The 56547-nt window shown below is 61.2% G+C and carries 51 protein-coding genes, 2 tRNA genes, 1 other RNA gene and 1 pseudogene (1 of these 55 only partly in view); 25 read left to right on the top strand and 30 right to left on the bottom strand.

All coding sequences use genetic code 11. The features are described from left to right. Positions 1 to 515 (top strand): integrase core domain-containing protein (locus G7Y54_RS11760; protein WP_165080272.1); only part of this gene is annotated, 515 nt, incomplete at its 5' end. Positions 516 to 694: 179 nt separating this feature from the next. Here G7Y54_RS11760 and G7Y54_RS11765 read toward each other — a convergent pair. The 8 genes from G7Y54_RS11765 to G7Y54_RS11800 form a co-directional block, all read right to left on the bottom strand. After that, positions 695 to 3373 carry a DEAD/DEAH box helicase family protein gene (locus tag G7Y54_RS11765; RefSeq protein ID WP_165077691.1) on the bottom strand — a complete coding sequence of 893 codons (2679 nt, stop codon included), beginning with the start codon at positions 3371 to 3373 and terminating at the stop codon, positions 695 to 697. After that, positions 3373 to 5472, bottom strand: a complete 2100-nt coding sequence (locus G7Y54_RS11770) for a site-specific DNA-methyltransferase (RefSeq protein ID WP_165077693.1) — start codon at positions 5470 to 5472, stop codon at positions 3373 to 3375. Before G7Y54_RS11770 ends, G7Y54_RS11765 begins: the two co-directional genes overlap by 1 nt. A gap of 166 nt (positions 5473 to 5638) precedes the next feature. Continuing rightward, positions 5639 to 6244, bottom strand: coding sequence for a recombinase family protein (locus G7Y54_RS11775; RefSeq protein WP_165077695.1), 606 nt, complete (start codon positions 6242 to 6244; stop codon positions 5639 to 5641). Between the two features lie 12 nt (positions 6245 to 6256). Further along, positions 6257 to 6751: a hypothetical protein gene (locus G7Y54_RS11780; RefSeq protein WP_165077697.1), complete on the bottom strand. Its 495-nt coding sequence runs from the start codon at positions 6749 to 6751 to the stop codon at positions 6257 to 6259. A gap of 146 nt (positions 6752 to 6897) precedes the next feature. After that, on the bottom strand, positions 6898 to 8106 hold the full coding sequence (gene mobV / locus G7Y54_RS11785) for a MobV family relaxase (protein ID WP_241159354.1): 1209 nt from the start codon (positions 8104 to 8106) through the stop codon (positions 6898 to 6900). Between the two features lie 85 nt (positions 8107 to 8191). Further along, the gene (locus tag G7Y54_RS11790) at positions 8192 to 9973 is read right to left on the bottom strand and encodes an AAA family ATPase (protein ID WP_165077708.1); all 1782 of its coding nucleotides are present in this window, start codon (positions 9971 to 9973) and stop codon (positions 8192 to 8194) included. After that, a complete protein-coding gene (locus G7Y54_RS11795) occupies positions 9966 to 10175 on the bottom strand; it encodes an AlpA family phage regulatory protein (RefSeq protein WP_165077718.1) in 210 nt (69 codons plus the stop codon). The genes G7Y54_RS11790 and G7Y54_RS11795 overlap by 8 nt, the downstream gene beginning before the upstream one ends. Positions 10176 to 10781: 606 nt before the next feature. Continuing rightward, the gene (locus G7Y54_RS11800; protein WP_165077721.1) at positions 10782 to 11978 is read right to left on the bottom strand and encodes an integrase arm-type DNA-binding domain-containing protein; all 1197 of its coding nucleotides are present in this window, start codon (positions 11976 to 11978) and stop codon (positions 10782 to 10784) included. Positions 11979 to 12331: 353 nt separating this feature from the next. On the opposite strand from G7Y54_RS11800, the gene G7Y54_RS11805 reads away from it, so the two are divergent. The 4 genes and pseudogenes from G7Y54_RS11805 to G7Y54_RS11820 all read left to right on the top strand — a co-directional run bounded on the left by G7Y54_RS11805 (position 12332) and on the right by G7Y54_RS11820 (position 15015). After that, entirely contained in the window at positions 12332 to 13207 is an 876-nt protein-coding gene (locus tag G7Y54_RS11805; protein ID WP_165077723.1) for a site-specific integrase, read from the top strand. A 78-nt stretch (positions 13208 to 13285) separates the two neighbouring features. Then, positions 13286 to 13561 carry a type II toxin-antitoxin system RelB/DinJ family antitoxin gene (locus G7Y54_RS11810; protein ID WP_165077725.1) on the top strand — a complete coding sequence of 92 codons (276 nt, stop codon included), beginning with the start codon at positions 13286 to 13288 and terminating at the stop codon, positions 13559 to 13561. Further along, the gene (locus G7Y54_RS11815; RefSeq protein WP_165077727.1) at positions 13548 to 13835 is read left to right on the top strand and encodes a type II toxin-antitoxin system YafQ family toxin; all 288 of its coding nucleotides are present in this window, start codon (positions 13548 to 13550) and stop codon (positions 13833 to 13835) included. The genes G7Y54_RS11810 and G7Y54_RS11815 overlap by 14 nt, the downstream gene beginning before the upstream one ends. Positions 13836 to 13976: 141 nt before the next feature. After that, a pseudogene (locus G7Y54_RS11820) lies at positions 13977 to 15015 on the top strand (IS481 family transposase). A 74-nt stretch (positions 15016 to 15089) separates the two neighbouring features. Here G7Y54_RS11820 and G7Y54_RS11825 read toward each other — a convergent pair. The 9 genes from G7Y54_RS11825 to G7Y54_RS11865 form a co-directional block, all read right to left on the bottom strand. Further along, positions 15090 to 15353 carry a DUF4175 domain-containing protein gene (locus G7Y54_RS11825; protein ID WP_165077730.1) on the bottom strand — a complete coding sequence of 88 codons (264 nt, stop codon included), beginning with the start codon at positions 15351 to 15353 and terminating at the stop codon, positions 15090 to 15092. Between the two features lie 129 nt (positions 15354 to 15482). Beyond that, positions 15483 to 16070, bottom strand: coding sequence for a hypothetical protein (locus G7Y54_RS11830; RefSeq protein ID WP_165077732.1), 588 nt, complete (start codon positions 16068 to 16070; stop codon positions 15483 to 15485). A gap of 202 nt (positions 16071 to 16272) precedes the next feature. Beyond that, positions 16273 to 16974, bottom strand: a complete 702-nt coding sequence (locus G7Y54_RS11835; protein ID WP_165077734.1) for a hypothetical protein — start codon at positions 16972 to 16974, stop codon at positions 16273 to 16275. Next, the gene (locus tag G7Y54_RS11840; protein ID WP_165077736.1) at positions 16967 to 17200 is read right to left on the bottom strand and encodes a hypothetical protein; all 234 of its coding nucleotides are present in this window, start codon (positions 17198 to 17200) and stop codon (positions 16967 to 16969) included. The genes G7Y54_RS11835 and G7Y54_RS11840 overlap by 8 nt, the downstream gene beginning before the upstream one ends. Positions 17201 to 17209: 9 nt before the next feature. After that, positions 17210 to 17581 (bottom strand): TraK family protein, encoded by a 372-nt coding sequence (locus G7Y54_RS11845; RefSeq protein WP_165077738.1) that lies wholly within the window; start codon positions 17579 to 17581, stop codon positions 17210 to 17212. Continuing rightward, positions 17578 to 18645, bottom strand: a complete 1068-nt coding sequence (locus G7Y54_RS11850; RefSeq protein ID WP_165077740.1) for a helix-turn-helix domain-containing protein — start codon at positions 18643 to 18645, stop codon at positions 17578 to 17580. Before G7Y54_RS11850 ends, G7Y54_RS11845 begins: the two co-directional genes overlap by 4 nt. Before the next feature lie 209 nt (positions 18646 to 18854). Next, positions 18855 to 18940: hammerhead ribozyme type II (locus G7Y54_RS11855), an RNA gene on the bottom strand. A 206-nt stretch (positions 18941 to 19146) separates the two neighbouring features. Then, a tRNA-Glu gene (locus G7Y54_RS11860) sits at positions 19147 to 19223 on the bottom strand. Positions 19224 to 19227: 4 nt separating this feature from the next. Then, positions 19228 to 19302, bottom strand: a tRNA-Gln gene (locus G7Y54_RS11865). 301 nt (positions 19303 to 19603) lie between these two features. On the opposite strand from G7Y54_RS11865, the gene G7Y54_RS11870 reads away from it, so the two are divergent. Genes G7Y54_RS11870 through G7Y54_RS11885 form a run of 4 tightly spaced genes read left to right on the top strand, consistent with a single transcriptional unit; the run spans position 19604 to position 23378 of the window. After that, positions 19604 to 20662 carry a DUF1786 family protein gene (locus G7Y54_RS11870; protein ID WP_165077742.1) on the top strand — a complete coding sequence of 353 codons (1059 nt, stop codon included), beginning with the start codon at positions 19604 to 19606 and terminating at the stop codon, positions 20660 to 20662. 33 nt (positions 20663 to 20695) lie between these two features. Beyond that, the gene (locus tag G7Y54_RS11875) at positions 20696 to 21994 is read left to right on the top strand and encodes a phenylacetate--CoA ligase (RefSeq protein WP_165077744.1); all 1299 of its coding nucleotides are present in this window, start codon (positions 20696 to 20698) and stop codon (positions 21992 to 21994) included. 3 nt (positions 21995 to 21997) lie between these two features. Further along, entirely contained in the window at positions 21998 to 22600 is a 603-nt protein-coding gene (locus G7Y54_RS11880; protein ID WP_165077747.1) for a DUF456 domain-containing protein, read from the top strand. Between the two features lie 7 nt (positions 22601 to 22607). Further along, positions 22608 to 23378, top strand: a complete 771-nt coding sequence (locus G7Y54_RS11885) for an RNA methyltransferase (RefSeq protein WP_241159355.1) — start codon at positions 22608 to 22610, stop codon at positions 23376 to 23378. A 111-nt stretch (positions 23379 to 23489) separates the two neighbouring features. Here G7Y54_RS11885 and G7Y54_RS11890 read toward each other — a convergent pair whose 3' ends face one another. Together G7Y54_RS11890 and ychF are read right to left on the bottom strand one after the other, a co-directional pair. Beyond that, complete coding sequence (locus tag G7Y54_RS11890; protein WP_165077749.1) at positions 23490 to 24704, bottom strand: LTA synthase family protein; 1215 nt, start codon at positions 24702 to 24704, stop codon at positions 23490 to 23492. A 621-nt stretch (positions 24705 to 25325) separates the two neighbouring features. After that, positions 25326 to 26429 carry a redox-regulated ATPase YchF gene (gene ychF, locus G7Y54_RS11895; RefSeq protein WP_165077751.1) on the bottom strand — a complete coding sequence of 368 codons (1104 nt, stop codon included), beginning with the start codon at positions 26427 to 26429 and terminating at the stop codon, positions 25326 to 25328. A 240-nt stretch (positions 26430 to 26669) separates the two neighbouring features. Between ychF and G7Y54_RS11900 the strand changes: the two genes are divergently transcribed. The 4 genes from G7Y54_RS11900 to tilS are packed head-to-tail and all read left to right on the top strand — an operon-like array spanning position 26670 to position 30714. Continuing rightward, entirely contained in the window at positions 26670 to 27428 is a 759-nt protein-coding gene (locus G7Y54_RS11900) for a bifunctional precorrin-2 dehydrogenase/sirohydrochlorin ferrochelatase (protein WP_165077754.1), read from the top strand. Then, positions 27415 to 28257, top strand: coding sequence for a cytochrome c biogenesis protein CcsA (gene ccsA / locus G7Y54_RS11905; protein WP_165077765.1), 843 nt, complete (start codon positions 27415 to 27417; stop codon positions 28255 to 28257). The genes G7Y54_RS11900 and ccsA overlap by 14 nt, the downstream gene beginning before the upstream one ends. Before the next feature lie 9 nt (positions 28258 to 28266). Beyond that, positions 28267 to 29565: a glutamyl-tRNA reductase gene (gene hemA, locus G7Y54_RS11910; RefSeq protein WP_165077769.1), complete on the top strand. Its 1299-nt coding sequence runs from the start codon at positions 28267 to 28269 to the stop codon at positions 29563 to 29565. Positions 29566 to 29568: 3 nt separating this feature from the next. Next, entirely contained in the window at positions 29569 to 30714 is a 1146-nt protein-coding gene (tilS, locus tag G7Y54_RS11915) for a tRNA lysidine(34) synthetase TilS (protein WP_241159356.1), read from the top strand. Here the strand turns inward: tilS and dxs are convergent. Genes dxs through ispG form a run of 7 tightly spaced genes read right to left on the bottom strand, consistent with a single transcriptional unit; the run spans position 30654 to position 39133 of the window. Then, complete coding sequence (gene dxs, locus G7Y54_RS11920) at positions 30654 to 32564, bottom strand: 1-deoxy-D-xylulose-5-phosphate synthase (RefSeq protein ID WP_165077771.1); 1911 nt, start codon at positions 32562 to 32564, stop codon at positions 30654 to 30656. The genes tilS and dxs overlap by 61 nt on opposite strands. Position 32565: 1 nt before the next feature. Beyond that, the gene (locus G7Y54_RS11925; RefSeq protein WP_165078044.1) at positions 32566 to 33456 is read right to left on the bottom strand and encodes a polyprenyl synthetase family protein; all 891 of its coding nucleotides are present in this window, start codon (positions 33454 to 33456) and stop codon (positions 32566 to 32568) included. A gap of 35 nt (positions 33457 to 33491) precedes the next feature. Continuing rightward, on the bottom strand, positions 33492 to 33734 hold the full coding sequence (gene xseB, locus G7Y54_RS11930) for an exodeoxyribonuclease VII small subunit (RefSeq protein ID WP_165077774.1): 243 nt from the start codon (positions 33732 to 33734) through the stop codon (positions 33492 to 33494). Continuing rightward, positions 33731 to 34702, bottom strand: a complete 972-nt coding sequence (locus G7Y54_RS11935) for a M23 family metallopeptidase (protein WP_277424366.1) — start codon at positions 34700 to 34702, stop codon at positions 33731 to 33733. Before G7Y54_RS11935 ends, xseB begins: the two co-directional genes overlap by 4 nt. Then, positions 34699 to 36240 (bottom strand): exodeoxyribonuclease VII large subunit, encoded by a 1542-nt coding sequence (gene xseA / locus G7Y54_RS11940; protein WP_165077785.1) that lies wholly within the window; start codon positions 36238 to 36240, stop codon positions 34699 to 34701. The genes G7Y54_RS11935 and xseA overlap by 4 nt, the downstream gene beginning before the upstream one ends. A 33-nt stretch (positions 36241 to 36273) precedes the next feature. Beyond that, a complete protein-coding gene (locus tag G7Y54_RS11945) occupies positions 36274 to 38001 on the bottom strand; it encodes a proline--tRNA ligase (RefSeq protein ID WP_165077788.1) in 1728 nt (575 codons plus the stop codon). A gap of 43 nt (positions 38002 to 38044) precedes the next feature. Beyond that, a complete protein-coding gene (ispG, locus tag G7Y54_RS11950; RefSeq protein ID WP_165077790.1) occupies positions 38045 to 39133 on the bottom strand; it encodes a flavodoxin-dependent (E)-4-hydroxy-3-methylbut-2-enyl-diphosphate synthase in 1089 nt (362 codons plus the stop codon). A 315-nt stretch (positions 39134 to 39448) separates the two neighbouring features. On the opposite strand from ispG, the gene G7Y54_RS11955 reads away from it, so the two are divergent. The 5 genes from G7Y54_RS11955 to G7Y54_RS11975 all read left to right on the top strand — a co-directional run bounded on the left by G7Y54_RS11955 (position 39449) and on the right by G7Y54_RS11975 (position 43720). Next, positions 39449 to 40132: a FlgO family outer membrane protein gene (locus tag G7Y54_RS11955; protein ID WP_165077792.1), complete on the top strand. Its 684-nt coding sequence runs from the start codon at positions 39449 to 39451 to the stop codon at positions 40130 to 40132. Between the two features lie 35 nt (positions 40133 to 40167). Next, positions 40168 to 40440 (top strand): hypothetical protein, encoded by a 273-nt coding sequence (locus G7Y54_RS11960; RefSeq protein ID WP_206214960.1) that lies wholly within the window; start codon positions 40168 to 40170, stop codon positions 40438 to 40440. An 8-nt stretch (positions 40441 to 40448) separates the two neighbouring features. Beyond that, positions 40449 to 41057, top strand: coding sequence for a FlgO family outer membrane protein (locus tag G7Y54_RS11965; protein WP_165077794.1), 609 nt, complete (start codon positions 40449 to 40451; stop codon positions 41055 to 41057). Between the two features lie 111 nt (positions 41058 to 41168). After that, positions 41169 to 42455 carry a glycosyltransferase family 9 protein gene (locus G7Y54_RS11970; protein WP_165077796.1) on the top strand — a complete coding sequence of 429 codons (1287 nt, stop codon included), beginning with the start codon at positions 41169 to 41171 and terminating at the stop codon, positions 42453 to 42455. Continuing rightward, a complete protein-coding gene (locus tag G7Y54_RS11975; protein ID WP_241159357.1) occupies positions 42452 to 43720 on the top strand; it encodes a glycosyltransferase in 1269 nt (422 codons plus the stop codon). The genes G7Y54_RS11970 and G7Y54_RS11975 overlap by 4 nt, the downstream gene beginning before the upstream one ends. A 6-nt stretch (positions 43721 to 43726) precedes the next feature. On the opposite strand, the gene G7Y54_RS11980 is transcribed toward G7Y54_RS11975, so the two are convergent. Further along, a complete protein-coding gene (locus tag G7Y54_RS11980) occupies positions 43727 to 44671 on the bottom strand; it encodes a hypothetical protein (RefSeq protein WP_165077800.1) in 945 nt (314 codons plus the stop codon). Positions 44672 to 44840: 169 nt separating this feature from the next. Here G7Y54_RS11980 and ybgF point away from each other — a divergent pair, with 169 nt between their 5' ends. The 5 genes from ybgF to G7Y54_RS12005 all read left to right on the top strand — a co-directional run bounded on the left by ybgF (position 44841) and on the right by G7Y54_RS12005 (position 52466). Beyond that, complete coding sequence (gene ybgF / locus G7Y54_RS11985; RefSeq protein ID WP_165077802.1) at positions 44841 to 46145, top strand: tol-pal system protein YbgF; 1305 nt, start codon at positions 44841 to 44843, stop codon at positions 46143 to 46145. 62 nt (positions 46146 to 46207) lie between these two features. Further along, entirely contained in the window at positions 46208 to 47434 is a 1227-nt protein-coding gene (dprA, locus tag G7Y54_RS11990) for a DNA-processing protein DprA (RefSeq protein ID WP_165077805.1), read from the top strand. Next, positions 47431 to 48420, top strand: coding sequence for a tyrosine recombinase XerC (locus G7Y54_RS11995; protein WP_165077807.1), 990 nt, complete (start codon positions 47431 to 47433; stop codon positions 48418 to 48420). Before dprA ends, G7Y54_RS11995 begins: the two co-directional genes overlap by 4 nt. Positions 48421 to 48550: 130 nt before the next feature. After that, positions 48551 to 49468 carry a manganese-dependent inorganic pyrophosphatase gene (locus tag G7Y54_RS12000; protein ID WP_165077809.1) on the top strand — a complete coding sequence of 306 codons (918 nt, stop codon included), beginning with the start codon at positions 48551 to 48553 and terminating at the stop codon, positions 49466 to 49468. 103 nt (positions 49469 to 49571) lie between these two features. Next, a complete protein-coding gene (locus G7Y54_RS12005) occupies positions 49572 to 52466 on the top strand; it encodes a glycosyltransferase (protein WP_165077811.1) in 2895 nt (964 codons plus the stop codon). A 16-nt stretch (positions 52467 to 52482) separates the two neighbouring features. On the opposite strand, the gene greA is transcribed toward G7Y54_RS12005, so the two are convergent. After that, complete coding sequence (greA, locus tag G7Y54_RS12010) at positions 52483 to 52971, bottom strand: transcription elongation factor GreA (protein ID WP_165077813.1); 489 nt, start codon at positions 52969 to 52971, stop codon at positions 52483 to 52485. A 243-nt stretch (positions 52972 to 53214) separates the two neighbouring features. On the opposite strand from greA, the gene G7Y54_RS12015 reads away from it, so the two are divergent. Continuing rightward, positions 53215 to 54771 (top strand): lysylphosphatidylglycerol synthase domain-containing protein, encoded by a 1557-nt coding sequence (locus G7Y54_RS12015; RefSeq protein ID WP_165077816.1) that lies wholly within the window; start codon positions 53215 to 53217, stop codon positions 54769 to 54771. A gap of 35 nt (positions 54772 to 54806) precedes the next feature. Here G7Y54_RS12015 and pyrR read toward each other — a convergent pair whose 3' ends face one another. Then, complete coding sequence (pyrR, locus tag G7Y54_RS12020) at positions 54807 to 55349, bottom strand: bifunctional pyr operon transcriptional regulator/uracil phosphoribosyltransferase PyrR (protein WP_165077825.1); 543 nt, start codon at positions 55347 to 55349, stop codon at positions 54807 to 54809. 24 nt (positions 55350 to 55373) lie between these two features. Further along, the gene (locus G7Y54_RS12025; RefSeq protein WP_165077826.1) at positions 55374 to 55934 is read right to left on the bottom strand and encodes a hypothetical protein; all 561 of its coding nucleotides are present in this window, start codon (positions 55932 to 55934) and stop codon (positions 55374 to 55376) included. Positions 55935 to 56109: 175 nt separating this feature from the next. Here G7Y54_RS12025 and G7Y54_RS12030 point away from each other — a divergent pair, with 175 nt between their 5' ends. Beyond that, a protein-coding gene (locus G7Y54_RS12030) for an NlpC/P60 family N-terminal domain-containing protein (protein ID WP_165077827.1) crosses the window boundary here: on the top strand, positions 56110 to 56547 show its start. It continues 939 nt past the right edge of the window; only the first 438 of its 1377 coding nucleotides appear in the window; its start codon is at positions 56110 to 56112; its stop codon lies beyond the right edge, outside the window.

Below are 56547 nucleotides of genomic sequence, written 5' to 3' on the forward strand. Positions count from 1 at the left end.
CAATCAAGGGGGTGGGGCGGATTTACCAACAAACCTTTGTGGATACCTACTCGAAGTGGGCCACAGCCAAGCTCTATACCACCAAGACGCCCATTACCTGTGCAGATCTGTTGAACGACCGGGTCTTGCCGTTTTTTGCCTCACAGGAAATGGGCCTCATCCGCATCCTCACGGATCGTGGGACGGAATACTGCGGCATGCTGGAAACCCATGACTATGAGTTGTACCTCGGCGTGAACGACATCGAGCATACGCGAACCAAGGCGCGTCACCCGCAGACCAATGGCATCTGCGAGCGCTTCCACAAGACCATCCTCCAGGAGTTTTACCAGGTTGCGTTCAGGCGTAAACTCTATCACTCTTTGGAGGAGTTGCAGGCTGACCTTGATGTCTGGCTCGACCATTACAACACTGAGCGAACCCACCAGGGCAAGATGTGCTGCGGCAGAACCCCCATGCAAACACTCCTTGACGGGAAAACGCTCTGGGAGGAAAAGGTCGAACAGCTGAACTAATCGGACAGGGAGAACCACCAAGACGGAGAAAACTGTCAGATCAAGTCTAAACTACTACAAATAATATCAAATCGTGACTCACAGGGAAAGGATCCATGTCCTCCTCGGGATAAAAAATAACTTTTCTTACTGAGGGAACCTTCCAAAAGGATCACGTATAACATGATCCTTTTGGAAGGTTATATTCTATAATCACTGAAATTCCTGAATAAACTCTCAAAATCTTTTGGCGCATATTTTTCAAATTTCTCTTGCGACACATAGACAAAATCGTAAATATCTTTATTCTGCGACATATTCACATCTTTACACCATTGGCGTAAGCGTTCCATTTTGAGCGGTACATCTAAGTCCGCATTTCCTTTAGTTTCCACGATGGCTATTCGGTTTTTGTGCAATTTGACTATGAAGTCGGGGTAGTAGTGGGAAATGCTTCCATCCCTATTAACATAATCAAGCTTGAAATTGACCCCAAGGTAGTTTTTGGCGTAAGCGACCACATCCTTGCAATCCTCCAGAAAAGCGGCAAATTCCAGCTCAAAGTGACTGTCGCCGACAATCCTGTTGGAAACGCTCTTTTTGGGGATCAGCGATTCCTGCTGCGTGACCATGAAAGGGCGCGTTTTGCGCAGCTTGATATAATCGCGTATCTCGGCATCGCCCTTGTCCCTGACAGTCAGTGCGTTTATGGCCCTTTTGAAGCTCTCGAGAATTGTTCTGGTGGCCGTCAGCTCGGAAAGATTGCGCATGGTGTTTGCGTCATTCAGATCAACCTGCCTGTCAAAAAGCTCGTCTCGCACAAATTCCTTGATTTTGCCATAAAGCACGTCATAGCCGCTGAACAATCGCAGCTCTTTCATTATGCTCTTGGTGAACCAGCCAAGCACACTACGGAAATCAGCTATTCCAGCAGTATCCAGCACCGTCGTATGGCTGATTTCGTCAGTTGTTATATCGCGGAATACAATTTCGCGTTGTTCCTCCTCCGTAAATTGCTTATATTCCACTTTTTGATTGCCGAACTTGCTGACATCAAGGTCGGCGAGATTTTTATATTCCCTATAAATGCGCGGCGTTAGCAGGGGAAGCTCAATGTCCAGTTCGTCCATGTTCTTGTTGACATTGGCATTGTCAACTTCAACCATCAGTGGCGTTTGTCCTCCCGCGCCATCGCCCATTGGCTTACGCTCCAGTTCCACGCCCTCGGCCTGAATGGTTTCCACGAAATCCATAAAAGCCTCTGTACCGATAACGCTCACATATTCCTCAAGACCACCAGGGTACATCTTGCGTAAACCACGCCCAAGTGTCTGCTCTGGCAAAATATTGCTCTTGGCAGAATAGGCCCGCAACCCAACAATAGTGGTCACATTGCGCACATCCCAGCCCTCCTTAAGCATAAGAACCGAGACAATTGCCTTATAAGGGTTATCGGCATCATCAATTCTATTGGAAAGGTCGCGCAGGCGCTCCAGTTCCTCTTTTTTCTTGCCGGTACTGGCCTCGGATATTTCACCGTTGTCCTTAGTATGAATAACAAGGACGCCGCCTTTCAGGTCATGATATGTCTCCTCAAGATATTCGGCAACTTCATCGCAATTGCGCGTGTCATCCGTCATCACAAAAAGAATGGCCTTTTTGCCAACTTTTTCATGTTCGGCATATGACTTGCGCCATTCAATGACACCAAGATCTAGATAGTCTGCATATTTTTCGGTGAATTTTGCCGATTGCTTCTCAGTCAGTTTTTCACGGCTGGGCTTGTCCGGCAAGACAGGATGCTTGACCACATTCTGTGCTATGGCTTCCACCAGCGGATAATCGGCGACAGTCTGGACAAAAATAGCGCCATTATTGTGTTTGGGCGTGGCGGTGACATCCAGTTGCAGACTCAACGATTTATCTTTTTGCAATAGCTGGTTGTGAATATCTTCAATGGATTTAAACCATGTCAGGGATGCGTCATGGATATGATGCGCCTCGTCATTGATAACCATAAGCTCGTCAATATCGCGCACAATCATGCCAAGATCGACTTTTGAATCCGTTGTAGCTGTTACGGGCTTCGGGCCAAGAAAATAAGCGCGGCTGTCATTGTCTTCAGCAGTGGGGAGACTTTCGTTGCCCGCATAAACCCGGTGAATATTGGTCAGAAAAATATTGCCAACAGGTCTTGTAACCCGCGCTTCATCCTGCTTGTGGAGAGTAAGCTGAAAATCATCACGCCAGCTGCGTCCGTCATAACCATTATCCGGTAAAACCGGATCGCTGAAGAATATTCGCAACACCTGAAAATCTTTGTATATCCTGTCAAGCACGATAATATTTGGCGTGATAAGCAAAAAATTTCGGGACAGGTCTGAATCCGGCTCGTAGAGCTTGTGGAAGTAGCTCCACGCCAATGCCAGTGCCATAACTTTGGTCTTGCCGCTGCCTGTGGCCATCTTGATCACATAGCGCGGCCAAGTCTCATCAAACATGCCACTGCTGACCCGGCCGGAAGCATCGAAGCGCATCAGGTCAAATTTATCTTTTGTGCCGACAACATCGTGCAAGTAAATGATGGTCTCCAATGCTTCGCGCTGGGCAAAATAATACTTGAATTCCTTGAGCGGGCCTTCAAATGTAGGCAGCATATGCGGTTCTTTGAACCACCAATTCAATAGGCTTCTGCTGGTGTCGCTCGCTCCGACATAGCCGGAATCACGAAATGCCTTGACGGCCCTGCGCAGGTTGGGAACCAGCGGCGGCATAAGGTTTTCCATTTTATCGCGTATGGATTCATCCGCAGGAAACCAGCGTATTTCCGGGTCAAGAATCGCATGCGGAGATTTGGGAAATTCTGGATGGAGGGCCATTACTTTTTACCTCCAACATTGACTTCAATGATGGTCATGGTGTCATTTCCGAAAATATCCACGACTTTCACTGCGAGTTTGTGCCGACCTGGAGGCAATTCATGGTACGCGCTTATAAGCTCCAGTTTACGATTCTGTCTGGTACGGAATGACTGCCATTCATTCTCAAAAATGTAATCGCCCGTCCATTGCTCCTCGATTTCCTCAGTATCTAGATTTTTTACTCGGATAATTTCCCGTTTGGATTCAAAATCATAGTCCACAGACCAGTAATCAATCCAATCTGTCCAGCTTTTGGTAAGGGTTTCACGGCTAACAATGCCTTTCTTGTCCTTTTGAACCTTAACAATCTGACCGCCCTCCACTACAATTTTGCTTTTGCCTGGCTTCAGGCTGACTTCTGCATCTGCGATGGAGTCCTGCGAATAAAAGACGGAAAAATCTGTCAGTTCAACGGCGACTTCGTTTTTGCGATAATGTGGCTTGACCTCGATATAGGCCACATCATGGAAAACTACCTGCTCGCGCTCAACTGCCCTTTTATCAAATACCTCTGCGGGAATGTATTTGGGCTGGACATCCACACCTTTTCGTCTGGCTTCTTCCAGATAGTCAGGGAAAAGCCCCATTTCAAATTCAAAACCAAGAATGTCCACTTTGCTGATATGATGCTTGCGACATTCCAGGATGACTTCTTCCACAAATCGGCGACTGACAGGCACATTGATTGGTCCAACCACCACCATACGCCCCTGTTTTTTCCCCTGAAAGCTCTCAAAGCCGTTGACTTTTTCCGCCTTATAGGCTTTGAGAATCAGGTCCAGAAACGCCGCTTCCTTTTGTTCTTGCTGGATACGCCTTTCCTCATCACGCAGATTCTCATTGACGCCGATATAATGCTGGCGCTCATATTTGCCGAGATTGAGGACTTCAAAAGCGCGGTAGGGCTTGCCTTCCTTTTTGAGCTGCCGTTGAACCCCAAGCAATCGCTTACGGGTCGTGTGGATGGCGAATTTGCCCAAGTCTGTGGCTATCCATTTGCGGCCCAATTTTTCAGCGACGGCGGGGAGGGTTCCCGAGCCGCAGAAAAAATCTGCTACGAGATCTCCTTCATTGGATGATGCCTTTATGATGCGCTCAAGTAAGGCTTCAGGTTTTTGTGTTGGGTAGCCAATAAGTTCATTACGCCAAGCCGACACATTTGAAACATGATTCCACCAATCCTCTGGTACTTTTCCTAATTCATGTCGTTGCTTTTGGAAATTTTCATCATATTCTTTTTGCGCATACACGCCTCGTGCCGTAGTAAAATCTGCTTTATAACTTACTCTAATAGCATTTGAATTAAAAATTTTTTTATTTGTCTTGGAATACCAATAAATTGTATCATGCTTCCTAGGAAAGTGTTGGTTCGCCGCACTTGGACCTGTATATAACCATATAATTTCATTACAGAATAATTCTTTAGAGAATACTTCATCTAAAACTTCTCTTATGTATGAGGTTACTCTCCAATCACAGTGCACATAAATACTTCCATCATCTGCTAACAAATCCCGCATCAACTTCACCCTTTCATAAATCATACTGATGAAGCTGTCCGCTCCTTTGCCCCAGGTATCGCGGTAGGCTATTTCTTCCAGAATATTGGGATTTTTGGTAAAAGTCTCATCGCCAATTTCAATATCCATTGAAAAATCGGCGCCAACATCAAAAGGTGGGTCAATATAAATGAGTTTCAGGCCACCTTGGCGTTCAATCTCCTCGCGCATAGGGCCATTTTTGAGAGAGGATAAAATTAGTTTGTTGTCGCCCCAAATGAGCTTGTTGGTCCAACCCTTGTCCTGCCGACCTCGGCTATCAAGTGTCAGCAGGCTGTGCTTATAGTCGCTTGTCGTTCCCTTGCGGGGCTCGTCAATCTGCTCAATGGTCTGAAAGGGTAGCACCACATTGCAGACTTCGTTGGATTTACCGTTCCAGACAAGCTCGACTTCGCGCTTATCTTCAAAAAGAAGGAACCGATACTTATCAGGAAGGGGCTTATCCTCTTCCATGTAGCGCAAAATTTCCTGTTTTTCCTGTTCGGTAAGCCTTGGCATAGCGCACCCCGCAAGACAGGGTGGCAAGCTTGTCTACTGAACCGCCAAGCCATTTCCCGCGATTGATGATTGTCCACCGAAGATTGACCAAGCGCTTTTTCTTGTTTAAAAAATATCTTGACAATCATACTGATAGGGTGGCGGTTCAGTAGACATACTCGGCGCTCTAAGGACAATCTTTCATAAATAATTTCGCCTTGTTGCGAAATGTTGAGCGACCCATTCCCGTATTTCTGGCCGCCTCGGAAACGGTGATTCTCCCCATTTCCCAAAGCTCGAAAATTTCGGCGAAGTTTGGGGGCAGCGGCTTTGGCGCGTGGCCAAATCTGACACCGCGGAGTTTTGCGGCAGCAATTCCCTCTGCCTGCCGTTTCCGAATATTTTCCCGCTCAGTCTGCGCCACAAAGGAGAGTACCTGAAGGACGAGGTCGGCAATGAATGTGCCGAGCAAATTTTTGTCACGCCTTGTATCCAGCAAGGGCATATCCACCACATGAATATCCACGCCCTTTTCCTTGGTAATCAGCCGCCATTGGTTCTGGATTTCCTCATAGTTTCGTCCAAGGCGATCAATGCTTAAAATGCACAAGAGGTCTCCGGCCTTGAGTTTTCGGAGCATCGCCTGATACTGTGGCCTGTGAAAATCCTTTCCTGATTGCTTATCCATAAAAATCCGTGTGGCGGGGATGTCCATCTTCTCCAGAGCAAGAAGCTGTCTGCTCTCATTCTGGTCTATGCTTGACACCCTGATATACCCATACGTCTGTGCCATTTTGATCTCTCCTTAGAGTTCTCCCAGAGGGGTGTCGGGGGTTATTGGAAATGTGCCATACATTGGGGAGGTTTTCCCTGAAGAGGAGTCTTCATTCTCTCTTGGTGGGAAATCACGGGCATTGAGGGATTTCTTGGCAAACGATTTGTTGGTCTGTCTGGGGGGTGTGTCTGCGTCCTGCGCACCCGCATTGCGACAAGTCGCTTTGGGCGCGGAGAAATGGGGGGAGGATGCCTGCCTTTTTGTCTTTCTGGTGTCCTTTTGACGTCGGGCTTCGGCAAGATACTTCGTGAGTGTTTGCGGTCTGACCTCAATGCCTTTCTCGGCCAACTTGGCGATAATTTCCGGCAGCTCGAAGCCGCGCTTCTTCATCCGCTCCAGCGCAGGGGCGAGTGCCAGTATCGTCTGCTTGACGCTCAGTTCTCTGTTCCCTGCACGGGTGGATGCGGGGCGCAGCTTGTTCAGTTCTTGTCGAATGCTTTTGACTTGCTCGGCGGTGATTGCCAATTTTTCTTCTCCTCGGTTGAGCGGCGGATGCCGCGATTTCTGCCTTTGGCTTTAAGCGCTCAAGCGGCACGCTTGCCCACGGCTTCACGCCAGTGAAGTATAGTGGGCTATATCTTGTTGCTGCGCCAAGATTCCTCTCAAATGCCTCAGCGCATCCTCATGCCACGGTGCTGATTTTGCCTTTCGGCCTCTTGCCGGATTTGTCGTTCATGCTCCATCCGCGCACGGGCCTCCAATGCCCTTTCCTCCATGCGCTGGAGCTGAAATTCCTGAAAACGATGATGGTTGCCGGAGACCAGGATAAAATCCTGCATGTCCTTCATTTCGGAGGCAGCCTTTTCCTTGGCTTGCGCCATGCGCGTCTGGAGTTTTTTGTTTTCCGCTTCCAGAGCCGCAATCATGGATTTCGCCCCCCGCACGGCGTCCAGCGCCTTGTCGCGCTCCTGCAACAGAGTCTGCGCCTGCCGGGCCCGCATGTCCCGTTGCCTGGCCACTTCCTCCTTGTCGGCAAGGGCCTGCTGATACACAGCCAGTTTTTCCTGGGCATGAGCGAGGACATCTTTGTAATTGAAGAAATTTGCCGCCGGTAATTGCGGACCATTTTTCAAGGATTCCTCTGCCTCCGAGATACGCTTCCTCCAAATTTCATTTTCTTCAAAAAGTGCGCGGCGCTCGTTCTCGGTGCGGTTTAGCTCCTCCTGAAGGTCAAAAAGCATTGCCTCCAATCGCGCAGCATCCCGCCGCATGGATGCCAGCATTTCCTGCTGCTGTTTAAACTCCCGGGTATCCAGATGCTTCTTGGGAGAGCCCTTTTGCTGTTCCACGCCACGCTCAATGAGGAAGCCACATTTTTGCAAACGTAGGGGCAGTTCATCCTGCAATTTTTTCAGCGCGGTCTTGGTATAAATGTCCTTGGCGCACAGCCTGCCGTCCTTCGTGATGGGCACATGGAGGAAGTGCATGTGCGGTGTTTTCTCGTCCATGTGAACCATGGCCGAGATGACATTTTCCTTGCCGACAAACTCGGTGAGATACGCGGCTGCCTCCTCGAAGAAGCGTCTGGTTTCAGTGGCATTGAGCTTGTCAAAAAACTCACTGTCCGAGCTGACGACAAGCCCGCACATATGTACTGCGTCCTTCCGCACGGCTTTGACCATGAGCAGGTCATCGATACGGTTCTGGATGGCCTGGGCGTAGTTTTCCGAGGCGGCTTCATGGAGATCGTAATTTTGGGCGCTCCGCGCATAGTCGATATCCGGGTTTGAGTGGCTCTCACGTTCGCGTCGATTATGCGACTGGATGCCGCGAACAGCGTCCTTTTTGAATTTGTTCATATGTAGGACGAGTAAGGACATACTTGGATTTCCCTCTTCTATAAGAAACAGGTGTCCCGCTGTACCGCCGCTTAAGCAGTGGGACAGCGGGACACCTAAAATAGACTCACTCAAGACCATCCAATTTCCGCTTCAGGCGGTGGACAGCCGATTTCGATTTGCCCATTTCCTCGGCGCAGTCCCGGATGCTGTAGCCGTCTTCCAAGAGTCTTTTCAGCTCCTCCAGCTCCACATCCTCAATTTCCCGGACTTGCCAGTGCAGGGCGCTTCCCTCGGTAATCAGGTTGGCCTCAAAAGGCTTAGCATCGTCTCCGAGAATGCCTCTCGCCTTGGTGAGATGAACCTCAAATCTCGCGCCCTCGGCCATAGCGTACTCCTTTGGCCTGCGGAGGCTGATGACCGTATCCATGATGTCCTCCTTGGCGCTGGTGCCACGCTGATCGCCGGACTTCCCCGCATGGTGAACCAGGAGAACGGTGATGCCACGCCGCCTGAGATCCAGAAGCCACGCCTGCATGGCTTGCCAGGATTGTGATTCATTTTCCTTGCCCGTGCGGCAGAGGGTGGCGATATTGTCCAGGACAATCATGTCCACACCTTTCAGCAGCGGCTCAATCATGGATTGGCCATTGTGAGTGGACAAATCAGGCATGGCGCACGGCTGCAAATCCGGCGTTATGAGCGAAAGGTTCTTGAGCGCCTGGGGCGGAATGGCCATGCCGCCTACAAGGGAGGACAAGCGGCTCTGCATGGACGTGGCCGGCATTTCGCCATCCACATAGAGCGTTTTCTTGGGCGCAGGGGCACGCCAGTTGAACACAGCGCCGCCGGAGGCGACCGCCACGGCAACGCTCAGGGCCGCGAATGTTTTGCCGACCCCGCGCGGCGCGTAGAGGATGCCTATCCCTTGAACCGGAAGGATGGGCGATAGAAGATAACCTCGGTCGGGTATCTTCATGGACAGGAACTCGCTCATATCCAAGGCCACAAGCCCCTGCCGTTTGACGAGAGCGGCTTCCAGTTGGGAGCGGACGGTTTCAATCCCTTCGCTTTGGTGAAGGTCATTGAAATCTGTGCCAGAGCCAGTGGTGAAGGTAGGTATCACAAGCGTGAGGTTTGTGGCTCTCGCGGCCTCCTCGCTCTTCTTGCGTCCGGCTTCATCAGCATCGCCGCAAATGAGGATTGCCCGGTCGGGGAATCGCTCTTTTACCAGCCTGGCGATTGTCGAAAGGTTATGCGCGGAAAATGCAACATCGACCGCCCAGCCCGTGGCCCTATGGATGCTCGCGCCGGTGGCGAAGCCCTCGCAAATGGCGATGGGTTTTCCCTGTGAACCGGGGATGGTAAACCGTCCGCCCTGCACCTTACCACCTACGAGGAAGCGCTTTGTGCCATCTGGATAAATGCGTTGCAGGCTTTGCAGTCTGCTTGCGGCATCCAAAACAGGGATAAGCACCGCGCCATCGTGTGATTGGCGGATGCCTGGAAGTGGGGAGACACCCTTGCGAAGGAGGTATGGGTGGTCGCTGTCACAGGCACGCGCGGCTTCCCATTCTTGGCAGGCACGCTGCGCAGCTTCCGCTTGACGTTTGGCGCATTCCTCCTCCCGCTGACGACGTAGGTCTTGCTGGCGTTGCTGCCAGGCCGAAAGCTCGGCTGGGGAAAGCGTAGGTTTCTCCTCGGCGCAGAACGTGCCCTGGTCGTCGGTTTCCCAATTGCACCACCAAAGCGTGGCCGGAGTATCCAGATGCGCGATGTACGCGCCGTTTCGCTTGTGTGGCCTGCTTTCTGTCGGGCAGCGGTGCAGTTCACCGTCCGCAAGGATTTCCTCGGGGATAAGGCCATGTTTGCCAAGAACTTCCTGAAACGTGTTCAGCAGATCATTCATGGTTCATCTCCGACTGTCCGGCATTCTCAATGAATGCCCTGATGTCTTCAGCGCGCCAGACCGTGGTTCGCGGGCCGAGTTTGAGCGGTTTGGGATAGCGCCCGGTCGCGCAGCCTTTCCACCACGCACTCTTGCTGATGGGAAAGAATTCCAGAATTTGATGAAGCCTGAGAAAACCTGTGGCGGGTATTTGCGTTGCCATAACCCTTCCTCCGTTCAAAAATGGTTTACGGAGGGTTATAGCCTGTATTTTGTAAATTTATCCATGTATTTCAGTATGTAACAAAAATGTATCCAGATGCGGCTGGATGCAGTTGAGGAAAATTAAATGTGCAGAAATACTTATAGAAATTTGCCCGGCTTAGCGGCCAAACTAGCCGTTTTTCTGGTTGAAAAATTTTTAACCTGGTAAATACCTCTAACGCATATCTTTAAATTCATAATATAAATAGCAACTTATCATAAATATATGGGAGGAATAAATCGTGATTTAATTTTAAAAAAGCTGATGTTTATATGTATTTTTGTAACCAATTTTGTAACCAGAGTTCTTCAAACCACAAAATTGCTCCATAATTACGGAGATTTCAAAATATGAGAAAAACCCATCCAGAAGATGCTACTTTTAATAATGACTATAACTTGTTGGAATATTTTTCTTAGATGTCCCCCGGCTTGTCGGCCATCGGTCGGCAAGCCCCCCTCACATATATTTGCGCAGGGGGCTTTTGTGGCTCAAAAAAGCAGAGCGTTACAGTAGCTACTCTAACGCCCTGCTCAGAGATTAGATATTTTTAAGCATTGCTTCTTATTTATGCCTTACTTTATCGCGTAGGTCGTCTAAAAAATCGCTCCACTCCTGCATCATCCTTTTTCGTTCTGGAAGATACTCGGCATAATTATAGGCAGCGCGGACACCATTACTGTCTCCATGCGCAAGCTGGCGTTCAATCCAGTCGCGATTATAGCCAAGCTCGTTGAGGAGGGTAGAGGCAATAGAGCGAAAGCCGTGGACGCTCATTTCATGCTTCTGATAGCCCATGCGCCGGAGGGCATTCAGCATGGTCGCGTCCGAGATGGGCCGCGTTTCCGTCCGCGTGGAAGGGAACAGATAATGGCCGTCGCCCGAAAACTTTTTCAATTCCCTCAATATGGTAAGAGCTTGGCGGGACAAGGGGACGATATGGGTGCGCCGCATTTTCATGCGCTCGGCAGGGATGCGCCATTCGGCTGCCTCCAGATCGAATTCTTGCCAAGTGGCACAACGTAATTCGGTCGGACGCACAAACAGTATTGGAGCCAGTTTCAGGGCGCAGACAAGCGGGTAATAGCCAGCATACTCGTCTATGGCCATGAGGAGCTGGGCCACTTTTTCTTTTTCCAGAACAGCGGCGCGGTGAACAACCTTGCGAGGCCTCAATGCGCCATGCAGATCCGCCGCGATATTGTGCTCGATTTTGCCCATGGCAATGGCGAAGCGAAATACCTGGCCGATAATTTGAAGCACCCTGCGCGCGGTTTCGTGATTTCCTTTGCCTTCGATGCTCTTGACGAGCGCAAGAATCTCCGGCGCTTCAAGCCTGGCAATGTGTTTTTTCCCGATGATGGGTAGAATGTAGGTATTTATGCGATATAGGGCTGTTCCCTGATGCTTTTCTGAAAATCCGGCAAGACGTGTCCGATGCCAGTCAAGAGCGATGCTTTCAAAACTGTCGCATTCAGCCGTGACCTGTTCCCGCTTGGCGGCTTTTTTCTGCGCTGAAGGGTCGATACCCTTGGCGAGCAGTCCTTTGGCCTCTTCGCGCCGCGCCCTTGCGTCTTTTAGGGAAACTGAAGGATAATCGCCAAAACTGAGCAGCTTTGACTTGCCGTCATACCGGTAAGCCATGCGCCACAGCTTGCTGCCGGTAGGGGGCACATAGAGAAATAGCCCACCACCATCGAAATACTTCCTTGCCCTTGCTTCCGGTTTCAGGCTGCGGATGTGGGTATCGGTCAAGGGCATCTTGGGTACCTCCACGTTGTTAGACGGCATGATACCCACATGGACAAAAATATTGCTATTCCAGCAAGTTGACTGTGTGGGTATCGAAATTCAGCATAGCACAGCGATGCCCACAAATATACCCACAAAAAGTGTGGATGCAACTGGACTTGGGTACACTTTGGGAAACACAACTGGAGAGAAAAAATAAAGAATGCCAAGGCTTTTTACACCTTGGCATCCGTATTTGCACCTAAATTTGGCGTCCCCAAGGGGATTTGAACCCCTGTTGACGGCGTGAAAGGCCGTTATACACTCTAATACCCTGATTTTATTTCCGTTTTTTCCGTCCTCCTCAAAGAGGGGGATTTTTTATGGTTTTAGCGGAAGCATTCGGCCTCTATTGCCAGCTTGTGCTTGCTTCCCATTCACAGAGGGAAATTAAGTCAGAGCTTGGCCGATGGCAACTCCATATTGCCCCAGTGATGGCCGAAATGCCCCTACATTCAATCAGAAACTTGCAAATCTTGCAACTCCAAAAAACGCTTGAGGCCAAAAAACTGAGCCCGCAATCTGTTTATCATTGTCTTTCACTGGTGCGCCGGGTTTTGAGAAGAGCCCAAGAATGGGAATTATATGAGGGGCCTGTACCAAAATTCAGGATGCCAAGGTTTGATAATCGGCGTATGCGTTTTCTTTCGGCAGAGGAGGCAAAAAGGCTCCTCGCCGAGTTGAAAAAAGAATCCGACCTTTGGTTTGACATCACTCTATTCACACTCCAAACAGGATTACGGGCCGGAGAGATATATAATTTACGTTCCTTCGATATTGACTCAAAGAATAAATATCTAAAAATATACGATGCTAAAAATAGAACTACTCGCATTGTCTATCTTAATAATACAGCATCAAAAATCATTAAAAAATATAAGAGCAAGAAAAAAGAAGGACTTCCGCTTTTTCAGGAAAATGGACGGCTTCCGCAGAGTACATATCGAATATTCAGGAATGCTGTAAACAAATGTGGATTCAATACAGGTATAACCGACCGTAGGGAAATGGTATGTTTTCACACTATCAGCCATACATTCGCCTCATGGTTGATACAGGGGGGAACCCCTCTTGCGATGGTCGGCAAATTGTTAGGCCATAAGACCATAAAAATGACCCTGCGCTATGCCCATCTCGCCCCGGAGCAGGAAGTCCAGGCTGTTTCTTCGCTCCCTTTAGCTGATCTTCGATTGGAGTGATTCTTTCCAATGGCGGCGAGCTGGGAGGGCATTTGACCTGTGGCCTCATTGTGGCTACATTTAGCGGCGAGGTGGAAAATGAGTACAGCACAGGCACATAATTCGGTGGTTCGGGCACGAATTGATACGGTCACGAAAGAAAGAGCCGCCAACGCATTGGCAGAAATGGGAATTTCAATTTCTGACGCCATCCGGCTATTGCTGGTGCGCGTAGCGGATGAACGCCGGCTCCCCTTCGAGGTAAAGGCGCCCAATGCAACGACCCGTGGGGCAATCGCTGAACTAGAAGCCGGGAAGGGGCATAAATTCAATTCCGTAGCTGATATGATGGCGGCTCTTGATGCGGAGCATTGAACTTTCCACGGCCTTCAAGCGGGATTACAAACGCGCCAAGGCGAGCCCGCGTTATGCCCAGGACGTGCGGAGCCTTTTTGAGAGCGTGGCCTTGCTGCTGGCCAATGATGAACCCCTGCCGGACAGCTACCGGGATCATGCGCTGATAGGCGACTGGAAGGGGTATCGGGAGTGCCATTTAAAGCCGGATTTATTGCTGATATACAAGACAGAGGAGCCGGACATCCTGAAAATTGCCCGCCTTGGTTCCCATTCTGAGCTTTTTAGCCGTTGAGCGCCGCGCTTAGTAACGTTGGCTAAAGTGAGCTAGTTTCGACTTGATCTGACAATAGCCCCTTGAAAAGCAAGGGGAACTCCGTTTTGATGGAAACGACAACCAACCCATCAACCGGGCACGATGCCCACGGAGTTCCCGATGGAAAGTTTTAATCAAAGCGTCATCAAGCACAAGACCGGACTTCTCAACCTTGCCGCCGAATTGGGCAATATCTCCAAGGCTTGCCGTATCATGGGCTTTTCCAGGGATACGTTCTATCGGTATCAGGCAGCCAGAAATGCCGGCGGCGTTGAGGCCCTGTTTGAAGTCAGCCGGAAAAAACCCAATCTGAAAAACCGGGTCGAAGAAGCCACTGAACAGGCGGTGGTCGAGTTTGCCACGGCATTTCCCGCTCATGGGCAGGTCAGGGTCAGCAATGAGCTGCGAAAGCGAGGCATCTTCGTGTCGCCGTCTGGAGTCCGCTTCATCTGGTTGCGCCATAACCTTTCATCCATGAAGCAGCGCCTGACGGCTTTGGAAAAGATGTCAGCGGGCCAGGGCATCGTCCTGACGGAGGCCCAGGTACAGGCTTTGGAACGAAAGAAACAGGATGATGCGGCGTGCGGCGAGATTGAAAGCCGTCATCCCGGTTAACCCGTCAGCCAGGACAGGCTTTATGTGGGAACCATCAAGGGGTGGGCCGGATTCACCAGCAAACCTTTGTGGACACCAGCGCGTGTGGGCCACGGCCAAGCTCTATACCAACAAGACGCCCATTACCTGCGCGGACCTGTTGAACGACCGGGTCTTGCCGTTTTTTGCCTCACAGGAAATGGGCCTCATCCGCATCCTCACGGATCGTGGGACGGAATACTGCGGCAAGCTGGAAATCCATGACTATGAGTTGTCCCTCGGCGTGAACGACATCGAGCATACGCGAACCAAGGCGCGTCACCCGCAGACCAACGGCATCTGCGAGCGTTTCCACAAGACCATCCTCCAGGAGTTTTACCAGGTTGCGTTCAGGCGTAAACTCTATCACTCTTTGGAGGAGTTGCAGGCTGACCTGGATGTCTGGCTCGACCATTACAACACTGAGCGAACCCACCAGGGCAAGATGTGCTGCGGCAGAACGCCTATGCAAACCCTTCTTGACGGGAAAAGGCTTTGGGAGGAAAAGGTCGGACAGATGAACTAATCGGACAGGGAGAACCGTCAAGACGGAGTAAACTGTCAGATCAAGTCTAAACTACTACACAAAATTAAAAATATCTAGCGTTCAAGCCATTCCATCCCAAAATGGTCAACGGCTTCAGAGAGATTTGTCCCAGATTCAATCATAGCTTCAATACCGACCATTTCCTTTAATATCTTGGCAGATTTCCAATGGAGAGGAATTACATTAATCAATTCATGAGCTTCATCCCTCCGACCCTCTTGATAAAGTTTTGCAATGCGCTCGAGCATTTCATCAATTTCTTCCTCGGTAAAGCGCTTCAAATTAGGCTCTCTGCGAATCATTTCTGCTTGTGCCATGGTATCCCCTTTTGTGCATCAACTGTGCTTGGGCCGTGAATATTGAAGCGTTCAAGCCCTCCCAGCCCGGCGGAGCGAAACCACCCCCAGAGGAACAAGAATCAGAGTATGGTGTAAAAAGAGCGGCTATCAGCGAGAAATTTCCTGCTTTTTTCCTTTGGAGGGAGATTTTTTCTTCACATATCCCATAGCGCAATCCAAATTCCGCTGATGCTCCTGCTTCAATGCAAGAAGGCATTTCTTGCGAGTTTCATAAAAATTTTTTTCAGCAAAATTCGACGCATGGCCGAAATAACTACCTAAATTTTTTGAATGTAAACGAATTGCAGTTTCAAATAAGGTATCATGCACCCTTGTCCCATGCGCTTTAAGTTCATCTAAGATTGGATTGTACTTTGAACGTACCTTTTCTGGATCTAATGATTCAATAAAAATCTGTTTTAAGTCGTCCATACTTGGATAAAAATTTATATTTTTTACTTTTACTGGACCATAATACTCTTCATCATGTTTTTGACAAAGACTTTCCAAATCAAACAGTGTAATAAAATCTTTATCCTTGAGCGCAGAATTAAATTCTGATGCCATGTTCTCCAAAACAGAAGAATATAAGATTCTTTCTGGCAGTTTTTCTGACTCTTCGCGCGCACGCGCTGCAGATTCAATAAGTTTTTCAATATCTTGCGCTTCTTTACTACTCAAGCTGCTGTATTCCATACGGTACCTCCCTTCCAAGCGGAAATCGAAATCCCCCGCATTTTATTCTCTGGTCAAGGCGCTGTCCACCCACTCGGCCAAGTAAGGCAACATGGACGCCAGCAAAGAGAATCCGCGCGGACGGCGACGAGTCGGTGAGGCACCATGCTCCACCCGAGCCGGAGGACGTGGCACGAATGGGCAAGCCCCCGAGCTAAGATCATCAGGTTGGCCAACATGATAACCAGTTGAAATTCAAAGAAGTGATTTTTATGGCCGTAACACGTTTTTTTGAAAAAACCAAGAATAGCCAAATGGCCAGAAATTTAATTGGATTTTTATGGCGTTTTAATTCCTCTAATTTTCTCATTATTTGAGCTATCTTTAATCCTGCTTCGGTCGTTTCTTTATTAATATTATATAATCCTAATCCTGCCAGATAGGACAAATCATATTTATCTACTTTCATAAGATTATCTTTAGAATAATTTTTCTTATTACCATCCTTAAAAATTACAACATCATTATCTCTAAGAGAAAATTCTTCACCGAAATATTTTATAAATAAATACCTAGCCTTTGATATAATTTTCCCCTCTATTTTTATATAATCACCGCTTAGAATCCGTACCTTATTGCGCATCGTACCAACCGAAGCATTACATGAAAATTTTTTATTAAATTCTTCTGTTAATTTTTTAAGTGTATAAACATTATAGTTATGTATAATAAATTCATCCATTTCTTCTGTATATTTTATATTTTTTAAAATTCTATATTCATGGCATATACGTTGTATTGTACCTTCACATTTATTTGCATTGAAGTGATTATTAAATAATTCTGTCAGTTCAGATATGCTACGACCTTCATAATTCTGCTTGATAAATTCAACCATTTCTGGAGTATATCTTTTTCTATTCATCAAGCATACCCGGCATTATTTTTGACCCTGTAAGGGTATTATCAGCAGCTATTCTTGCTTTTAATACCAAATATCCACAAGATATTATCTCTCTTGCCACTGTAGTCACAGCCATTGCGCGCTTAATTTCCGATTCTAAATTTTCTCCAGTTAAACTTTCATCACTCAATCGTTCCAGCTCTGCGAATAAATGGTCATTCAAGTTACCAAGTTTATTCTTTGCCATGCCAGTTCCTTAGATATTTGTGTTATATGGCTGTCCTTTTTCTCTCTTGCCGAAAGGCTTTGCCGCTTTTTGCTGTTCCTCCTGTGGCTTTGTTTCAATCCTCTTTGTGGCTGACGCTTGAGCAAATTTTTCCGAATCCTGACTTTCCCTTTCAGAAACAGGAATATACTTTCTCTTTGTTGACCTTTTTTTCGTGTATCTCTGCTCGAATCTCTGGTCTATAAATTCGCAAAATCTGCAATAGCTCATGGTTATATCGCCTCTTTCTTTGAAAGTACGATATATATCCAATTTCGGATAACCTGCGAGGATTAACTTTTCAGTTTCCTCTTGCACTTTGATAAATTGTATGCGGGCAGCACCCCATTTCCATTTTCTCATGCTAACGCCACCTCTCTTTGCCAGTTACGGAGAAAATCAAGAACGCCCATTCCAGGATTGCTTGGCACATCCTGAGCCCGTGGCGCTTTGCCTTGAACATGGAGTAAATGCCAAAGGCCCCACGCCGGGCCAGAATTTCCGCACTCCGAAAAACACGACAGGAAGGCATCGAAAACCGGGCGCAGCCTTGCCGACTCTGCTCTTTGCCGGGCGGCGCGTTCTGCTTCTTCTGCTTGTAGGCGGCTACAGAGCCTTAGGCGGCGTTCCTGGGAGATTTTTTCTTCTGGAGTGAACTGAACAGCGGCATCGAGGTTTTCATCGAGCCACCTACGGCCTTTGAGCCAGTTCACGCACTGGGGAATATAACGCCCATGCTCCTTGAGCCATTGGCCGCACACCTTGAATTTTTCCAGAACGCTTATCAGGCTGGAGAGAACCGGGATATTTCCTTGCCGGTGAAGTTTGAACCAGACAGATCGCGCCAGCTCCTTCGCTTCCTTGCGCGGATAGGCGGCCCAAAATTTTTCAAATTCCTGATTCACGGAAAAATAATTCCCACCCCCACCACGTTTTTTGACGTTCCCTGCATGGTCACTTTTGCCCAAGGGCTTAGGGGGGTAAGGGGGGTTATTTGGTTTTAAATTCTTACAATTAAATTTGTAGCCATAATCTGCCCCGGAGCTGGGCTCTTCTGGATAGTCCGCGCCAGATTTTGACTTATCGTGGCCAGATTCTCCGTGCCTGGGAGTATCATCCCTATCAATGGAATCAGATGCCCATGCAGGTCTCAAAAAATAGTATCTGCATACACCAAAACCGCCTTTCCCTACACGGATAAGGCCAACGATTTTAAGCTCATTCAAATAATTCTTGATGGAAGAAACACTACAGCAGATAAACTTTGCAAGTGTCGAATGTGTAGCCCAACAAAAATTCTTATCACCAGCAAAATAAATCAGGGCATTATAAAGAACTTTTGCCCCCAGACTCAATTCGCACGACTTGAGAATTTGAATGGGCATGATAGGGCCGCGAATGTGCCCTTTTGGCGTGAAGGTGTCCATGTTCGCTACCTCGAACAGGCACGGAAAAAAGCGTAAAAAAGAGTCTGCGGAGCTTGACGCCGCTATGCCCTTGGGGCTAAGGTTTATCCGCAACATATTTGCGGACTACCTTCCGCAGATGGCCCTCATAGCGCTAACTGTGAGGGCTTTTTTTCCGGCCTATGCTATTTCCTCAAATACGCTCCTTGAAAAACGCGCTTTGAGCATTTGAGCGGCTGGCTCATCAGGCCGTGGAAACCGACACCACGACGACGCAGGCACTGGACGACAAAAGCGCCAGTGCCGCGTTTCGCCTTCGGTTGGATATGTTGCGCGGAAGTGGTGGAAGAATTGAAAAACTGGCTTAACAGCCGGGAGGATCGGGAAGAAACGGAATAAAAAAATGCCCCAAACCGTGAAGCGTTAAAGCCGCACGGCTTGAGGCGGAGGGTTGGGCTAGCCTGAGAAATGAAAAAACGCCGAATCCCTTCAGAATGAAGGTTTTCAGCGTTAATCTCTAGGTGGCGTCCCCAAGGGGATTTGAACCCCTGTTGACGGCGTGAAAGGCCGTTGTCCTGGGCCGACTAGACGATGGGGACATGATGGCTGGGTTGCAAGGACTCGAACCTTGATTAGCGGAGCCAGAATCCGCCGTCCTGCCAATTGAACGACAACCCAGTGCTTGCGAAGCAGGATACTAGGACCACAGGCACAGGATGTCAAGCAGATTTTCTCAAATGGCGAATATCGCCCACTCCCCAAGCAAACAATCGGAAGAGGGTACGTTGCGCGAGGGAGCATGGGCGTGGATAAGTGGCGGCCACATGGCCGCCCCCAGCCCCGCGCGCTGTGCTGCTCCCGATGACTACTCGCTCCGCACAACTCCGCCGGGAGGCAGCGTCCCCGGGCTTGCGCTGATACGCGATTTCCGGGTATCACAGTCCCGCGGCGGACTTCCGCGCAGGAGCTCAGAGCGGCAATGAACGAACAGGTGCGCCATTTTTTGCGCGAGGCTGGGCCCGTGCTCTGCCTGGATATTGGCAGCGGCACGCAAAAGGCCCTGCTTGCCCGCGCCGGCCAGGGATGCGCCAACTGGCCCCGGTGGCTCCTGCCCTCCCCAGCGCGGCTGGTGGCCCAGCGCATCCGCGAGCTCACCATGCTCCGCTGCGGCGTCTGGCTCGCCGGCGGCATCATGGGCAACGGCTTCCTTGATGCGCTCCGCGCGCACCTTGGCGCTGGGCTGCCCACCTCCGCCACGGCCTCCGCCTCCCGCGCCATTGACGCAGACCCGGAGGCCGTCCGCGCCCTTGGCGTCACCATAACCGAGACCTGCCCCGCCGACTGCGTGCCAGTCCATCTTGAGGATTTTTCGCCCGAATTCTGGCAGGGCCTGCTGCGCCTCTCCGCCCTTCCCCAGCCGCACCTCATTCTCGCGGCCGCGCAGGATGACGCCAGCCACGCCGGCGCGCCGCGCGACACCCGCATGAAGGACTGGACCGTCCTGCTCACGTCCGACGCCGACCCCACCCGCTGGATCTACGCCCAGGCGCCCGCCACGCTGCGGCGCCTGCACGCGCTCCAGCAAAAGACCGGCGGCCCGGTGGCCGACACGGCAACCTGCGCCATTCTCGGCGCGCTCTGCGACGAAAGTGTGCTCGAGCGCAGCTTCCGCGAGGGCATCACCATTGTCAGCGTCGGCAACGAGCACACGTTCGCCGCCCTCGTCTACCAGGGCCACGTCTGCGGACTCTACGAGCACCATACCGACGGCCGCGAGCTGCCGCTCCTGCTGGATGATTTGCACCAGCTCCGGCTGCGCTGGCTCCCGCCCGAGAACGTGCACGCCAGCGGCGGCCACGGCACGGCCTTTGGCGCCCAATGCGAGGCGGCGGGCAGTTTTGCGCCCACTTATCTTTTGGGGGCCCGGCGCAGCCTGCTCGCCGGGCACGGGCGCGACATCGCTCCTCACGGCGACATGCCCCATGCCGGCTGCTTCGGAATCCTCCACGGTTGGGCGCACGCGCGCCCCCACTCCTGACGCGGCTTGCCGCCCACCTTTAAAGGACGACCGATGGACGTTTTTGACCCTGCCGAACTCTGGACACGGGATCACATCGCCGCCACCCAGCTGACGCGCCTGCGCAGCACCATCGCCCGGGCGCGGCGCTGCGATTTCTACCGCCGGCGCCTGGACGAGGCCGGCATCGACGCCAGAAACATCCACAGCCTCGACGATCTTGCGCGCATCCCCTTCACCACCAAGGACGACCTGCGCGCCCAGTACCCCACGGGCCTTTTGTGCGTGCCGCAAAGCGAGATCGTGCGCATGCACTGCTCGAGCGGCACCACGGGCTCGCCGGTGGCCATCTGCCACACGCAGAACGACATCAATTCCTGGGCCGACCTCATGGCCCGCTGCATGTATATGGTGGGGGTGCGGCGCGAGGATGTGTTCCAGAACATGTCGGGCTACGGCCTGTTCACCGGCGGCCTCGGCATCCATTTCGGCGCCGAGCGCCTCGGCTGCATGACCATCCCGGCGGGCGCGGGCAATTCCCGCCGGCAGATCAAGCTCGCCAAGGATTTCCGCACCACGGTGGCGCACATCCTGCCCTCCTACGCGCTCATCCTGGGCGAGCATCTGCGCAGCATGGGCGAAGACCCGCGGGACTTCCCCCTGCGCATCGCGCTCGTGGGCGCCGAGCCCTATACCGAAGAGTTCCGCCGCCGCATCGAGGATCTGTTCGCCATGAAGGCCTATAATTCCTACGGCCTCTCGGAGATGAACGGCCCGGGCGTGGGCTTCGAGTGCCTGGCGCAGGACGGCCTTCACATCTGGGAGGACGCCTACATCCCCGAAATCGTCGACCCGGCCACGGGCAAGCCCGTGCCGGACGGCGAGGTGGGCGAGCTCGTGATGACGAGCCTCTGCCGCGAGGGCATGCCCATCCTGCGCTACCGCACGCGCGACCTCACCCGCTTCCTCCCCGGGAGCTGCGCCTGCGGGCGCCGCCACCGCCGCATGGACCGCATCCTCGGCCGCGCGGACGACATGTTCATCGTCAAGGGCGTCAATATCTACCCCATGCAGATCGAGGAGGTCATCATGACCTTCCCCGAAGTGGGGCAGAGTTATCTCATCCTGCTGGAAAACAACGGCTTCGGCGACGTGATGCGCGTGCAGGTGGAGATCCGCGACGAGTATTTCGTGGAGGACATGCGCGTGCTCCACAACCTGCAAAAGGTCATCGCCCAGCGCCTGCGCGACGAGATACTGGTCACGCCCAGCGTGGAACTCGTGGAGAGCAACAGCCTGCCGCGCACCGAGGGCAAGGCCGTGCGCGTGCGCGACCTGCGCGAAAAGAAATAAGCCATGGAGTTTTTCCCCTTTGCGCCGCTTTTGGCGGGGGCCTTTCTTGCGCTCCTCTGCCTCGTGCTCTTTCTCAATATCTTCGGGCTGCCGGCCAACTGGATCATCCTGGGCCTCGTGGCCCTCTGGAAGCTGGTCATGCCCGCGCAGGGCGCGCTCGACGCCTGGTTCTGGGCCGGCATGGTGGCCTTCGCCCTGCTTGGCGAGGCGCTGGAACTGGGCGTGCAGGTGCTCAAGGCCCGGCACTACGGCTCCAGTTCTTCCGGCACCTTCGCGGGCATGGTGGGCGCCTTCGTGGGCGCCATCCTGCTGGCGCCGCTCTTCTGGGGGCTGGGGGCGCTCCTGGGCGCCCTCGCCGGCGCGTGGCTCGGCTGCTACGCCATGGAGATCGCCCGGGGGCGCCCCTCGGGCGAGGCCATGAACGCGGCCATGGGCGCCATGATGGGCCGCTTTTTGGGCACTGTCTGCAAATGCGGCACCGGCGCGGCCATGATCGCCCTCACCGCGCACCACATCTGGCCCGAGGCCATGGAGATGGGCCCCTCCGGCGAGGCGCCGGCGGAAGTGGTGCGCCTCTTCCTGCATGCCGCAGCGGCCTGCTGCTGAGGCCTCCGTGCTGCTCGATACCGTTGAAGTCGTCCTTGTGCGGACGCGCTTTCCTGAAAATATCGGCATGGCCGCGCGGGCCTGCGCCAACATGGGCTGCCCCTGCCTCTGCCTCGTGGCGCCGGAGCGCTGGGACATCGCAAAAGCGCGGCCGCTGGCGACGCCCAAGGGGCTGCCCGTGCTGGAACACATCCGCGTGGCCCCAAGCCTTGCGGAAGCCGTGGCAAAGAGCCGCCTTGTGCTGGGCACCACGGCGCGCCTTGGTGGCTGGCGCAAGAGCGTGCTCACCGCCGACCAGGCGGGCAGCGTCACGGCAGGGGCCGTGCGCGCCGGGGAGCGCGTTTCGCTGGTCTTCGGCTCCGAAGACCGGGGTCTTTCCAATGAGGAATCCCTGCTCTGCCAGCGCCTCGTCACCATCCCAACAGCCGGGGAGGCGAGCTCGCTCAATCTCGCGCAGGCGGTGCTCATCGTGCTCTATGAATGCGCCCGCGCGCTGCGGGGCAGGGATATGGAGGGGGAAGCGCCCTCCGGGGAGGATACGCCCCGCACCGGCGCCCGGGGCATCACCGCCGCCGAGCAGGAACGGCTCATGGCACATTTCAAGGCCATGCTCCTCGCGCTGGACGTGCTGCGCGGCGACAACCCGGAGTATTTTCTTTTGCCGTGGCGCAGGCTTTTCGGGCGCGCGCGGCTCAGGCGGCACGAGTATGACGCGCTCATGGGCCTGTGCCGCCAGGTGCGCAACAAACTGGAAACAGGGCAGAACGGCCAAGGCTGAAACGGGCTCCACGCACTCACATTCTCAGCATCCCGCCATGGGCATCGGTGTGTTCCGCATGCTCGCCGCAGTGCACCGGCACATGCGCACATTCGCTCCCAGTGACAGCTTTTATCCAGAATAAGATAAGTATTTGTGAATCAATTCAAGAATCTCTCGATACGAATCGTCTTCAATTATCTTTACCCCAGATTTGCAGATATGATAGCACTCGTATCCTATACAGGCAATTTTTGAGAAGCCGTTCTCTCTGCCATCAAAAAAGATGGAATCACCTAAAAAATGGTTGTTGGCCTTATCAACTCCTAAAATATCCAATATTGTCGGCGCTAATGAAAGAGAATTCCTGTAATCAGCGTCTATTGTTTTTCCGGAAATGTCTTTAGAAAAAATTATAAAAGGGATTTCGTCGATAAAATATTGTGTATTTGTATTAAATGTTTTTCGATACTCAGGTGTTGAGTATGTCGCATGGTCGGCAGTCAGGATTAAAAAAGTATTTTCCGATATACTGTTGGCTAAAAATTTTTCCACAAACTCGCCCAACCAAAAATCTGCGTTATGGAATTTGTTAAGATAAGGATTCTTTTTATCTCCATATTTTTTATCGGGGCTGTCCATACCGTGATGCGTGCCCAGCTGATAGAGGCAGAGGAAAAAGGGCGCCTTGGAAGATTTCAATGCCATAAGTTCTTTCCAAAGGAACGCGTAGGATTGCTTGTCCGTCAGATAATCTGAAAACCTTTCACCAAAATTTTCGGCCGTGAGCACCTGCTGGAACCCCACATTTTTCATAACAGACGCGAGACCTTCATTTTTGTCATGTGGTGAAATAAATACTGTCGTGTAGCCTCTCTTTTCGAGAATATACGGCAAGCTCTCGATGCGGGGAATAGTTCCGGCATGGCTCTTCCGCGCCAATTCGTCCACTCCCTGCAGGTCTGGGGCGTAGTCCCTGCCGCCTTTAAGACAAAAGCCTGAAATAAGCTGGCCTCGCAATCCCCTGAAGGTAGCCGCCGTGTGATTGAAATAATTTTTGATATCAATGCTATTTTTTCGAAGTTTCATAATGTTGGGAGTTACATCATCACTGAGTACCCTGGAGCTGGTGCCCTCCAGAAAAATAACGATGACATTGGAGTTATTAAAATTTTTGGCGGAGATTTTACCCTTGAAAGATGTATTGATACTGTTTTTCTCAAAACTCTTTGCAAAAGTATCCGTGGGTAAGGTACGCAGTATTTTTGCCGCCTTATACGCGATGAATGAAATATTTTCAAGTGGAAAGGGATACTTTTTCCACGTCACCTGCTTATTATAAGCCATAAATGCTATTATCATAACAAGAAAATACACAATACTGACAATACTCGTTTGAAAAATGCTAAATTTTTTTACTTTCTTTAGAAGATATATATTTATATAAAAAAGAATGATATATGAGATTATTATTAAAGATAAATAAAATAATTCCTTTCCTATGCTGGCTGCATCACATATATTTAATATCGTAAGCGGGATAATATAACTTCCCGTACTATAGAGGCTTGCATATTGGGCGGATTCAAGAAATATCGGTATAATTAAAAGGATATTCAGCGCTTTTGATTTGAGCGCCCTGCTCACAATGAGGAGAACAATGATTTCAAGCAAAAAGAAAGAAGGATGGAGGATGCTATCTACAAATGGAAGAAGAAAACAAAATTGGAGGGCGAGAATGCAGCCTATTGCTATATATATATATATATATATATATATATATATATATATAGGATTAGATTTTATGTGGCATGGCTTCAACTCCATTCTCCAGCACTCCTTCTCATTGGTTCAGGCACACACCGTCAACTTGATCACGGAAATACGAAAAAACCCGTGATCAGTCACAGTAATGTACGACAGTCAGCTTTAAGGCGAGTCCACCGCCAGTGGAAGTCTTCCCTTCCATCAGACATTGAAGAGAAAGTGCATGACATCCCCGTCCCGCACCACATAGTCCTTGCCTTCCACGCGCAGGACGCCGTCGGCCCGGCAGGCCGCCTCGCTCGCGTGGCTCATGTAGTCATCGTAGGAGATGACCTCGGCGCGGATGAAGCCGCGCTCGAAATCCGTATGGATGACGCCCGCGGCCTGCGGGGCCTTCCAGCCCTTGCGGATGGTCCAGGCGCGCACCTCGTCCGGCCCGGCGGTAAAATAGCTCGCGAGGCCCAGAGTGGCATAGCCCGTGCGGATGATGCGCCCGAGCCCGTCCTCCTCCACGCCATAGGAGGCCAAAAGTTCCGCCTGCTCCTCTTCGGGCAGGCCCTGCAATTCCTCCTCAAGGCGCGCGCAGATGCGGGCGAAGCCGGCGCCCCGCGCCTCGGCGAGCTCGCGCAGCTTTTCGGAGTGGGCATTGCCCTCGGCCACGCTCTCCTCGTCCACATTGGCGCAATAGATGACCGGCTTGGCCGTGAGCAGACCGAGCTCGCGCCAGGAGGCGAGAAAGGCGTCCGCGCCTTCAGGCAGGGGAAAGGTGGAGGCCGGCTTGCCCGCATTGAGGTGCGCGAGCAGCTGCTCCATGATGTCGGCCGATGCCCTGGCCTCCTTGCTGCCCTTGGCGGCCTTGCGCAGCCGCTCGAGCCGCTTTTCCACGCTTTCGATGTCCGCCAGCAAAAGCTCGGTCTCGATGGTCTCCACATCGCGCAGCGGGTCCACGCTACCGTCCACATGGACGATGTTCTCATCCTCAAAGCAGCGCGCCACCTGCACGATGGCCGCGCACTCGCGGATATTGCCGAGGAACTGGTTGCCCAGGCCTTCGCCCTTGCTGGCCCCGCGTACGAGGCCCGCGATGTCGATGAAGTCCACCTGGGCGTGGATGGTGCGCTGGGGCGTGACCTTGCGCGACAGGGCGTCCACGCGCGCGTCGGGCACGGCCACGGTGGCCTTGTTGGGCTCGATGGTGCAGAAGGGATAGTTGGCCGCCTGCGCGTTCTGGGCCTTGGTGAGGGCGTTGAAAAGCGTGGACTTGCCCACATTGGGCAGGCCGACGATACCGATGCTCAGTGCCATGGCGACTCCTGTGCCTGTTCGTTGGAGGTCCTTGCGTTGCGCGGGGCGCTACCGGCCCCTTGGTAGGGAAAGAACGGCCCACTGTCAATGGGCTGCGCCGCCCGGGCGCCCTTGCCGCGCTCACGCCTCTCCCTCGCGTGCTTGCAATCGCCGCGCCCTCGGGTATGCTTGGCGAGATGCCGGGGCGCAGCCCGCAAAACACCCGCAAAACAAGGGCCGCGCCCGGCAAGGACAGCGCCAATGCCCTTCACTTATCCGCTTTTTCTCTCCCTTGAGGGCGAGCATTGCCTTGTGGCCGGCCTCGGCGAGGTGGGCCGGCGCAAGCTCGCCGCTGTGCTCGCGGCCGGCGTGGGCTCGGTGCTCGCGCTGGAGAACGGCTTGCCTGGGGTGGCGGGTGGTGGTGCCGGCGACGATGAACTCGCAGGGCTGTGCGCCGACCCACGGGTGCGCCTCGAGCGGCGCGCCTGCACGGCGGCGGATGTGGGCAGCGCCCGCCTGGTCTTTGCCGCAACCTCCGACGCGCGGGAAAATGCGCGCATCGCCGCCCTGTGCCGCGAGGCCGGCGTGCTCTGCAATTGCGCGAGCGCGCCTGAACTGGGGTCCTTCGCCGTGCCGGCCGTGGCGCGCGCGGGCGAGCTTCGCGCCGCCCTCTCCACCGGCGGGGCGAGCCCGGCGCTCACCCGCATCCTGCGCCGCGAGCTCGAGTCGTGGCTCGCGCCGCGCGCGGCGCTCGCGCGCTTTCTCGGGCGCTTGCGGCCCCTTGTCCTTGCCATGGGGGCGGATACGCGGCACAATGGCCAACTGTTCCGCAAAGTGGCGGCTTCACCCCTCGGGGACTGGCTCGCCGCTGGCGACCTTGCCCGCTGCCGCGCCTGGCTCGAGCGGGAGCTGCCGACCGCGCTGGCCGTGCAGGCCCTGCCGCTTCTGGACGGGACGGCGGATGCCCACACGGAGATGCCCCGCAGCGGCAGTGACGGAGAAACGCATGAGTTTTGCTGATTTTCTGGCACCTGAGACCTCCACCGCCATCACCCTGGCGGTCTATGCGCTGGCCGGCGCGGCGGGCCTCATCGGCATGCTCGCGCGGCTCCCATCGTGGCGCAAGGGCGCCTGCTTCCTCGCCGGCGCGGCCTTCACCTGCCAGACGCTCCTGCTCGCGCTCGGCGCGCATGGCGCGCACCACGGTGGCCTCACGCTCGGCGCGTATCTCCAGATGCTCGCCTGGTTCGTGCTGCTCTGCGGCCTCGGGCTGTGGGCGCGCTTCCGGCAGGAGGCGCCGCTCATCTTCGCGGCGCTCCTTGGCCTCATCCTCTTTCTCATGTCCACGCCGTGGCTCGGGCAGGCCGTTCCCCTGCCCGCCTCGCTCAAGGGGCCCTTTTTCGCCTTCCATATCGGCGCGCTCTTTTTGAGCCTCGGGCTCCTGGCCCTGGCTTTCGCCGCCGGGGCGCTCTTCCTCTTCCTCGAGCGGCGCATCAAGAGCAAGCAGCGCATGCAGGGCATCTGGCAGGACATGCCGGCGCTCGCCATCCTCGATAAAATCAACGCCGTCTGCGCGCTCACGGCTTTCCCGCTCTACACGCTGGGCATCGTGGCCGGGCTGTTCTGGGCGCGCCCGGTTTTCGGCAGCACTCTTTCGGGCGACCCGAAAGAAGTGGTGAGCCTGCTCGTCTGGCTCCTGCTCGGCGTGCTTTTCCACAACCGGCTCGCCAATGGCTGGAAGGGCCGCAAGCCCGCCAGGCTCGCCGTTTTCATCTTTCTGCTCTCGCTCTTTTCGCTCGTCGTGGTCAATGTTTTCATGGAAACGCATCACGCCTTTGTGCGCGGATAGGCGGGGCGTATGCGGCAGGACATCGTTCTTGTGGGCCTGAACCACCGCACCGCCGGCGTGGATGTGCGCGAGCGCTTCGCCCTCGCCGGGCACTGCGCCCCGGAGACCTGGGCCGTGCCCTGCGCAGACCCGGTGGCCGAGGCGCTCATCCTTTCCACCTGCAACCGCGTGGAGCTTTTGGGCGTCGGCGCGGACGGCGGCGCCGTGCGCGAGCATCTTTTGCGCTCCTGGGCGGGGGCGCGCCAGGCCGAGCCCGAAGAGCTTGCGCCCTACCTCTATGAATACCACGGCGCCGAGGCCGTGCGCCATCTCTTCGCCGTGGCCGCGAGCCTGGACTCCATGGTACTCGGCGAACCGCAGATCCTGGGGCAGCTCAAGCAGGCCTACCGCAAATCCGTGGAGAGCCGGGCCACGGGCGTCATCCTCAACCGGCTGCTGCACAAGGCCTTTTCCGTCGCCAAGCGCGTGCGCACCGAAACGGCGGTGGCCGCCAATGCCGTTTCCATCAGTTATGCGGCCGTGGAGCTGGCGCGCCGCATTTTTGGCGACATGCCGAAGCACCGCGCGCTCCTGGTGGGCGCCGGCGAAATGGCGGAGCTCGCCGCCATGCACCTGCTCCAGGCGGGCATCGACGAGATCGTGGTGGTCAACCGCACGCGCGAGCGCGCCGTGGAGCTGGCCAAGCGCTTCCGCGGGCGGGCGGCCGGCTTTGAGGAACTGCAGGCCCGCATCGCCGAGGCGGACATCATCATCACCTCCACGGGCTCGCCCGAGCCCGTCATCCGCGCGCGCGACCTGCGCGCCGTGCTCAAGACGCGCAAGAACCGGCCCATGTTCTTCATCGACATCGCGGTGCCTCGCGACATCGACCCGGATGTCAACGGGCTCGACAACGTCTATCTCTACGATATCGACGACTTGCGCGAAGTGGTGGAGGAAAACCTCGCCGGGCGCCGCGAGGAGGCCGCCAAGGCCGGGGCCATCCTCGACGAGGAGGTGGCGCTCTTTTCGCGCTGGCTGGAGAGCCTGGAAAGCCAGCCCACCATCGTCGAGCTCGTCCGGCGCGGCGAGCGCGCCGCCGAGGAGGAGCTGGCCCGCACCCTCAAGCGCCTCGGCCCGCTGGACGAGAGCCAGCGCGCGGCCATCACGGCCATGGCCCACGCCATCGCGCACAAGCTCAACCACGACCCCATCATGTTCCTCAAGGAAGACGGCATGGCCCGCGAGGGAGCGCCGGCCCGCGTCAACCTCGTGCGCCGCGTCTTCGGCCTCGACGCCCCCCACGGCAGGCGCGGCCGGGGAGCCTGAGGCGTGCGCCCCGATGCCGGGCCGCCCTTCCCCGCCGCACCGCCCGCGCTCGGGCAACTGCCGCCAGGTCTCGCGCGCCTCAGCCTCGGCGTGGAGCGCTTCTGCCGCCGCAAGCTCGGCCTTCAGCCCGGCGCCCGGCTTCTGCTCGCCCTCTCAGGGGGCGCGGATTCCACCGCCCTCGCGGTCATCCTGCATGTAGTGGCGCCGCGCCTCGGTCTGCGCCTCTCGGCCCTGAGCGTGGACCACGGCCTGCGCCCCGAAAGCGGGGAGGACGCCGGTCACGTGAAGGCGCTCTGCCACTGGCTCGATATCCACTGCCGGGTATGCCGGCGCGATGTGGCGGCTTGCGCCGGTAAGTGGGGCTGTGGCCTCGAGGAGGCCGGGCGGCGGGTGCGCTACGCGCTGCTGGAAGAAGAACGCGCGGCCGCTGGCGCGGACTGGATCGTGCTCGGCCACCATGCGGGCGACCTTGCCGAGGATGTGCTGCTCCGCCTCACGCGCGGGGCCGGCTGGCCGGGCTTGGCCGGCATGGCCGCGAAGGACGAGGGGCGGCATCTGCTGCGCCCCCTGCTCTTCACGCCGCCCGACAGGCTGCGCGCCCTGCTGCGGCGCCTTGCTCTTCCCTGGCGGGAGGACGCGAGCAACGCGAGCCTCGCCTTCCGCCGCAACCGGCTCAGGCACGAGGTGTTGCCGCAGCTTCGGCGCGAAAACCCGGCGCTGGACAGAACATGCGCCACGCTGCACCGCCTCGGGGAGCTGGACGCGGATTTTTGGGATGCGACGCTGGATGCGGCCCTTGCGGCCCAGCCGTGGGAAGAAATCGAGGAAGACGGCGCCCCGGCCCTCATCCTGCCGCGCGCCTTGCTGGCCGGGCTGCACCCGGCGGCGCGCCTGCGCCTCTATGTGCGGGCCTTGCGCGCCGTCAGAAGCCAAGGAGGCGACAGCGGGAGTCCGGGGCAGGCCCGCGGCGCCACCCTGCTCGCGCTGGACGAGGCCTTGCGCGAGCGCCGCGGCAATACGCGCTTCCAGCTTCCGGGAAGTGTCGAGGCTCTTGTGCGCGGCGGGAGCGTCCGCTTCACAAAAGCCGCTCAGTCTGCGCGCAAGAGCTCAAGCCCCGCAGACGTGACGCCCTCCACATCGAGGCCCTGAAGCCCGCGCAACTCGGCCTGCGTTCCGTGCTGCACAAAGGCATCCTCAAGCCCGAGGCGGCGGATGCGTTGGCCCCGCAAGAGGCCGGCATCGCTCAGGTATTCCAGCGCCGCCGAGGCAAAGCCGCCGGCGCGCGCCCCCTCCTCCACGAAGAGGAGGCGGTCGAAGCGGCGCGCGAGCCCGGCCAGCTGGCCCTCCGGCAACGGCTTCAGCCACACCGGGTCAAAAACCAGCGCCTGTTTGCCCGCCTCTTCCTCGATGCGGGCCGCCGCCGCAAGCGCCGCATGCGCGCAGGGGCCAGCCGCGATGATGGCGAGATCAGCCCCCTCGCGGAGCACTTCGCCCGCACCTATCGCGAGCACCCGAGGCGCGCCCTTGCGCTCCACCCCCACCCCCGCGCCCCGGGGATAGCGCACGGCACAGGGGCCGTCCTGCGCGAGCGCGGTCTTCAGGGCGTGGCGCAGCATGTCCTCGTCACGCGGGGCCAGAAGCCGCATATGGGGGATGTGCCGCAAATAGGCGATGTCAAAGGCGCCGTGGTGCGTGGCGCCGTCCGCGCCCACGAGGCCCGCGCGGTCGATGCAGAAGGTGACGGGCAGGTTCTGCAGGCACACGTCGTGCACCACCTGGTCATAGCCGCGCTGGAGAAAGGTGGAATAAATGGCGAGCACCGGCCGGAAGCCCTGGCTCGCGAGGCCCGCGGCGAAGGTCACGGCATGCTGCTCGCAGATGCCGGTGTCGACGAAGCGCTCGGGAAAGCGCGCGCGGAACTTGTCCGTGCCCGTGCCCTCGGGCATGGCCGCTGTGATGGCGATGATGCGCTCATCTTTCTCGGCGAGCTCCACCAGCGTGTCGCCGAAAACGCGGGTAAAGGCCGGCGGGGATTTTTTCCCTGCCGGGGCCACGGCCTCGCCCGTCTCCGGGCTGAACAACCCGACCCCGTGGAAGCGCGTTGGGTCGCTCTCGGCCGGGGCGTAGCCCTTGCCCTTGCGGGTGCGCACATGGAGGAGCACCGGGCCGTCCTCCACGGCGGCCGCCATCTGCAGGTGCCTGCGCAGGGCCGGGATGTCGTGGCCGTCCACGGGGCCGATATAGGTGAAGCGGAAGGCCTCGAAGAGCATGCCGGGCGTGAAGAAGGACTTGAAGCTCCACTCGCCGCGCATGGCGTAGATGGCGAGCTTCTGGCCGATGCGCGGGATGCTGCGCAAAAAGCGGAGCACCTCGCGCCTGGTCTGGCGCACCCAGCGGCTCGACAGGGTGCGGCTCAAGAAGAGCGACAGCGCGCCCACATTGGGCGAGATGGACATTTCATTGTCATTGAGCACCACGATGAGCCGGCGACCCATGTGCCCCGCGAGATTGAGGCCCTCGAAGGCCTCGCCGCCCGTAAGCGAGCCGTCGCCGATGACCGCGATGACATGGTGCCTCAAGCCCGCGAGGTCGCGCGCCTGCGCCATGCCGAGGGCCGCGGAAATGGAGGTGGAGGAGTGCCCCACCCCGAAATGGTCATAGGGACTTTCCCCCGGGCGTGGAAAGCCGGAAATGCCGCCGAGGCGCCTGAGGCTCCCAAATTCGGCGGCGCGGCCGGTGAGCAGCTTGTGGGCGTAGGCCTGGTGGCCCACGTCCCAGATGAGCTTGTCGCGATTGAGGTCAAATTCCGAGAGCAGGGCGAGCGTCAGCTCCACCACCCCGAGGGACGGCGCGAGATGGCCGCCATTGGCCGCTACCGTGGTTATGATGCGCTCGCGCACCTCGCCGGCGAGCCTTGCGAGCTCCGCGTCCGAGAGGCCGAGCAGTTGGGCCGGGTCCGCGATGTCGTCAAGATGGAGGGCCGCAGCGTTCTGCGCCATGTCAGCAGGCCCGGCTCACGGTATAGTCGGCGAGCGCGCGCAGGAAGGCGGCCTCCCGCCCGGTGAAGGGCGCGAGCGCGGCCTTGGCCCGGGCCGCCTGGGCGAGCGCCAGCTCACGGCTTTGCGCAAGGCCCACCATGGACGGATAGGTGTTCTTGCCCTGGGCCGCGTCGCTGCCCGCGGGCTTGCCGAGCACCGCGGTATCCGCCGTCACGTCCAGAATGTCGTCCGCAATCTGGAAGGCCATGCCGAGCGCCGAACCGTATTCGCCGATGGCGTCGATGACGGCGCTGTCCGCCTCGGCGAGGAGCGCCCCGCACACGCAGGAGGCCCGCAAGAGCGCCCCGGTCTTCATGGCGTGCATGGTCTGGAGTTCCTCAAGGCTGATGGAGGGGCGCCCGGTGTGGATCATGTCCCATTCCTGGCCGCCCACCATGCCGGAGGAGCCAGCCGCCATGGCAATCTCCGCGATGGCGGCCAGAAGCGGCTGCGCCGGCACGCGCGCGCGGCACATGGCGCCAAAGGCGTCGGTGAGCAGGCCGTCGCCGGCAAGGATGGCCGTGGCTTCGTCAAAAGCCTTGTGGTTGGAGGGCTTGCCCCGCCTGAGGTCGTCATCGTCCATGGCCGGGAGGTCGTCATGGATGAGCGAATAGGTGTGGATCATCTCGATGGCGCCGGCAAAGGGCAGCATGCGCAGCTCCTCGAGGCCGCACAGCTCCGCGCAGGTGATGCAGAGCACGGGGCGAAGGCGCTTGCCGCCGGCCTGGAGGCTGTAGAGCATGGCCTCGCGCAGCCGCGGGGGCATCTCCCGGTCATCGAGGCACGAGGCGAGCCACAGCTCCACGGCGACCCCGCGGCGCTTGAGCAGTTCCTTCATGGACGCGGCGTCCATGATTTCCGGCATGTGCGGCCTGTGTCCGGCGTCTGTCATGCCCCTTCCTCCTCTTCGCTCTCTGGGCCCGTGAAGGGCACGGCCTCGCCCTCCTGCCAGACGGAAATCTCGTGGCGCGCCTTCTCAAGCTGCTCGCGACAAAAACGCGCCAGGGCCGCGCCTTCCTTGTAAAGGGCGATGCCCTGCTCCAGCGGTTGCTGGCCGTCCTCAAGGGCCGTGACGATTTCCTGGAGGCGCGTCATGGCCTCCTCAAAGCGGGGCGGCTTTTTGCACTTCATTTCTTTTCGCCTCCTGCCGCGGGCGCCGGCTTCACCTGCTCCGCGGGCGCGAGCAGCGGCTGCGGATCCACCGATTCCCCCTGCACCACGAGCCCGAGGTGCAGGTGTGGCCCTGTCACGCGGCCGGTGGCGCCCACGAGCCCGATGACCTGACCGCGCTTCACATGCTCCCCGGGCTTGACCAGCGGCTTCGACATGTGAAGGTAGGAGGTGAACACGCCGTCGCCGTGATTGATATAGACCGCATTGCCGGAAAAATACAGGTTGTCCACCAAGGCCACCACGCCGTCGGCACAGGCGCGGATGGGCGAGCCCTCCCCGCCGCGCAGGTCGAGCCCGCGGTGCATGCCGCGCGGCTCGCCGTTGAAGACGCGCTTCAGGCCGAACAGGCTCGAGACCGTCCCGGGCACGGGGCGGTCAAGCGGCAATTCCCACTGGCGCTCCGGCAGGCGCTGCGCAAGGGCGGCGGCCACCTTTTCGCGGTCGCGCTTGATGCGCGCGGCCTCTTCCGGCGGGGGCGCCACATATTTCCTGTCCACGGTGAGGCGCTGCACGGGCCGCTTGCGGTCATAGAGGCCGACCGTGCGCGTGGCCTCGGGCTTCCCGCATTCCTTGCCGGCGCAGGCGCCGAGGCTGAGGCTCTGCGCCTTTTCCCCGAGCGGCGCGGGCAGCATGAGCTCCGCCCGCCAGAGGGGCGCGCCGCCGGCCGCGTCCCGCACTTCACGCGCGGCCACGGCATGCCGCTTGCCGCGCCAGAAAAAGGCCGCCCCATCCATGGGCGTAGCGGAGACCACCTCGGCCACGAAGGCGTCGCCCCGTGCCACTTTCTCCGGGGCGGCGAGCTGTGGCTTCTCCTGCGGGGCCGGCGCCGCATGCGCAAGGCCCGCAGGCAAAAGCAGGGCAAGAACAAGGGTGAGGGCGCAGGCGAGGCGCGGCTCCCGTTTGAGTCCGTTTTTCGGCATGTTCATTGGGCTTGTCCTTTTCCCGATTCCAGCACGATCTTTTCCACCCGGGCGCCGAGGCTGCCGTCCGCAAGCTGCGCGCGCACGGGGGCGCCGGGCGCAAAGTCCGTCACCGAGCGGGCGAGCGCCCCGTTTTCCCGGTAGAGCAGGGCATAGCCCCGCTCAAGCGGCGCCAGCGGATCCCGGGCCTGCAAGGTGAGCTCCAGCTTTTCCAGTTGCGCCGTTCTTGCGCGCAACTGGTCGGTCATGGCGCGCCCGAGGCGCGTGCCGAGCCCGTCAAGCAGCATCCGGGCGGCCTGCATGCGCTGGCCCATGAGCCGGGGGAGCGCCGCCACGAGCATTTCCAGCCTGAGGGCCTTCGCGCGCAGGCCATCTTCGGTGAGGGCGGCGCGGCGCCGCCGTTCCACGGCGTCCAGGCGGCGTGCCTTTTCGTCCACAAGGCGCCGCATGGCGGCCGGCAACGCGGCATCCAGCAGGGCGAGGCGCTCAGCGAGCCGCTCCAGCCGGCGCGCGGGCGAGGCCCAGGCGAGGCCCCGCTCAAGGAGGCCCAGCGCGTGGGCCGCGCGCTCCAGCCTGAGCGCCATGGCGCGGTCGAGCGCCATGTCGAGGTCGTCCACGCGCTGGAGCAGTTCGGCCCGAAGCGGCCAGAGCAACTGCGCCGCGTGGGAGGGCGTGGCCGCGCGCCTGTCCGCCGTGAGGTCGGCGAGGCTCACGTCCACCTCATGCCCGATGCCGGCCAATACCGGCAGCCGGGAATGGAAGATGGCCTCGGCCACGGGCGGCTCGTTGAAGGCCCAGAGGTCTTCCAGCGAGCCGCCGCCGCGCACGAGCACGATAACCTCGGCCCAGGCCTGGGCATTGGCCTCCTGCATGGCGGCCACAATCTCGGGTATCGCCCGCTCGCCCTGCACGGACACCGGGAACAGCCGTATCTGGGAGGCGCAGCCCCGCGCCGCCGCGAGCTCGAGAAAATCATGGATGGCCGCGCCGCCGGGCGAGGTGATGAGCGCCACGCGGCACGGGTTCCACGGGAGGGCCCGCTTGCGCTCCCGCGCGAAATAGCCCGCCGCGGCGAGCCGGCGCTTGCGCTCCTCAAAGGCCTGGGCGAGCAGCCCGGCGCCCGCCGGCTGAACGAGCTCCACCACGAGCTGGTACTGGCCGCGCGGCGCATAGACGCTGACGCGGCCGGCGCAGAGAAGCTCCAGCCCGTTGGCGAGCGCGGCCAGCGGCGAAGGCCTCGGGCCGTCAAAAACCTCGCCCGTGAGCGGGTCAAAGTTGCGCCCTTCGCGCTGGCGGCCGCGGAACCACACGCACTGGAGCTGCGCCTCGGCATCCTTGAGACTGAAATACACATGCCCCGAGGCCGGCCGCGAGAGATTGCTCACCTCACCGCGCACCCACACGAAGGGATAGCGCGTCTCCAGCGTGCGGCGCAGGCGCTCGGTGAGCGCCCGCACGGAAAGGATGGCCTCCGGCGGCTCCGCGTCGTCAATCAGGGGCGCGTCCCACCCCTCCTTGCCACCGGCCCCGGTCTCGTCCCGCATCTCCCCTGCTCCGCTGCCGCCAGATGCTCCCGGTCAGGCCCGCGCCGCCCATGCCTGGCGCACGCCCTCGGCCCAGTCGGCAAAAGCCTCGGCAAAGCCGTCCAGCGGAAGCTCGGTCTTCTCGCCGCTCCTGCGATCCTTGGCCTCCACCACGCCGCGGGCGAGGGACTTTCCGCCGAGCACGAGCTGGAGCGGGATGCCCAGCAGGTCGGCATCCTTGAACTTGACGCCCGGGCGCTCCTCGCGGTCGTCGAGCAGGGTGTCCACACCCTGCTTTTCCAGGAGGGCGTAGAGGGCTTCGGCCTCGGCCGTGACCTTCTCGTCGCGCGGGTCGAGATTGAGCAGGATGCAGTCGAAGGGCGCCACCGGCGGCGGGAAGACGATGCCGCCGTCATCGTGGTTCTGCTCGATGGCGGCCGCGGCCACGCGCGAAACGCCGATGCCGTAGCAGCCCATGATCATGAGCTTTTCCTTGCCGTTCTCGTCCAGGAAAGCGGCGTGCATGCTTGAGCTGTACTTGAGGCCGAGCATGAAGATGTGGCCCACCTCGATGCCCCGGGTGAGCGAAAGGCGCCCGCCGCAGCGCGGGCAGACATCGCCCTCGATGACCTCGCGCAGGTCCGCCCAGGCGGTGATGCTGGCGTCGCGGTTGAGGTCCACGTGCATGAGGTGGGTGTCGCCCTTGTTGGCGCCGGTGACGTAGTTGGTGCCGCCCTGAAGCTCGAGGTCCGCATAAATGGGGAGCTTCAGCCCCACGGGCCCGGCAAAGCCGAGCGGCGCCTGGGTAAGTGCCTCCACGGCGGCGGAGTTGGCGAGCTCCACCTCCTGAGCCTTGAGGAGGTTCTTGAGCTTGACGGGATTGACCTCGCGGTCGCCGCGCACGAGCACGGCCACGGTCTCGCCGTCCACGCTGAAGAGCATGGTCTTCACGAGCTCCTTCGGCGAGATGCCGAGCAGGGTGGTCACCTCCTCCACCGTATGCGCGCCGGGCGTGGCCACGGGCTTCACGTCCGGGCAGGCGTCGGTGCATTGCTTACCCGTCCACACCGCCTCGGCGCGCTCCAGGTTGGCCGCGTAGTCGCAGGAATCGCACACCGCGATGGTGTCCTCGCCGGTGTCGGCGAGCACCATGAACTCATGCGAGAAATTACCGCCGATGGAGCCCGTGTCCGCCTCCACGGCGCGGAAGCGAAGCCCGAGGCGCGTAAAGATGCGCACATAGGCGTCATACATGAGCTGGTAGCTCTTCTGCGCGCCCTCCATGTCCGCATCGAAGGAATAGGCGTCCTTCATGAGGAATTCGCGGCCGCGCATGAGGCCGAAGCGTGGCCGGATCTCGTCGCGGAACTTGGTCTGGATCTGGTAGAGCCGGACGGGGAGCTGGCGGTACGAGCGCACCTCGCCGCGCACGAGGTCGGTGATGACCTCCTCATGCGTGGGGCCGAGGCAATATTCGCGGTCATTGCGGTCGCGGAAGCGGAGCAGCTCCTTGCCGTAATGCTCCCAGCGGCCGGTCTCCTTCCAGAGGTCGGCCGGCTGCACCATGGGCAGCAGCAGCTCCTGGAAGCCCGCGGCCGCCATTTCCTCGCGGATGACGTCGGCGATCTTGGTGATGACCTTGAGCCCGAGCGGCAGGTAGATATAGAGGCCCGAAGTGAGGCGGCGCACCATGCCGGCGCGCAGCAACAGCTTGTGGCTGACCACCTCGGCGTCGGCCGGGCTTTCCTTGAGCGTGGGAATGTAACAGGAGCTGAAGCGCATGCTGGTCCTTTGCGATGCTGTTGGGGTTGGGGCCGGATGCCGTTTATGCCCCGCCGGCGCCGGACGGCGCGCCTGCGCCGTCGAGGAGCTTCTGGAGCTCTTCCATGAAGGCCGCGAGCAGTGCTTCCTGGCCGCGCGCCACGCGCACGACTTCGCCCTTGCGGAAAATGATGCCCTTGCCGCGGCCTCCCGCGAGGCCGATGTCCGCCTCGCGCGCCTCGCCCGGGCCGTTGACCACGCAGCCCATGACCGCCACCTTGAGGGGCGCCGTGGTGGTGGCAAGGCGCTCCTCCACCGCTCGCAGCAGGGCGAAAAGGTCGATCTCGGTGCGGCCGCAGGTGGGGCAGGAAATGATCTCGGGCCCGCGCGAGCGCAAGCCCAGGGCGCGCAATATCTCCCAGGCGACCGCCACTTCCTCCACCGGGTCCGCGGTGAGCGAGACCCGCAGGGTATCGCCGATGCCTTCATGGAGCAGGATGCCGAGCCCCACGGACGACTTCACCGTGCCGCGCATGGAGCCGCCGGCCTCGGTGACGCCGATGTGCAGCGGGCAGTCGCAGGCCTCGGCGAGGCGCCGGTAGGCCGTGATGGTGTCGAGCACCGAGGAGGACTTGAGGGAAATCTTGACATCGTAAAAACCGCGGCGCTCCAGCAGGCGCAGATGGCCGAGCGCGCTTTCCACAAGGGCCTCCGGCCTGGGGCCCCCGAAGCGCTCGAGCAGCGGCTTTTCGAGGGAGCCGCCGTTGACCCCGATGCGCACGACGGCCCCGTGCGCCTTGGCCGCGTCCACCACGCGGTCCACATGGGCGGCGGGGCCGATATTGCCCGGATTGATGCGCAGCCCCTCGAGGCCGGCCTCCAGGGCCGCGACGGCGAGGCGGTGGTCGAAATGGATGTCCGCGATGAGCGGCACGGGCGAGCCGGCGCGGATGGCGGGGAGCGCCCTGACCGCGGCCTCGTCCGGCACGGCCACGCGCACGGCCTCGCAGCCGGCGGCCACAAGGCGGCGGATCTGGGCCACGGTGGCCTCGGCGTCGCGGGTGTCGGTATTGGTCATGCTTTGCACCATCACAGGCGCGCCGCCGCCAATACGCAAGCTGCCGAGCCGCACTTCGCGGCTGTTCCCGCCCATAGAAGCCCCCGTTTTTCTGACACCGGAAGGAAAATCGCGCCGCCGCGCGGGAAAATCCTGCCGCCGCGCACGCCAGCGCCCCGCTGCGCCATAGGCGCAAAGGCGCTTTCCGCAGGCCAAATTTTCCGCGCCAGCCATTGACAAAGCCGAAATCTACGCTATTTCCCGGGGCAAGCCAAGTCAATTTCTGGAATATATCTTGCAGATATTTTTGCGGGAAATTCTCCCGGCAGGAATGGCCCCCACATGGCCTCAAGTTTCCCGCCGGGACGCCGATAGAACGAATGCGCCTGTCCCGGCCACGGAGAGGTCCTTATGAAGAACCCGTATCGCCTTGCGCTTTTCAGCGTTTTCCTGCTCGCCGTGCTCGCAGGGTGCAGCACCAGGGGCACGGCCAATGACCCCGGCTATGTGGACGCCGTGGAGATCAAGCTCAAGTGCCGCGAGCTCGCGGACCAGATGCTCGCCACCGTGCCCAACGACGCCCTGCAGGGCTTCGTTGCCATGCCCACCTCCTTCGTGGATGAAAACAACACCTCCACTTCCTCGCCGCTCGGCCGCCTGATGGCGGAATCCATGTTTTACGAATTCAACCAGCGGGGCTTCCCCACGCGGGAATACCGGCTGACCGGCAAGATCTCCGTGGTGGGCGGACGCGACGACCTCGCGCTCGTCGCCAACCAGGTGGTCCCCTACGAAGGCCAGAAATGGGCCGCGCTCGTGGTGGGCACCTACTATGTGGACAAGGACGCGACCTTCGTCAACGTGCGCCTCGTGCGCGCCTCCGACGGCCTTGTGCTCCGCACGGGCGAGCTCGTGCTCGTCAATACGCCCGTCGTGCTGCGCATGGGCAAGAGCGACCCGCCGGCCGTGCCCGTGGCGGCATCCGCGCCTTCCCAGCCCGCTGGGCCCCGCATCAATGGCGGCCTGTACGGGCAGCTCCCGGCGCCGGCCGATACGCTGAAAAGCGGCAGCGTGAGGATTATCCAGGGCAAATGATGCGGAAAACACAGACAGAAAACCGGGAAGCCCCCATGCGAAAGCTCCTGCCGGCCCTGCTCGCGGCGCTCCTCGCGCTCACCGCCCCGCTCGCGGGCTGCGGCGCGCACGACACGCGCATCGAGCGCGGGCCCAATATCAGTTGGGACTATGTGGAACAGGGCCGCGAATACCGCGACCAGGGCCGCTTTGAACTCGCAAGGCAAAGCTATGCGCTGGCCCTTTCCACCTGCCGCAACGATGCGGACCTTGCCATCATCAAACGTGAACTCGCCAGTGTGGAGCTCGAGATCCGCACCATGCGCTGAGGTATGCCATGCCCCGCCTCGTTCTCATCATCCTCGTTCTCGCCGTCCTGCTCTTCCCGCTGGCCGCGGCGGCCGGCAATGTGCCCCGCGCCGGGGAGGACATCGCCGAGCAGCTCGACGAGCAGCTCATGATGCGCTATGCGGGCTCAAGCCCGGACATGAGCAAGAAGGAGCTTCGCGCGCTCGCGCGCTCGCGCATCCTCATCATGGGCACCACCCCGGCCAATCTCAACAACCTCGAGCAGGCCAACCCGCTCGCCCGCCAGATGCTGGAGGAAGTCTCCAGCGACCTCGTGGACATGGGCTACCGTTATGAGGAGCTGCGCCGCGGCAAGGACATCCGCTTTGACAAGCGCACCGGCGAATTCATCCTCACCCGCGACGTGCGCAAGCTCGCGAGCAAGTCCGGGGTGGGCCAGGCCATCCTCGCCGGCACCTATGTGGTGAGCGGCCAGCAGGTGCGCTTCACCATGAGCCTCATTTCCGTGGCCACCAACGAGGTCATCGCCAAGGCCATGGGCACGGTGCCCATCACACCCGACCTCGTCCCGCTGCTGCAGGAGAACATGCCCGCGGGCAGCGGCCTCAAGCCCAGTGTCTACACGCGCCTCCAATAGGCGCCACCCCCCGCTTGTCTCCCGCCGGCGCATGGACTACCATGCGCCAGCGGCGTTTAAAGGCCCGGGACTGCTCCCTGCGCAGCCCTTCCACCTTGTTGCGGGTGCCCGATGGCGAAGATCCTTGTTATCCAGGCCGCGCGCTTTGGCGACCTCGTCCAGAGCAAGCGGCTCCTCCTCAGCCTTGCGGCAGAGGGCGCGCTGCATCTCGCCGTGGACGCAAGCCTGGCCCCGTTGGCGCGCCTGCTCTATCCCGGCGTTTCAGTCCATCCCTTCGCCTTCCACGGCCATGACGAGGCCCGGGCCCTTGCGGAAAACCTCCCGGCCATGGAGGGTCTGCGAGAGCTTTCGCCCGACCTTGTCTATAACTGCAATTTTTCCGTCCTCACGGGCGCCCTCTGCCGCCTGTTCGCCCCGGAGACGGTTATCGGCTACCGGCCGGCCCCTGTCTCCGACGGCGGCCTTCTGCGCTCGCCATGGGCGCGGCTGGCCTTCCAGCTGAGCCGCCGGCGGCGCATCTCGCCCCTCAATCTCGTGGATTTCTGGGCATGGTTCGCGCCCGCGCCCATGGCGCCCGGGCTCGTCAACCCGGATGCGCGCCCCGGGGGCAGGGGCCTCGGCGTTGCCCTTGCCGGCCGCGAGGCGCGACGCTCGCTCCCCGTGCCCGTGCTCGCCGAGGTGGTCAAGACGCTGGCCGCCCTGCTCGGGAACCCGCGCATCGTCCTTTTGGGGAGCGCCAGCGAACGCCCGGCCGCGCACAAGCTCCTGCGGGAGCTGCCCCCGCGCGCGGCGGCGCAGGTGGAGGACCTCTCCGGCAAAACGGACTGGGCCGGCCTTGTGGACGCCGTCAGCGGGCTCGATGCCCTCGTCACGCCGGATACCGGCCTCATGCACCTCGCCGCCCACCTCGGGGTGCCGGTGCTGGCCTTTTTTCTCTCCTCCGCCTGGGCTCACGAGACCGGCCCCTATGGCCTCGGCCATACCGTCTGGCAGGCGGCGCCGGCGTGCGCGCCCTGCCTCGAATCCGCCCCGTGCCCCCATAATGTCGCCTGCCTCGAAGTTTTCCGGGACAGGGGCTTCGCCCGCCAGCTCGCGCGGGTCTTCAGCACGGGCGGCACGGATGCCGGGAACTCCCTCACGCTGCCTCCGGCCCTGCACTGCTGGCAAAGCGGGCTTGACGGCCTCGGCGGCCGCCTGCGCCTTGCTGGCGGGGAAGATCCCGATGCCTTCCTGCGCGAGGGAGCCCGCGCCGTGCTCGCGGAATGGCTTGGACTTGCGCCCGGCGCCGTGGAGGCGCCAGAGCCCGCAAACGCGGCGCAACGCGATGAATTGCGCCGCCTGCACGAAGCCCTCTTGCCCGACCCCGAATGGATGCTGCCGCAAGGGAGGTACGCATGACAGCCCAGGCCCTGCGCATTCTTGTGGTCCTGCCCATGTATGGCGGCTCGCTCCCCATCGGGCGCTATTGCGCGCGCGCCCTGACGGATCTCGGGCATACGGTGCGCGTTTTCGAGGCGCCGGCGCTCTACCCGGCCTTCACGGGCCTCGGCAAGCTCGACCTCACGCCGGCCCGCAAGGGCCCTCTGGAAGCGGCTTTTTTGCAGGTCGTCGCCCAGGCCATCTGGGCCCAGGCCGAGGAGCTGGCGCCCCAGCTCGTGCTCGCGCTGGCGCAGGCCCCCATGAGCCGCAACCTGCTCCAGCGCTTCCGCCGCGCCGGCGTGCGCACGGCCATGTGGTTCGTGGAGGATTACCGCCTCTTCACCTATTGGCAGGCCTATGCGCCGCTGTATGACTTCTTCGCGGTCATCCAGAAGGAGCCCTTCCTTTCCGAGCTCGCCGCCATCGGCCAGCCGCACGCGCTCTACCTGCCGCTGGCGGCGCTCCCTGAGTTCCACAAGCCGCTTGCCCTGAGCGCGACCGAACAGCGGGAATACGGCTCGGACATCGCCTTTCTCGGCGCGGGCTATCCCAACCGGCGCCTCGCCTTCCGGCCGCTGGCGGGGCGCGATTTCAAGATCTGGGGTTCGGACTGGGAGGGGGAGAACCTGCTTGCGCGCAATATCCAGCGGGGGGGCAGCCGCATCGGCGAGGAGGAGAGCGTCAAGATCTACAATGCCGCCAAGGTGAACCTCAACCTCCACTCCAGCGTGTCGGCCAAGGATCTCGTGAGCCACGGGGATTTCCTCAATCCGCGCACCTTTGAGCTGGCCGCCATGGGCGCCTTCCAGCTGGTGGACCGCCGCACGCTCATGGACGGCCTCTTCGGGCCGGACGAGCTGGCGACCTTTGAGAGCCCCGAAGAATTTTACCAGAAGATCGACTACTTCCTCGCCCATCCCGGGGAGCGGGAGGCCTATGCCCGCCGCGCGCGCGAACGCGTCCTCGCCGAGCACACCTATGAGCGGCGCATGCAGACCTTGCTTTCGGCCATGGAAAAGGAGCTCGGCCCGTGGCGCACCGAGCCCCGGGAAGGAGCGCAGGCGCCGGGACTCGATGCGGCACTTCGGGAGGAGCTCGCGCGACTCACCGGGAGCCTCGGCCTGCCGCCACATGCGCCTTTTGAGGACGTGATGGACAGGCTGCGCCGCCGCACGGGCCCGCTCAGCGCGACGGAGACGGCCCTGCTCTTCCTCGACGAGTGGCGCAGGCAGTACAAAAAGTAGCTGCCGCTAAAAGGCCGTGAGCTCCAGATAATAGGGCAGCGTGAAGGCCATGGCGAGGAGCAGCGCCACGGCGAGCGTCACCCGGTGGCGTAGGGCCACGGCGCTCTTGCGCACGAGCGTCCAGAGCAGGACGGGGATGAGCCAGAGTAAAAGCCGCGTGCTCTCAAGGATGGCCTCCTGCGAGGTGATGCCTGCCGCGCCCCAGGCCCCGGACATCCTGATAGCGGTGAGCGCGAGCAGCGCGAGCCACAGCAAGGCCCAGGCATTGCGCGCCCATGCGGCGCACCAGGGGATCATGGTATTGTAATAGTCGCGCCCGAAGTCGTCCTTGTGGCGCCGCAGGGGCAGCCACAGCGCGCCGGCGGCGGCGGGCAGCGCGATGAAGAGGGGCAGCGTGCAGGCCGCTGCCGTCCACACGGGGGAGGCCCAGTCGGCCGGGAGCAGGTTCTGCAGGCCCGCCCCGGCGGCGTCCGGCTGGGCGAGCGCCGCCAAGAGCCGCGCCGTCCCGAGCACGGCCACGGCGGCAAAGCTGCTTTGCGCCGCGCTGATCATGCCGATGGTGGCATGCAGGATGGGCAGGTTTTTCAGGATGCGCCACAGGGTATAATAGACGCTGCTCAGCATGACCCCAAGGCTGAGGAGCAGCCAGCTCATTTCAAGAAAATAGGCATTGACGCTGCCCGGCACATGCACGTCCCGCGTGAAGTGCAGCCAGACACGGCCGCCCACGAGCAGTATCCAGCCAACCATCATGCCGAAAAAGGCGAGCTGGCGCGCGCATTTCTCGAAGGCGCTGCGGCCCTTCACATCGGCGAGGATGCGCGCGGTGGCCGAGATGAAGCCCATGCCGGCGAAGATGAAGAGCATGGAAAGCGGCACGATGACGGAGAGGGCGTCAAAGGCCGTGCGCAGCCAGGGCGAGGCGGAAAGGATCTGTTCCAGGGCGTTCATGCGCGAAGGCTCCCATGCCGCGTGCCGGCGGTTACGGATTGCGGGGCGCCGGCCGGGCGGGCGCCCGGCGCAGGGCTGAACCGCATCTTTCTTGCCCCAAAAATGGGCGGCCCGCAAGACTTCTTGAAATATCCGTCACTTTGGGGCACAAAAAAAGCCGGAGGGGGAAATGAGAAAAATCCGTTTAATCCCGGCCCTGGCACTGGCCTTGGGGCTCGTCGGCTGCGCGTCCACAGGCCAGGTGGACAAGCTCGAGTCCACGAGCGAGACCAATTCCAAGCTTCTGCGCGAAAACGAACACCGCCTGCAACAGCTCGAAACGAGCATGGCGTCGCTCAATTCGCAGGTGGCGCAGCTCAATAACCGTGTCTACGAGGTGCGCACCCGCAACGGCAAGAAGACCTCCATGACCGTGGTGCCCATCGTTCCCCCCGCGGCCGCTGCGGCTCCGGGTGCCGCTTCCCCGGCGCCCACCACGCCGGCAGCGCAGGCGCCACAGCCCGCCAACCGGGCGGAGGCGCTCCTCGCGCAGGCGCGCCGCGCAGCCGCCGAGCGCAACCAGCAGGCGCAAGCTGCGGGAGCGCCGACGGCCCAAGCCAATACACAAGCGGCCGCGCCGGCTTCGGCCCAAGCGGCCCCCACCCAGCAGCCCGCAGCAGCCGCGCCCAAAGGCCGCATGATAGACCCCGCCGCCGCGCCAACGCCCATCCCCGCCCCCACGCAGCGGGCTGCAGCCCCGGCCCAGCGCCCGGCCCCAGCCACGGCGAGTGCCGGCGCCTCGGGCAGCATGGGGCGCCCCGTGGCCGGCCCCTCCGGCACGCTCGCGGCACAGCCCGCGCCCACACCGGCAGCTCCCGCGGCCCTTCCGCCCATCGACCTGCCCCCTACGGGGCAGACGGCCGCAGCCCCTGCCGCCAATGCCAGCGCCGTTCCCGTGCCGTCCATCCCCGCGTCCAGCCTGGCGCTGCCCCCCGAGCATCCCGGGCTGCCCCCCATGGGCCTGCCGCAGGCGTCCGAGCCCGGCGCCCCCCAAAAGGCCCTGGCACACCCTGTCGCGACCCAGGCTGCCAGTCCGGCGGCCGCGGCCCCCGCGCCCCTCGCCGCCGGAGAGGAAGCAGCCTACAAGCAGGCCCTCAATGCCACTCTCGCCGGCAGGACGGACGAGGGCCTGCGCCTGTTCCATGACTTCCTCCAGAAATATCCCCACGGGCGCTATGCGGCCAACGCGGATTACTGGATCGGTGAAGGCCTCTACGCGCAGGGCAAGTACCAGGACGCGCTCGCCCAGTTCCAGAAGGTGAACGACGCCTACCCGCAGCACCACAAGAACGCGGACGCCCTGCTCAAGGCCGGCATGACCATGAGCCGCCTCGGCGACAAGGCCGCAGCATCCGAAAAGTACCGCGCGCTCATGGCGCAGTTCCCCAATTCCGAGGCCGCCCGCAGGGCGCGGGCCATGGGGGTCGCGCGCTGAGCGGGAGCAGCCCGGCAGAGTCCGCGAGGCCGCGCGCGGAGAGCGTTGCGGCCCCGGACGGCATGACGGAGTCAGGCCCGCGCCCCTTCTCCGCCCTCGGCGAGGCCGGGCGCAACGAATACTGGGCCGCGCTCGCCCTGCGCCATTGCCCGGGCATCGGGCCGCGTTCGCGCGCGCGCCTGCTCCAGCTGTTCGGCTCCGCCTATGCGGCCGTGCGCGCGGCGGAAGAATGGCCCCGCGCGGGGCTGAACAAACGCCAGGCCGGCGAGTTCGCCCGCGGCACCTGGCGCAAGGAGGCCCGCCGGGAATGGGACGCGGCCCGCGTGCTCGACGCCGTCATCCTCCTCTGGCCCGACACGGCCTTTCCCCAACTGCTCCGCGAGCTCCCCGACGGGCCCGCGCTGCTCTACCTGTCGGGCGACGCGGGCCTGCTGCGCGCGCCGGCCATCGCCGTGGTGGGCTCGCGACGGGCCGGCGACCATGCGCTCGCGGTGGCGGCCCATATGGCGCGGCGCCTTTCCGCCTGCGGCATCGCGGTCATTTCCGGCATGGCGCAGGGCATCGACAGCGTGGCGCATGCGGCGGCGCTGAACCGCGTGGGGCGCAGCATCGGCGTTCTCGGCACCGGCATCAACCGCGTCTACCCCCGCTGCGGACACGAGCTCTTCCAGCGCATGGCCCGGGAGGGCCTGCTCGTTTCGGAATTTGCGCCGGGCACGGCTCCGCTCGCCGGGAACTTCCCCATCCGCAACCGCATCATCAGCGGCCTCGCGCTCGGCGTGGTGGTGGTCGAGGCGGCCAGCCGCTCGGGCAGCCTCATCACCGCGCGCATGGCGCTGGAGCAAAACCGCGAGGTCTTCGCCGTGCCCGGCCCGGCGCTGGACGAGCAGTGCGCCGGCTGCCAGGAGCTCGTGCGCCAGGGCGCGCGCCCGGTCTTCACCGTGGAGGACATCCTGCGCGACATGGCCGATATTTTGCGGCCCTTCAGCATCAGCGAGGCGAGCCTGCCGCCCGATGTTCCCGACGAGGCGCCGGCCCTGATAACGGCCCCGGCGCCCGCAGCGCCGCCTTTGCCCGACAAGGCCCGGGCGGTCGGCGAATCCCTTGTACCGGCAGGCCCCAAGGAACGCCTGCTCGGCCATTTGCGCGGCAGGGGCGCTCTCCACATCGACACGCTCGCGCAGGAACTGGAGCTGCCCGTGGCCGAGCTCAGCGCGCTGCTCGTGGGCCTCGAGATATTGGGCGCCGTACGGCGCCTGCCTGGCGCGCGCTATGAGGCCGTGCCATGAAGCGCGCCGCCGCTCCGCGCGCTTTTGGGGCTGGCCCCGGCGACGCCGCGCCTTCGGCCGAGGCCCTGCGACACGTTGCGGATTTTCTCAGCTGGCTCAGTGTGGAGCGCGGCGCCCCCGAGACCACGCGCAGGGCCTATGCGGCAGACCTCGACCAGCTCGCCCGCGCCCTGGCCGCCCGCGGCGTGGATGTGGGAAAGCCCGCAGCCGTCACTCACCGGGACATACAGGCCTGGGTGGGCGCCCTCTACCGCGCGGGGCTCGCCAAAAGCTCCATGGCCCGCAAGCTCGCGGCGGCCCGCAGCTTCTTCCGCTATCTGCAAAGGCAGGGCCTCGTCGCGGCCAATGTGGCGGCGCAGGTGCACAATCCCCGGCAGGAGCGGCGGCAGCCGCGCATCCTCAATGTGGAGGAGGCGGCCGCGCTTTTGAGCGCCGACCCGAGAGGCCCGGCCGCCTCTCCCACCCCGCAGGAGGCCACCTTGCGCCTGCGCGACCTCGCGCTGGCCGAGCTCCTCTACGGTTCGGGCCTGCGCATTTCCGAGGCGCTGGGCCTCGATGTGGACGACCTCCAGCTGGCCGCCGGCATGGCGCGCGTCATGGGCAAGGGCGGCCGCGAGCGCATGGCGCCCCTCTCTGACGCCTCGCGCGAGGCGCTTGCCGCATGGCTCGCGGAGCGCCCCTATCTGGCCCCCGCGGCCTCGCCGGCGCTTTTCGTGGGCGCGCGGGGCGGGCGCCTCGACCGCCGCGAGGCCAGCCGCCGTATCGCCCGGCTCTGCCGCGAGGCCGGCCTCGATGTGACCGTCTCGCCGCATGCCCTGCGCCATTCCTTCGCCACCCACCTGCTCGACGCCGGGGCCGACCTGCGCAGCGTGCAGGAACTGCTCGGCCACCGGCGCCTCGCCACCACCCAACGCTACACCCAGGTGAGCCTCGAGCGGCTCATGCGCGTCTATGATGCCGCGCACCCGCGCGCGAAAAAGGACTGAGACCGGGGAAATGTTCCCACAGGTCTTGGCATGGCAGGGACTTTGTGCTAAAGAGAACAACGCGGCGTCTGTGAGCCGCATCCCCATGGCATCGCCTGCCGCCCTGGCGGCGCACAAAGGAGGCATCTTCATGTCCGCACTCGTCATTGGTCACATGAATCCCGACACCGACAGCATCGTTTCCGCCATTGCTGCCGCCGACCTCTACGCCAAGCGCGGCATCGACGTGACCGCCGCCGCCCAGGCCGCCCCCACCCCGGAGACGGCCTTCGTGCTCGAGAAATTCGGGCTCCCCGCGCCGAAAATCGTCAACGACGTGGCCGGCCAGGACCTCTTCCTCGTGGACTTTTCCGACCTCGCCCAGGCCCCTGCGGGCATGGACTCCGCCACGGTGCTCGGCATCGTCGACCACCACAAGCTCGGCGACGTGACCACCTCAAGCCCCATCGAGGCGTGGATCTGGCCCGTGGGCTGCACCTGCACGGTCATCAAGAACATGTATGACTTCTACGGGGTGGAGCTCTCGCGCAATGTGGCCGGCGCCATGCTCAGCGCCATTCTTTCCGATACCGTCATTTTCAAGTCGCCCACCTGCACCGAGGCCGACCGCAAGGCCGTGGCCGAGCTCGCCGAGATCGCCGGCGTGGCCGACGTGACGGCCCTCGGCATGGAGATGTTCAAGGTCAAGAGCGCCGTGGACGGCACGCCCATCCGCGATCTCGTATTCCGCGACTACAAGGATTTTGACATGAACGGCAACAAGGTCGGCATCGGCCAGCTCGAGGTGGTGGATCTCTCCATCCTCGAGGCGGTCAAGGACGGCCTGCGCGAAGAGCTCGCCCGCGTCAAGGGCGAGGGGCGCCACAGCGTTTTCCTGCTTTTGACCGACATCATGAAGGAAGGCTCGGAACTGCTCATCGTTTCCGACGACCCCGCCGTGGTGGAATCCGCCTTCGGCGTCAAGGTGGACGGCGACACCGTGTGGCTGCCCGGCGTCATGAGCCGCAAGAAGCAGGTGGTGCCCAACTTTGAAAAGGCCTTCAAGTAACAGGGGCGCCTGCCCCTCTCCCGCCGGGGCCGGCTTGCCGGCTCCGGCTTTTTCTTTTGGCGGCTTCCTTGCATGCGCGGGGCAAGTGACATAGCATCCCGCCATGTCCCTCCGGCCGAATCCGCCAGCCTCTGGCGCTCCCCACGCCCTCGTCCTGCTGTATGGCAGCGACCCGCGCGAAAGCCTCGCCGCCCTCGCGGAGAAGGGGTCGCGCCCCAGAGTCATCGTTCTCCACGCGCCGGCGGGGCCCGCCACCGATGCAGCGGAAGAGGCCCTCGCCCTGGGCGAAAACCTCGTGGGGCAGGGGCGCCTCGCGGGCTTTGCCTTGGAGGGGCTTGAACCCGTGGAGGACTGGCGCGAGGCCGCCAACCGCATCCTTCTCCCGCTCGCGCGTGAAAACTCGGGCGCGCGGCCGCCCCTCCTCTTCCTGCTGTCCTGTGCCGTGCGCCCCGAGGCCGGCTGCCTTTGCGCCCTCGCCCGGCGCCTTGCCGCCGAGCCAGCCCTTGCCGGCGTTTCGCCGCTGCTCCTCTCGCCGCCCGGGGAGGGCACGCCCCGGCGCGTGCGCCATATGGGGAGCGTGTTCGACAGCCGCCGGGAGCTGCATGCGCTGTATGAGGGCCTCCCGGCCGCCCACCCGCTCGCGCAGAAGCGGCGCTTCTTCCAGGCCGCCCCTGGCGACGCCCTCATGGTGCGCCTTGACGACTTTTGCGGCGCAGGCGGCTTCCAGGCGAGCCTCGACGAGCTCGCGCCGCTTGACCTCTGCTTCCGGCTGGGACACGGCCGCGCCGCATTCTCCACCGAGCCCGGTGCCCTGGCCGCGCTCCATGACATCCACGCCGGCCTCGGCACCGCCGCCTGCTGGAACAGCCTTGTCCAGCGCGGGCGCATCCCGCCGGGGACGGGGCGCCCCGACTATGCGCGCCATGTGCTCGCCGACGGCCTCGGCTACGGCTGTACGCCGTGGCTCGTGGAGGGGCCGCACCTTCCCGCAAGCCCGGCGGAAAGCGACTCTTGGGAGGACGCGTGGCTCGCGTGGCGCCACGGGCCTGAGCCGGCGAGCCTGCTGCGGCTTCTGGCGCGCTCCGCGCCCGAAGAGCTTGCGCATCTTGTGGACCTGTGCCGTGCCTACCCGGCCCTCCTGCCCCATGCCCTCCCCTTGTATAGGGCACAAGCCCGGCACATGGAGGCCTTTGCCGGGGCCGAAGCCCTGCCGCACCTCAAAGAGGATGCCGCCCGCTGGCTCCGCGGCGAGACGCGCTTCCGCCACCGCCTGCTCCGGCCGGGCATGCGCGCCCTGGCGGATGCGGGCCTTTGGGCCTGTTCGCTGGATAAGGCCGCATCGTCCTATGACGCCTGGATGGAATTGCGCGAGCCGGGGCTCCGGCCGCCCCGCATGGAGCAGGGAGCGGGCTGGCCGGAGATCGCGGTGCTCATGCCGGTGTGGAACCCGCGCCCAGACCACCTTGCGGCGGCGCTCGATTCCGTCCTCGCGCAGAGCTATGGCCGCTGGCAGCTCTGCGTGGCCGACGACGCCTCCACCGACGCGGCCATCCCGCAACTGCTCAGGGCCTATGCGGCCAAGGACCCGCGCATCCGGCTCGTCATCCGTGAGGAGAACGGCCACATCTCGCATGCCACCAACAGCGCGCTCGACCTCGCGGACGCCCCCTGGGCGGCCTTTTTCGACCATGACGACCTGCTCGCCCCCACGGCCCTTGAGGAGACGGCCGCGGTCATCGCTGGCCGCCCCGAAGTGCGCTGCATCTATACAGATGAGGACAAGATTGACGAGGACGGGGTGCGGCGGACCCCGGTCTTCAAGCCCGGTTTCGATGGCGACCTCGCCGCCATGGGACATCTCACCACCTGCGCGACGGAGCTGGTGCGCGCGGTGGGCGGCCTCAGGCCGGGCTTCGAGGGTTCACAGGATTTTGACCTCAGCCTGCGCATGATCGAGCGGCTCGAGCCCCGGCAGGTGGCGCACATCCCGCGCGTGCTCTACCACTGGCGCATCCATGCGGGAAGCACCTCGGGGAGCCTTGCCTCCAAGCCCTATGTGCTTGAGGCCACGCGCAAGGCGCTCACGGAAAGCGCGCTCAGGCGCGGCCATGCGGTGGAGGGCGCGGCCTCCAGCCAGAACAACTTTTTCAAGCTCGTCTTGGGAGTGCCTCCGGGGCTCACCTGCAGCGTCGTCCTGCTCGCCGACGGCTCCGCGGCCTCCCGCGCGCCCGCACCGGCCCTGCTGGAGGCGCTCGACGCGCTTGCCGCGATCATGCAGGTGGAAGTGCTCTGGCAACCGCTCACGCCCATGGCCGCCATGGCCCGGGGATGGATGGAGGAAGCGCTGCCCCTCCGCCGCCTTCCTCCTGCTGGCCCGCAGTGGACAGACGCCTGCCAGGCTGCCGCGCACGAAGCGCGAGGCCGGGTGCTGCTCTTTCTCCATGCCGGCCTCACGCCGGTGCTGGACTGCCGCCCGGAGCAGATGGTCATCCAGGCCCTGCGGCCGGACCTCGCCATGGCAGGCGCCCTTGTGTGGCGGCGCGGGCGGCTCTGGAACGGCGGCTATGCCCCGGATGTGACGGGCCTGCCCTTCCCGCTCCTGCGGGGCTCCGGCCCGGCGGACCTGCGCAACCATTGCTGGGGGCACTTCCTGCTCACGCGGCATGCGCTGGGCGTCGCCTGGCAGTGCATGGCCGTGCGCCGCAAGCTCCTGCTGGAGCCGGCGCCCTTCGACGCCAGCATGGGGCCCCTTGCGGCGGTGGACTACAGCCTGCGCCAGGAAGCGGCGGGCCGTTTCACGCTCGTTTCGCCGTGGGGGCAGTGGGAATTGCCGCCGGATGCGGAAAGCGGGCCCGCCGCCCCTGGGGCGGAAGCCCGCTTCCTCGCCCGCTGGGGCGAAACCGTGCGCAGGCACCCCCTGCGCAACCCGAATCTGTGCGCCGCGCCGGACCACGGCTGGCGCCTCATGCTCGACGGCGGCGGAGAGCCCGAACGCTGACGCCGGGCCGGCGCCGTCAGGCGAGTGCCTTGCTGCCCTTGAACGAAATATCCACCACCTCATAGGTGACGCGCCCGCGCGGGATGTCCACGCTCACCTCGTCGCCCACTTCCTTGCCGAGCAGGGCCTGCCCCACCGGCGAGAGGAAGGAGATGGAGCCCGAGGCCGGGTCCGCCTCGTCGGGCCCGAGGATGGTGAAGGTGCGGGATTCGCCGCTGTCCGCGTCCTCCACCTCCACGGTGGCGCCGAAGATCACCTTGTCGCCCGAGAGCGTGTCGAGGTCGATGACCTGGTAGAGCGCCAGGCGCGACTCGATATACTTGATGCGCGCCTCGGCCATGCCCTGGCGCTCGCGGGCGGCGTCATAGCCCGCGTTCTCGCGCAGGTCGCCCTCTTCGCGGGCCTCCTTGATGGCCTGGATGATGGCCGGGCGCTCGCTCTTCAGGCGGGCGAGCTCGTCCTCAAGCCGCTTGTAGCCCTGTACGGAAATGGGAATGCTCGTCATGTTCGACCTCATGCGAAAAAAAACCTCCGCTGCACGGGCAGCGCAGGCTCGGGATCAGGTGGAGATGGGGGGTGGCGGGCAACGAACACGGTTGCCTGAAGCCCCATACTAGGCAGCCGGCGCCCGCCCGTCAAGCCCCGTGCCCTTGGCGGCCGCGCCCGCTTTGCGCTTGCGCAGCCCGGGGGGGACGTATATGCTTGGGGACACGCGGCAAAACACCGCGCCCGAAGCCGACCGAGAGTCATGAAAAAGTATCTGCGCTATTTGGGGCCCGTGCTCGTGACCGGCATCTTTGTGCTGGCCGTCTACCTGCTCTACCACAAGCTCAAAGCCTACAGCATCGCCCAGATCCGCCAGAGCATCGAGCAGATCTCCTACGGGCGCATCGGCGCCTCGCTCCTGCTCATGGTCATCAACTACATGATCCTGGTGGGCTATGACTGGCTGGCGCTCAAGGCCATCCACAAAAAACTCCCGCTGCCGCGCGTGGGGCTCGTCTCTTTCGTGGGCCAGGCGGTGAGCTACAATTTCGGCGCGCTGCTCGGGGGCACCAGCGTGCGCTACCGCTTTTATTCCGCGTGGGGCTTTTCGCTCACGGACATCGTGCGCCTCGTGCTCATGCTGGCCGTCACCTTCTGGGTGGGGGCGCTCGGCACCTGCGGCATCATCTTTCTCGTGGCGCCACCTTACATCCCCGAAGAACTGCTCACCAACATGCCCATCAAGGATGTGCGCATCCTCGGGCTCATCCTGACCCTGCTCGCCTGTTCCTACCTCGTGCTCTGCTTCACCGTGCGCAAGCCGGTGCACATTTTCGGCAAGGAATTCGTCTTCCCCTCGCCGCGCATCGCCGTCGCCCAGTGCATCGTGGCCGGCGTGGACATCGTGGCGGCCTCGGCCTGCATGTATGTGCTGTTGCCGGGTGACATCGGCATCAACTTCCTCGATTTCCTGCCGAGCTACCTCATGGCGCAGGTGGCGGTGGTGCTCACGCATATCCCGGGCGGCGTGGGCATCTTCGAGCTCGTCATCCTCGAGCTCTCGCACACGAGCCACACCCAGGCCGTCTTTGCGGCGGTGCTGCTCTTCCGCCTCATTTACTATATCATCCCGCTGCTGGCCGCGGCGCTGCTGCTGGCCGCCTACGAGGCGCGCCAGCGCCGCTCCATGCTGCGCGAGGCCGGGCGCTGGCTCGCCACGCTCTCGCACTCCATCAGCGCCTATCTCGTGTTCGTGGGCGGCCTCATCCTGCTCGTTTCCGCCACCCTGCCCACGGCGCCGCGCACCGTGGCCATGATCACGCAGTGGCTGCCCATGAGCGTCATCGGCGCCGGGCACTTCGTCTGCGCGCTTTCGGGCGCGGCCCTGCTCTTCGTGGCCTACGGGCTGGAGCGCCGCCAGACCCGCGCCTTCCGCATGGCCGTGGCGCTGCTCGGCCTCGGCATCACAGGCGCGCTCCTGAAGGGCCTCTCGTGGGAAACGGCGCTCATGGCCGCGGTCATCCTGTTCGCCGTGTGCCTCGCGCACAGGCGCTTTTACCGCCGCTCCTTCTTCTGGGAGGAGCCCATCCCCTTCTACTGGCTCTTCGGGGCCCTGGCGGCGCTCGGCGTGGCCTTCCTGCTGGCCTGGTTCCTCTATCACCCGGCCTGGGACAGGGCCACAACCTGGGGCTTCGAGCGGCCTTTCAACGCCTCGCGCACCTTGCGCGCCTTCATCGGCATCGTGGCGCTGCTCATGGTCTCCTGGGCGTGGCGGCTCTTTTTGCGGCAGCGGCAAAAGCGCCGCAAGGCAAGCGCCTGAACCCCCAAGGGGAGTGGGGAAAACGCGCGCCCGGCTCAGTCGCGGATGTCGAGGCGCACCATGTCCTCCCCGTCCCGCTCCTCAAGCAGCACATCCACATGCCAGTTGCGCTCGGTCGTGATCTCGCGCCCCACATAGTCCGCATGGATGGGCAGCTCGCGGTGGCCCCTGTCCACAAGCACGGCCAGCTCCACCGCGCGCGGGCGCCCGTAGTCGAGGATGGCCTCGAGGGCCGCGCGCACGGTGCGCCCGCTGAAGAGCACATCATCCACCAGCAGGACCACGCGGCCGTCCGGGCTTTCCGGGATATGCGAGATGCCGATAAGGGGCTTGCCCTCAAGGCTCGTCCAGTCGTCCCGGTAGAGATTGATGTCCAGCGTGCCGAGCGGCACGCGCACTCCCGCGCGTGCCTCCAAAAGGCTTGCGAGCCGCCGGGCGAGGTCCACGCCGCGCCGCTGGATGCCCACGAGCATGAGGCCCTCGCAGCCGGGGTGCCGCTCCAGCACTTGCGCGGCGAGCCGCTCGAGGATGCGGCCCATCTCGTCCTTTGCGATCAAGAGTGTTATTGCGTCCTTCATGGGTCCTCCTGCGGAAAGCGCCGTTCAGCGGAGCACTTCCGCCTTGCCCTCCGCGTCAAAGAGGGAAATGCGCAGGTCGATATAATCCCGCGCCAGGGTCTCGGCGGGGAGGCTCAGGGAAATGTGCCTGAGTTCCTCGAGGCTGAAGCCGAGCAGGTAGTGCGCCGCCTCCAGCCCGAGGTCGGCGAAGCGCAGGAGCGGCGTGAAGAGCACGGCCGGGCACGTCTGGTAGAGGTGCAGCCCGCCGTTCACAAGCACGATGGGGAAGAGGCCGCAGGCCACGGGCTTGAGCGCCAGCGGCAGCCGGCAGCCATGAGGCGTGTCGGACTTGCAGCCCTGGGCGCCGATATAGGCGGTATCCGCGTGGAGGAGGTAAAAATCCTTGTCGAGGTCGGGGCGGATCTGCGACGGCAGGAGCGCCATGGGGAAGGGCACGGAAGAATCCTGCGGCCCGCAGCAATAGCGGCAGTCGCGGCAATAGCCGTTCTGGAGCCACGTGCCGCGCCAGCGCACCGCGCGCCTGCGCGGAAAGAGGTTGCGCCAGGTCTCCACATAGTGCCAGAAGCCTTTTGGTGCTTTGCGCATACATCCTCCGGCCCCGGCCTGTGAAATGGCGGGGCATCGGCCACCCATATGCGCAATGGCGCGGCCGGTCAAGCGGCGCCGCCGGGGGCGCCCGCATTGCCTGGCGCGGGGCCGGATGCTACAATAGCGCGCTGTCCCTCCCCGCAAGCGACTCCTTCCCATCAAGGCGGTGTCCATGCCTTCCTCGCGCTTCTCCCTGCTCGTCCTCCTCCTCGCTCTCTGCCTGCTCACGGCCTGTGCGGGCAAGCGCGTGCCCACGCGCGACGGCAGCCTGCCTTCGTGGATGCAGACCCCGCAAGACCTGCGCGCCTTCCCGCAGGACCTCGAGGTCTTCGCCCGCGAGGCCGGCCCAGACCGCCGCATCGTGGATGCGGAAACGCAGGACGCCATGAACGCCGCCTTCGACCGTATCTTCTTCGGCCCGTGGGACATGGCGAAAACGAGCATCCGCAAGCGGGACGTGGCGGTATTTTTCCGCAAGGCGCGCGGTTTTCGCGCGGACGGCAGCCGCTGGAGCCAGCCGGAATGGGACGCCATGGCGGCCGGCGCGCATCTCGGCACCTATCCCTCGCGGGCGGCGCACGCCGTCACCGTGCGGGCCACGGACCTGCGC

The organism is Desulfovibrio sp. ZJ746 (assembly GCF_011039155.1).
In the GTDB taxonomy this organism is placed as follows: domain Bacteria; phylum Desulfobacterota; class Desulfovibrionia; order Desulfovibrionales; family Desulfovibrionaceae; genus Desulfovibrio.

Coding starts and splice junctions, on each gene's coding strand:
- G7Y54_RS11770 (WP_165077693.1), bottom strand. CDS start 5,472: ATGCCAAGGCTTACCGAACAGGAAAAACAGGAAATTTTGCGCTACATG.
- G7Y54_RS11765 (WP_165077691.1), bottom strand. CDS start 3,373: ATGGCCCTCCATCCAGAATTTCCCAAATCTCCGCATGCGATTCTTGAC.
- G7Y54_RS12000 (WP_165077809.1), top strand. CDS start 48,551: ATGTCCGCACTCGTCATTGGTCACATGAATCCCGACACCGACAGCATC.
- G7Y54_RS12025 (WP_165077826.1), bottom strand. CDS start 55,934: ATGCGCAAAGCACCAAAAGGCTTCTGGCACTATGTGGAGACCTGGCGC.
- ispG (WP_165077790.1), bottom strand. CDS start 39,133: ATGGGCGGGAACAGCCGCGAAGTGCGGCTCGGCAGCTTGCGTATTGGC.
- G7Y54_RS11880 (WP_165077747.1), top strand. CDS start 21,998: ATGGAGTTTTTCCCCTTTGCGCCGCTTTTGGCGGGGGCCTTTCTTGCG.
- dprA (WP_165077805.1), top strand. CDS start 46,208: ATGACGGAGTCAGGCCCGCGCCCCTTCTCCGCCCTCGGCGAGGCCGGG.
- dxs (WP_165077771.1), bottom strand. CDS start 32,564: ATGGCGCAGAACGCTGCGGCCCTCCATCTTGACGACATCGCGGACCCG.
- greA (WP_165077813.1), bottom strand. CDS start 52,971: ATGACGAGCATTCCCATTTCCGTACAGGGCTACAAGCGGCTTGAGGAC.
- G7Y54_RS11775 (WP_165077695.1), bottom strand. CDS start 6,244: ATGGCACAGACGTATGGGTATATCAGGGTGTCAAGCATAGACCAGAAT.
- G7Y54_RS11975 (WP_241159357.1), top strand. CDS start 42,452: ATGACAGCCCAGGCCCTGCGCATTCTTGTGGTCCTGCCCATGTATGGC.
- G7Y54_RS11925 (WP_165078044.1), bottom strand. CDS start 33,456: ATGGACGCCGCGTCCATGAAGGAACTGCTCAAGCGCCGCGGGGTCGCC.
- pyrR (WP_165077825.1), bottom strand. CDS start 55,349: ATGAAGGACGCAATAACACTCTTGATCGCAAAGGACGAGATGGGCCGC.
- G7Y54_RS12005 (WP_165077811.1), top strand. CDS start 49,572: ATGTCCCTCCGGCCGAATCCGCCAGCCTCTGGCGCTCCCCACGCCCTC.
- G7Y54_RS11960 (WP_206214960.1), top strand. CDS start 40,168: ATGCGAAAGCTCCTGCCGGCCCTGCTCGCGGCGCTCCTCGCGCTCACC.
- G7Y54_RS11840 (WP_165077736.1), bottom strand. CDS start 17,200: ATGGCAAAGAATAAACTTGGTAACTTGAATGACCATTTATTCGCAGAG.
- G7Y54_RS11800 (WP_165077721.1), bottom strand. CDS start 11,978: ATGCCCTTGACCGATACCCACATCCGCAGCCTGAAACCGGAAGCAAGG.
- G7Y54_RS11935 (WP_277424366.1), bottom strand. CDS start 34,702: ATGAACATGCCGAAAAACGGACTCAAACGGGAGCCGCGCCTCGCCTGC.
- G7Y54_RS11815 (WP_165077727.1), top strand. CDS start 13,548: ATGCGGAGCATTGAACTTTCCACGGCCTTCAAGCGGGATTACAAACGC.
- mobV (WP_241159354.1), bottom strand. CDS start 8,106: ATGTCCTTACTCGTCCTACATATGAACAAATTCAAAAAGGACGCTGTT.
- G7Y54_RS11970 (WP_165077796.1), top strand. CDS start 41,169: ATGGCGAAGATCCTTGTTATCCAGGCCGCGCGCTTTGGCGACCTCGTC.
- G7Y54_RS11900 (WP_165077754.1), top strand. CDS start 26,670: ATGCCCTTCACTTATCCGCTTTTTCTCTCCCTTGAGGGCGAGCATTGC.
- G7Y54_RS11965 (WP_165077794.1), top strand. CDS start 40,449: ATGCCCCGCCTCGTTCTCATCATCCTCGTTCTCGCCGTCCTGCTCTTC.
- ychF (WP_165077751.1), bottom strand. CDS start 26,429: ATGGCACTGAGCATCGGTATCGTCGGCCTGCCCAATGTGGGCAAGTCC.
- G7Y54_RS11845 (WP_165077738.1), bottom strand. CDS start 17,581: ATGAGAAAATGGAAATGGGGTGCTGCCCGCATACAATTTATCAAAGTG.
- G7Y54_RS11825 (WP_165077730.1), bottom strand. CDS start 15,353: ATGGCACAAGCAGAAATGATTCGCAGAGAGCCTAATTTGAAGCGCTTT.
- G7Y54_RS11850 (WP_165077740.1), bottom strand. CDS start 18,645: ATGGACACCTTCACGCCAAAAGGGCACATTCGCGGCCCTATCATGCCC.
- G7Y54_RS11945 (WP_165077788.1), bottom strand. CDS start 38,001: ATGCGCTTCAGCTCCTGTTACATTCCCACGCTCAAGGAAAGCCCGGCC.
- G7Y54_RS11795 (WP_165077718.1), bottom strand. CDS start 10,175: ATGGCAACGCAAATACCCGCCACAGGTTTTCTCAGGCTTCATCAAATT.
- G7Y54_RS11835 (WP_165077734.1), bottom strand. CDS start 16,974: ATGAATAGAAAAAGATATACTCCAGAAATGGTTGAATTTATCAAGCAG.
- G7Y54_RS12015 (WP_165077816.1), top strand. CDS start 53,215: ATGAAAAAGTATCTGCGCTATTTGGGGCCCGTGCTCGTGACCGGCATC.
- G7Y54_RS11805 (WP_165077723.1), top strand. CDS start 12,332: ATGGTTTTAGCGGAAGCATTCGGCCTCTATTGCCAGCTTGTGCTTGCT.
- ccsA (WP_165077765.1), top strand. CDS start 27,415: ATGAGTTTTGCTGATTTTCTGGCACCTGAGACCTCCACCGCCATCACC.
- hemA (WP_165077769.1), top strand. CDS start 28,267: ATGCGGCAGGACATCGTTCTTGTGGGCCTGAACCACCGCACCGCCGGC.
- xseA (WP_165077785.1), bottom strand. CDS start 36,240: ATGCGGGACGAGACCGGGGCCGGTGGCAAGGAGGGGTGGGACGCGCCC.
- G7Y54_RS11830 (WP_165077732.1), bottom strand. CDS start 16,070: ATGGAATACAGCAGCTTGAGTAGTAAAGAAGCGCAAGATATTGAAAAA.
- G7Y54_RS11890 (WP_165077749.1), bottom strand. CDS start 24,704: ATGGCTTATAATAAGCAGGTGACGTGGAAAAAGTATCCCTTTCCACTT.
- G7Y54_RS11810 (WP_165077725.1), top strand. CDS start 13,286: ATGAGTACAGCACAGGCACATAATTCGGTGGTTCGGGCACGAATTGAT.
- G7Y54_RS11790 (WP_165077708.1), bottom strand. CDS start 9,973: ATGAATGATCTGCTGAACACGTTTCAGGAAGTTCTTGGCAAACATGGC.
- ybgF (WP_165077802.1), top strand. CDS start 44,841: ATGAGAAAAATCCGTTTAATCCCGGCCCTGGCACTGGCCTTGGGGCTC.
- G7Y54_RS11955 (WP_165077792.1), top strand. CDS start 39,449: ATGAAGAACCCGTATCGCCTTGCGCTTTTCAGCGTTTTCCTGCTCGCC.
- xseB (WP_165077774.1), bottom strand. CDS start 33,734: ATGAAGTGCAAAAAGCCGCCCCGCTTTGAGGAGGCCATGACGCGCCTC.
- G7Y54_RS11995 (WP_165077807.1), top strand. CDS start 47,431: ATGAAGCGCGCCGCCGCTCCGCGCGCTTTTGGGGCTGGCCCCGGCGAC.
- G7Y54_RS11980 (WP_165077800.1), bottom strand. CDS start 44,671: ATGAACGCCCTGGAACAGATCCTTTCCGCCTCGCCCTGGCTGCGCACG.
- G7Y54_RS11870 (WP_165077742.1), top strand. CDS start 19,604: ATGAACGAACAGGTGCGCCATTTTTTGCGCGAGGCTGGGCCCGTGCTC.
- G7Y54_RS11875 (WP_165077744.1), top strand. CDS start 20,696: ATGGACGTTTTTGACCCTGCCGAACTCTGGACACGGGATCACATCGCC.